General features: G+C 55.2%; 52 protein-coding genes, 1 pseudogene and 1 other annotated feature (1 of these 54 running past the window's edge). Of the genes and pseudogenes, 27 read left to right on the top strand and 26 right to left on the bottom strand.

Going from position 1 to position 57,491, the window contains the following annotated elements:
• From prfA to OMR58_RS10415, 6 genes are all read left to right on the top strand, one after another.
• Positions 1-954: the 3' portion of a peptide chain release factor 1 gene (gene prfA, locus OMR58_RS10440; RefSeq protein WP_105594353.1), read on the top strand. It extends 129 nt beyond the left edge of the window; only the last 954 of its 1,083 coding nucleotides appear in the window; its start codon lies beyond the left edge, outside the window; its stop codon occupies positions 952-954.
• A complete protein-coding gene (gene prmC, locus OMR58_RS10435; protein ID WP_264545858.1) occupies positions 954-1,790 on the top strand; it encodes a peptide chain release factor N(5)-glutamine methyltransferase in 837 nt (278 codons plus the stop codon). Before prfA ends, prmC begins: the two co-directional genes overlap by 1 nt.
• A 9-nt stretch (positions 1,791-1,799) precedes the next feature.
• Positions 1,800-2,198, top strand: a complete 399-nt coding sequence (locus tag OMR58_RS10430; protein ID WP_105594355.1) for a SirB2 family protein — start codon at positions 1,800-1,802, stop codon at positions 2,196-2,198.
• Positions 2,195-3,004: an invasion regulator SirB1 gene (gene sirB1, locus OMR58_RS10425; protein ID WP_200562662.1), complete on the top strand. Its 810-nt coding sequence runs from the start codon at positions 2,195-2,197 to the stop codon at positions 3,002-3,004. Before OMR58_RS10430 ends, sirB1 begins: the two co-directional genes overlap by 4 nt.
• A 43-nt stretch (positions 3,005-3,047) precedes the next feature.
• Entirely contained in the window at positions 3,048-3,902 is an 855-nt protein-coding gene (gene kdsA, locus OMR58_RS10420) for a 3-deoxy-8-phosphooctulonate synthase (protein ID WP_105594357.1), read from the top strand.
• Between the two features lie 103 nt (positions 3,903-4,005).
• Positions 4,006-4,434, top strand: a complete 429-nt coding sequence (locus tag OMR58_RS10415; protein ID WP_200562664.1) for an META domain-containing protein — start codon at positions 4,006-4,008, stop codon at positions 4,432-4,434.
• A gap of 46 nt (positions 4,435-4,480) precedes the next feature.
• Here OMR58_RS10415 and chaA read toward each other — a convergent pair whose 3' ends face one another.
• On the bottom strand, positions 4,481-5,572 hold the full coding sequence (chaA, locus tag OMR58_RS10410; RefSeq protein ID WP_264545857.1) for a sodium-potassium/proton antiporter ChaA: 1,092 nt from the start codon (positions 5,570-5,572) through the stop codon (positions 4,481-4,483).
• Positions 5,573-5,970: 398 nt separating this feature from the next.
• Between chaA and chaB the strand changes: the two genes are divergently transcribed.
• Positions 5,971-6,201, top strand: coding sequence for a putative cation transport regulator ChaB (gene chaB, locus OMR58_RS10405; protein ID WP_200562666.1), 231 nt, complete (start codon positions 5,971-5,973; stop codon positions 6,199-6,201).
• Between the two features lie 135 nt (positions 6,202-6,336).
• Here the strand turns inward: chaB and OMR58_RS10400 are convergent, their stop codons facing one another.
• The 5 genes from OMR58_RS10400 to OMR58_RS10380 form a co-directional block, all read right to left on the bottom strand.
• Positions 6,337-7,359 (bottom strand): LacI family DNA-binding transcriptional regulator, encoded by a 1,023-nt coding sequence (locus OMR58_RS10400; RefSeq protein ID WP_200562668.1) that lies wholly within the window; start codon positions 7,357-7,359, stop codon positions 6,337-6,339.
• A 28-nt stretch (positions 7,360-7,387) separates the two neighbouring features.
• Positions 7,388-8,794 carry a sucrose-6-phosphate hydrolase gene (locus OMR58_RS10395; protein ID WP_200562670.1) on the bottom strand — a complete coding sequence of 469 codons (1,407 nt, stop codon included), beginning with the start codon at positions 8,792-8,794 and terminating at the stop codon, positions 7,388-7,390.
• On the bottom strand, positions 8,791-10,164 hold the full coding sequence (locus tag OMR58_RS10390) for a sucrose-specific PTS transporter subunit IIBC (RefSeq protein ID WP_264546043.1): 1,374 nt from the start codon (positions 10,162-10,164) through the stop codon (positions 8,791-8,793). Before OMR58_RS10390 ends, OMR58_RS10395 begins: the two co-directional genes overlap by 4 nt.
• Positions 10,165-10,203: 39 nt before the next feature.
• On the bottom strand, positions 10,204-11,850 hold the full coding sequence (locus OMR58_RS10385) for a carbohydrate porin (RefSeq protein ID WP_200562672.1): 1,647 nt from the start codon (positions 11,848-11,850) through the stop codon (positions 10,204-10,206).
• A 143-nt stretch (positions 11,851-11,993) separates the two neighbouring features.
• Entirely contained in the window at positions 11,994-12,917 is a 924-nt protein-coding gene (locus OMR58_RS10380; RefSeq protein WP_200562675.1) for an aminoimidazole riboside kinase, read from the bottom strand.
• A 1,327-nt stretch (positions 12,918-14,244) separates the two neighbouring features.
• Between OMR58_RS10380 and OMR58_RS10375 the strand changes: the two genes are divergently transcribed.
• The gene (locus OMR58_RS10375; RefSeq protein WP_200544554.1) at positions 14,245-14,922 is read left to right on the top strand and encodes a gamma-glutamylcyclotransferase; all 678 of its coding nucleotides are present in this window, start codon (positions 14,245-14,247) and stop codon (positions 14,920-14,922) included.
• Positions 14,923-14,940: 18 nt separating this feature from the next.
• Here OMR58_RS10375 and OMR58_RS10370 read toward each other — a convergent pair whose 3' ends face one another.
• From OMR58_RS10370 to OMR58_RS10330, 9 genes are all read right to left on the bottom strand, one after another.
• Positions 14,941-16,383 carry a serine/threonine protein kinase gene (locus OMR58_RS10370; protein ID WP_200558565.1) on the bottom strand — a complete coding sequence of 481 codons (1,443 nt, stop codon included), beginning with the start codon at positions 16,381-16,383 and terminating at the stop codon, positions 14,941-14,943.
• 35 nt (positions 16,384-16,418) lie between these two features.
• Entirely contained in the window at positions 16,419-17,372 is a 954-nt protein-coding gene (locus tag OMR58_RS10365) for a hypothetical protein (protein ID WP_264545856.1), read from the bottom strand.
• Positions 17,373-17,386: 14 nt separating this feature from the next.
• Positions 17,387-18,163, bottom strand: coding sequence for a PP2C family protein-serine/threonine phosphatase (locus OMR58_RS10360; protein WP_105594368.1), 777 nt, complete (start codon positions 18,161-18,163; stop codon positions 17,387-17,389).
• Entirely contained in the window at positions 18,160-19,326 is a 1,167-nt protein-coding gene (tagH, locus tag OMR58_RS10355) for a type VI secretion system-associated FHA domain protein TagH (RefSeq protein WP_264545855.1), read from the bottom strand. Before tagH ends, OMR58_RS10360 begins: the two co-directional genes overlap by 4 nt.
• Before the next feature lie 21 nt (positions 19,327-19,347).
• Entirely contained in the window at positions 19,348-20,046 is a 699-nt protein-coding gene (gene tagF, locus OMR58_RS10350; RefSeq protein ID WP_105594370.1) for a type VI secretion system-associated protein TagF, read from the bottom strand.
• On the bottom strand, positions 20,030-22,075 hold the full coding sequence (gene tssM / locus OMR58_RS10345; RefSeq protein WP_264546042.1) for a type VI secretion system membrane subunit TssM: 2,046 nt from the start codon (positions 22,073-22,075) through the stop codon (positions 20,030-20,032). Before tssM ends, tagF begins: the two co-directional genes overlap by 17 nt.
• Positions 22,075-23,301 carry a type IVB secretion system protein IcmH/DotU gene (icmH, locus tag OMR58_RS10340; RefSeq protein ID WP_444861310.1) on the bottom strand — a complete coding sequence of 409 codons (1,227 nt, stop codon included), beginning with the start codon at positions 23,299-23,301 and terminating at the stop codon, positions 22,075-22,077. Before icmH ends, tssM begins: the two co-directional genes overlap by 1 nt.
• A gap of 105 nt (positions 23,302-23,406) precedes the next feature.
• The gene (locus tag OMR58_RS10335) at positions 23,407-23,895 is read right to left on the bottom strand and encodes a hypothetical protein (protein ID WP_105594372.1); all 489 of its coding nucleotides are present in this window, start codon (positions 23,893-23,895) and stop codon (positions 23,407-23,409) included.
• Between the two features lie 396 nt (positions 23,896-24,291).
• Positions 24,292-24,840 carry a YbhB/YbcL family Raf kinase inhibitor-like protein gene (locus OMR58_RS10330; protein ID WP_264545854.1) on the bottom strand — a complete coding sequence of 183 codons (549 nt, stop codon included), beginning with the start codon at positions 24,838-24,840 and terminating at the stop codon, positions 24,292-24,294.
• Between the two features lie 1,068 nt (positions 24,841-25,908).
• On the opposite strand from OMR58_RS10330, the gene OMR58_RS10325 reads away from it, so the two are divergent.
• Together OMR58_RS10325 and OMR58_RS10320 are read left to right on the top strand one after the other, a co-directional pair.
• Positions 25,909-27,297 carry a YchO/YchP family invasin gene (locus tag OMR58_RS10325; protein ID WP_279355979.1) on the top strand — a complete coding sequence of 463 codons (1,389 nt, stop codon included), beginning with the start codon at positions 25,909-25,911 and terminating at the stop codon, positions 27,295-27,297.
• A gap of 144 nt (positions 27,298-27,441) precedes the next feature.
• The gene (locus tag OMR58_RS10320; RefSeq protein WP_200558573.1) at positions 27,442-28,347 is read left to right on the top strand and encodes a bestrophin family protein; all 906 of its coding nucleotides are present in this window, start codon (positions 27,442-27,444) and stop codon (positions 28,345-28,347) included.
• Positions 28,348-28,390: 43 nt separating this feature from the next.
• Here OMR58_RS10320 and OMR58_RS10315 read toward each other — a convergent pair whose 3' ends face one another.
• Positions 28,391-29,458: a porin gene (locus OMR58_RS10315; protein ID WP_279355978.1), complete on the bottom strand. Its 1,068-nt coding sequence runs from the start codon at positions 29,456-29,458 to the stop codon at positions 28,391-28,393.
• A gap of 852 nt (positions 29,459-30,310) precedes the next feature.
• Between OMR58_RS10315 and OMR58_RS10310 the strand changes: the two genes are divergently transcribed.
• The 6 genes from OMR58_RS10310 (at position 30,311) to spy (ending at position 38,183) form a co-directional block, all read left to right on the top strand.
• Positions 30,311-31,531, top strand: coding sequence for an aspartate aminotransferase family protein (locus tag OMR58_RS10310; RefSeq protein WP_200558574.1), 1,221 nt, complete (start codon positions 30,311-30,313; stop codon positions 31,529-31,531).
• Positions 31,528-32,562 (top strand): arginine N-succinyltransferase, encoded by a 1,035-nt coding sequence (astA, locus tag OMR58_RS10305; protein WP_105594378.1) that lies wholly within the window; start codon positions 31,528-31,530, stop codon positions 32,560-32,562. The genes OMR58_RS10310 and astA overlap by 4 nt, the downstream gene beginning before the upstream one ends.
• Positions 32,559-34,028, top strand: a complete 1,470-nt coding sequence (astD, locus tag OMR58_RS10300; protein WP_264545853.1) for a succinylglutamate-semialdehyde dehydrogenase — start codon at positions 32,559-32,561, stop codon at positions 34,026-34,028. The genes astA and astD overlap by 4 nt, the downstream gene beginning before the upstream one ends.
• Positions 34,025-35,350 (top strand): N-succinylarginine dihydrolase, encoded by a 1,326-nt coding sequence (gene astB / locus OMR58_RS10295; RefSeq protein WP_264545852.1) that lies wholly within the window; start codon positions 34,025-34,027, stop codon positions 35,348-35,350. The genes astD and astB overlap by 4 nt, the downstream gene beginning before the upstream one ends.
• A gap of 71 nt (positions 35,351-35,421) precedes the next feature.
• On the top strand, positions 35,422-36,453 hold the full coding sequence (gene astE / locus OMR58_RS10290; protein ID WP_264546039.1) for a succinylglutamate desuccinylase: 1,032 nt from the start codon (positions 35,422-35,424) through the stop codon (positions 36,451-36,453).
• Positions 36,454-37,691: 1,238 nt separating this feature from the next.
• Complete coding sequence (gene spy / locus OMR58_RS10285; RefSeq protein ID WP_105595010.1) at positions 37,692-38,183, top strand: ATP-independent periplasmic protein-refolding chaperone Spy; 492 nt, start codon at positions 37,692-37,694, stop codon at positions 38,181-38,183.
• A 90-nt stretch (positions 38,184-38,273) separates the two neighbouring features.
• Here spy and cho read toward each other — a convergent pair whose 3' ends face one another.
• From cho to OMR58_RS10265, 4 genes are all read right to left on the bottom strand, one after another.
• Entirely contained in the window at positions 38,274-39,161 is an 888-nt protein-coding gene (gene cho / locus OMR58_RS10280) for an excinuclease Cho (RefSeq protein WP_444861309.1), read from the bottom strand.
• A gap of 303 nt (positions 39,162-39,464) precedes the next feature.
• The gene (nadE, locus tag OMR58_RS10275) at positions 39,465-40,292 is read right to left on the bottom strand and encodes an ammonia-dependent NAD(+) synthetase (protein WP_264545850.1); all 828 of its coding nucleotides are present in this window, start codon (positions 40,290-40,292) and stop codon (positions 39,465-39,467) included.
• Positions 40,293-40,415: 123 nt separating this feature from the next.
• Positions 40,416-41,606 carry a multidrug effflux MFS transporter gene (locus OMR58_RS10270; RefSeq protein ID WP_200558578.1) on the bottom strand — a complete coding sequence of 397 codons (1,191 nt, stop codon included), beginning with the start codon at positions 41,604-41,606 and terminating at the stop codon, positions 40,416-40,418.
• Positions 41,603-42,181, bottom strand: a complete 579-nt coding sequence (locus OMR58_RS10265; protein ID WP_264545849.1) for a TetR/AcrR family transcriptional regulator — start codon at positions 42,179-42,181, stop codon at positions 41,603-41,605. Before OMR58_RS10265 ends, OMR58_RS10270 begins: the two co-directional genes overlap by 4 nt.
• 204 nt (positions 42,182-42,385) lie before the next feature.
• On the opposite strand from OMR58_RS10265, the gene osmE reads away from it, so the two are divergent.
• Positions 42,386-42,721 carry an osmotically-inducible lipoprotein OsmE gene (gene osmE / locus OMR58_RS10260; RefSeq protein ID WP_200544587.1) on the top strand — a complete coding sequence of 112 codons (336 nt, stop codon included), beginning with the start codon at positions 42,386-42,388 and terminating at the stop codon, positions 42,719-42,721.
• Between the two features lie 117 nt (positions 42,722-42,838).
• Here osmE and OMR58_RS10255 read toward each other — a convergent pair whose 3' ends face one another.
• The 4 genes from OMR58_RS10255 to hxpB all read right to left on the bottom strand — a co-directional run bounded on the left by OMR58_RS10255 (position 42,839) and on the right by hxpB (position 46,543).
• On the bottom strand, positions 42,839-43,216 hold the full coding sequence (locus OMR58_RS10255) for a DUF6515 family protein (RefSeq protein ID WP_105595004.1): 378 nt from the start codon (positions 43,214-43,216) through the stop codon (positions 42,839-42,841).
• A gap of 317 nt (positions 43,217-43,533) precedes the next feature.
• Positions 43,534-44,931, bottom strand: a complete 1,398-nt coding sequence (locus OMR58_RS10250) for an L-cystine transporter (protein ID WP_200558584.1) — start codon at positions 44,929-44,931, stop codon at positions 43,534-43,536.
• Positions 44,932-45,096: 165 nt separating this feature from the next.
• Entirely contained in the window at positions 45,097-45,687 is a 591-nt protein-coding gene (locus tag OMR58_RS10245; RefSeq protein WP_200558585.1) for a metal-dependent hydrolase, read from the bottom strand.
• A gap of 184 nt (positions 45,688-45,871) precedes the next feature.
• Complete coding sequence (hxpB, locus tag OMR58_RS10240; protein WP_264545848.1) at positions 45,872-46,543, bottom strand: hexitol phosphatase HxpB; 672 nt, start codon at positions 46,541-46,543, stop codon at positions 45,872-45,874.
• A gap of 183 nt (positions 46,544-46,726) precedes the next feature.
• Between hxpB and OMR58_RS10235 the strand changes: the two genes are divergently transcribed.
• The gene (locus OMR58_RS10235) at positions 46,727-47,266 is read left to right on the top strand and encodes a YniB family protein (RefSeq protein WP_200558587.1); all 540 of its coding nucleotides are present in this window, start codon (positions 46,727-46,729) and stop codon (positions 47,264-47,266) included.
• Positions 47,267-47,289: 23 nt separating this feature from the next.
• Here OMR58_RS10235 and OMR58_RS10230 read toward each other — a convergent pair whose 3' ends face one another.
• Together OMR58_RS10230 and ghoS are read right to left on the bottom strand one after the other, a co-directional pair.
• Positions 47,290-48,183 (bottom strand): fructosamine kinase family protein, encoded by an 894-nt coding sequence (locus OMR58_RS10230; RefSeq protein WP_200558589.1) that lies wholly within the window; start codon positions 48,181-48,183, stop codon positions 47,290-47,292.
• Between the two features lie 102 nt (positions 48,184-48,285).
• On the bottom strand, positions 48,286-48,579 hold the full coding sequence (gene ghoS / locus OMR58_RS10225) for a type V toxin-antitoxin system endoribonuclease antitoxin GhoS (RefSeq protein ID WP_200558591.1): 294 nt from the start codon (positions 48,577-48,579) through the stop codon (positions 48,286-48,288).
• Positions 48,580-49,127: 548 nt separating this feature from the next.
• Between ghoS and OMR58_RS10220 the strand changes: the two genes are divergently transcribed.
• The 9 genes and pseudogenes from OMR58_RS10220 to ihfA all read left to right on the top strand — a co-directional run bounded on the left by OMR58_RS10220 (position 49,128) and on the right by ihfA (position 57,368).
• On the top strand, positions 49,128-49,883 hold the full coding sequence (locus tag OMR58_RS10220) for a DUF481 domain-containing protein (protein WP_105594997.1): 756 nt from the start codon (positions 49,128-49,130) through the stop codon (positions 49,881-49,883).
• 301 nt (positions 49,884-50,184) lie between these two features.
• Complete coding sequence (thrS, locus tag OMR58_RS10215) at positions 50,185-52,113, top strand: threonine--tRNA ligase (RefSeq protein WP_200544602.1); 1,929 nt, start codon at positions 50,185-50,187, stop codon at positions 52,111-52,113.
• Between the two features lie 3 nt (positions 52,114-52,116).
• Positions 52,117-52,668, top strand: a complete 552-nt coding sequence (gene infC / locus OMR58_RS10210; RefSeq protein WP_072166329.1) for a translation initiation factor IF-3 — start codon at positions 52,117-52,119, stop codon at positions 52,666-52,668.
• 92 nt (positions 52,669-52,760) lie between these two features.
• Positions 52,761-52,958 carry a 50S ribosomal protein L35 gene (gene rpmI / locus OMR58_RS10205; protein WP_010275699.1) on the top strand — a complete coding sequence of 66 codons (198 nt, stop codon included), beginning with the start codon at positions 52,761-52,763 and terminating at the stop codon, positions 52,956-52,958.
• Positions 52,959-52,999: 41 nt separating this feature from the next.
• Positions 53,000-53,356: a 50S ribosomal protein L20 gene (gene rplT, locus OMR58_RS10200; protein WP_105594995.1), complete on the top strand. Its 357-nt coding sequence runs from the start codon at positions 53,000-53,002 to the stop codon at positions 53,354-53,356.
• Positions 53,357-53,474: 118 nt separating this feature from the next.
• Positions 53,475-53,599 (top strand) — a sequence feature (Phe leader region).
• Positions 53,483-53,524, top strand: a pseudogene (locus tag OMR58_RS10195) (hypothetical protein). It overlaps the preceding feature by 42 nt.
• Before the next feature lie 78 nt (positions 53,600-53,677).
• Positions 53,678-54,661: a phenylalanine--tRNA ligase subunit alpha gene (pheS, locus tag OMR58_RS10190; protein WP_105594994.1), complete on the top strand. Its 984-nt coding sequence runs from the start codon at positions 53,678-53,680 to the stop codon at positions 54,659-54,661.
• A 15-nt stretch (positions 54,662-54,676) separates the two neighbouring features.
• Entirely contained in the window at positions 54,677-57,064 is a 2,388-nt protein-coding gene (gene pheT, locus OMR58_RS10185; RefSeq protein ID WP_264545847.1) for a phenylalanine--tRNA ligase subunit beta, read from the top strand.
• Positions 57,065-57,068: 4 nt separating this feature from the next.
• Positions 57,069-57,368: an integration host factor subunit alpha gene (ihfA, locus tag OMR58_RS10180; RefSeq protein ID WP_017802142.1), complete on the top strand. Its 300-nt coding sequence runs from the start codon at positions 57,069-57,071 to the stop codon at positions 57,366-57,368.
• The last annotated feature ends 123 nt before the right edge of the window (positions 57,369-57,491 follow it).

Below are 57,491 nucleotides of genomic sequence, written 5' to 3'. Positions count from 1 at the left end.
CAGCTGACCGACGTCAGTCAGTGTTTCCGCCGGTGGCAGCAGACCCAGGAAGATATTGAAACCGCCGAGATGATGCTCGACGATGCGGAAATGCGCGATATGGCGCAGGAAGAATTAAAAGAAGCGCGCGAAGCCAGCGAGGAGCTGGAACAGCAGCTGCAGGTGCTGCTGCTGCCGAAAGATCCTGACGATGAGCGCAACTGCTATCTGGAAGTGCGCGCCGGAACCGGCGGTGACGAAGCGGCGATCTTCGCGGGCGATCTGTTCCGTATGTACAGCCGCTATGCTGAAGCGCGTCGCTGGAAAGTAGAAATCATGAGCGCCAACGAAGGCGAGCACGGCGGCTTTAAAGAAGTGATCGCCAAAGTGGTCGGTGAGGGTGCCTACGGTCGCCTGAAGTTTGAATCCGGCGGCCATCGCGTACAGCGCGTGCCGGAAACCGAATCCCAGGGCCGTATTCATACCTCCGCCTGCACCGTGGCGGTGATGCCGGAGCTGCCGGAAGCCGAACTGCCGGATATCAACCCGTCAGACTTGAAAATCGATACCTTCCGTTCTTCCGGCGCGGGCGGCCAGCACGTTAACACCACCGACTCCGCCATCCGTATTACCCACCTGCCAACCGGTATTGTGGTGGAGTGCCAGGACGAACGTTCGCAGCATAAAAACAAAGCCAAAGCGCTGGGCGTGCTGGGTTCGCGTATCCGCGCCGCTGAAATGGCCCGCCGTCAGCAGGAAGAGTCCTCCACGCGTCGCAACCTGTTGGGCAGCGGCGATCGTTCCGACCGTAACCGCACCTATAACTTCCCGCAGGGGCGCGTTACCGATCATCGAATCAACCTGACTATCTACCGCCTGGATGAGGCGATGGAAGGTAAACTGGATTCGCTGATCGAGCCTATCGTGCAGGAATATCAGGCCGATCAGCTGGCAGCCCTCGCCGGGCAGGACTGATGCAGATCCGAGCCTGGCTGCGTGAGGCCATCATCCGCCTGGCAGGCGGCGACAGCCCTAAGCGTGATGCGGAAATACTGCTCGGCTGGGTAACGGGAAAATCGCGCAGCTGGCTGATCGCCTTCGACGATAGCGAACTGGATGCCGACCAGCTGGCGCGGCTCGATGCCCTGCTGACGCGTCGTGCGGCAGGCGAACCGGTGGCCTATCTCATCGGTGAGCGTGAATTCTGGTCGCTGCCGTTGTGCGTCTCTCCCCATACGCTGATCCCGCGTCCGGACAGTGAAGTGCTGGTTGAGCAGGCGCTGGCGCGCTTGCCGCAGAGTGCCTGTGCGGTGCTGGATCTCGGCACCGGGACCGGGGCTATTGCGTTGGCGATCGCCAGCGAACGGCCCGACTGTCAGGTCACCGGCGTCGATCGCATTGCCGATGCCGTCGAACTCGCCCGTTATAACGCCACAAAGCTGTCGCTGAACAATGCGCGTTTCCTGCAAAGCAACTGGTTCTCAGCACTGACCGGGCAGCAGTTTGCCATCATCGTCAGTAATCCTCCTTATATTGATGCCGAGGACGGCCATCTCAGCCAGGGCGACGTGCGTTTCGAACCGGCCAGCGCGCTGGTCGCGGGCGATCGCGGTCTGGCCGATATCAAACTGATTGCCGCCGCTGCCGGGCAGCATCTGCACCCTGAAGGCTGGCTGCTGCTGGAACATGGCTGGCAGCAGGCTGAGGAGGTTCGCCAGATATTGCGCGATAACCACTTTACCGCAGTAGAAACCTGTCAGGATTACGGCGGTAACGATCGCGTGACCTTTGGACAGAAACTGGCTGAGTAAGGAGTCAACATGGCTACATGGTATCTTCCGCTAAAACATTTCCATCTGCTGACGGTTTGCATTACCGTGCTGATGTTTGTTTTACGTTTCTGGTGGTTACAGCGCCAGTCTGCCATGCTGCAGCGTCGCTGGGTTCGTATTGTGCCGCACATCAATGACACGCTACTGCTGCTGTCCGGTGTGCTGCTGGTCACGATTACCCACTTTTACCCGTTCTCGCCACAGGGCAGCTGGCTGACTGAGAAGCTGTTTGGCGTTATTATCTATATTGCACTGGGCTTTATTGCCCTCGGACGACGTCCGCGTGCGCAGAAAGTGCGCTGGATAGCGTTCATTGTGGCCCTGGTCGCGGTTTATGCGATTGTCCGGTTAGCCACAACTAAAATGCCACTGTTGGGGTTTGTATGACGTCCTTAGCTGATTTTGATTTTACTGCCGCCCCGCTGAGTGAAGCGGTTATCGCGGCATCGCTGGCCATTCGCAGCGACTTTCCGGCTGAAAACGTCAGAGAGCAGTTGTCGGCGCTGGTAGCCGAAGCGCGTGCGACTATTTCGCCGCAGCTTGAAGCCGATTTACAGCTGGAGAAGCTGATTGAGCTTTTCTGGCACCAGTGGGGATTCGGCGGTGCGGGCGGTATCTATCGCCTCTCTGATTCTCTGTGGCTGGATAATGTACTGCGTACCCGTCAGGGAACGGCGGTGTCGCTGGGGATTGTATTCCTGCATATTGCCCGCCAGCTTGAGCTGCCGCTGTGCCCGGTTATTTTCCCCACGCAGCTGATCCTGCGCGCCGAGTGGATTGATGAAGATATCTGGTTAATCAATCCCTTTAACGGTGACACGCTGGATGAACATACCCTTGAGGTGTGGCTGAAAGGCAATATCGGCCCGATTGCCGAATTGTACGATGACGATTTGCAGGAAGCCGAGCCGCTGGCCGTGCTGCGCAAAATGCTCGATACGTTGAAGGCCGCGCTGATGGAAGAAAAACAGATGGAAACGGCGCTACAGGTGAGCCAGGTTCTGGTACAGATGGACCCTGAAGACCCCTATGAAATTCGCGATCGCGGGCTGATTTTCGCCCAGCTGGAATGCGAACACGTGGCGTTGAGCGATCTGGCTTACTTTGTGGAACACTGCCCGGAAGATCCGGTGAGTGAAATGATTAAGCTGCAGATCCACTCCATTGAACAGAAACAGATAACCCTGCACTGATGCACTGTGCGCGGTGAATACCTCTAAGACATAAGGCGAAGACATGAAACAAAAAGTGGTTAGCATTGGTGATATCCCGGTAGCAAACGATCTGCCATTCGTCCTGTTTGGTGGCATGAACGTGCTTGAATCCCGCGATCTGGCCATGCGTATTTGTGAACATTACGTCACCGTAACCCAGAAGCTGGGTATTCCTTATGTGTTCAAAGCGTCATTTGATAAGGCCAATCGTTCTTCTATTCACTCCTATCGTGGTCCGGGACTGGAAGAAGGGATGAAAATCTTCCAGGAGCTGAAGCAAACCTTCGGCGTGAAAATCATCACCGATGTGCACGAAGCCAGCCAGGCTCAGCCGGTGGCGGACGTGGTTGACGTTATCCAGCTTCCGGCCTTCCTTGCCCGTCAGACCGATCTGGTGGAAGCGATGGCGAAAACCGGCGCGGTAATCAACGTGAAGAAACCGCAGTTCGTCAGCCCGGGCCAGATGGGCAACATCGTGGATAAATTCGCGGAAGGCGGCAACGATAAAGTTATTCTGTGCGATCGCGGTGCTAACTTCGGCTACGACAACCTGGTGGTCGACATGCTGGGCTTCAACGTGATGAAACAGGTTTCCAACGGCAGCCCGGTGATCTTCGACGTGACCCATGCCCTGCAGTGCCGTGACCCAATGGGTGCAGCCTCCAGCGGTCGTCGCGCGCAGGTGAGCGAACTGGCTCGTGCCGGTATGGCGGTGGGGATTGCCGGTCTGTTTATTGAAGCACACCCGGATCCTGCCAATGCCAAATGCGATGGCCCGTCGGCGCTGCCGCTGGACAAGCTGGAGCCTTTCCTGGTGCAGATGAAGGCGATTGACGACCTGGTCAAAAGTTTCCCTGAGCTGGATACCAGCAACTAAGACAGCGTAATCTCTCCGGGCCTGATTTTCAGGCCCGTTTTCTTTCCTGCTCTTCTCGTTACCCGCCGGAGTGTGGGCCGAAAGTTTGACTCAAGGAGCCATGATGAAGAAATCTATTCTGCTGATGCTGGCAACGCTCGTCGCCAGCGGCTGTAGTAGTGACGGCAACCGTTTAAATGAGCAGCAGCTGCTGAATCAGTACTTCGTGCTGAGTGCGGTTGATAGCAAACCCGTTGAGCAACGTGCCGGGATACGTCCGGGCATTAGCTTTGCACCGGGTCTGAGAGTCAGCGGTGTCATGTGCAACCGCTTCTTCGGACAGGGGCAACTCGAACAGGGCCGACTGACGGTTCCGCAGCTGGCAACGACCCGGATGCGGTGTCACGATGGTGAACTTAACCAGTGGGAACAACTGCTGGGTCAGGTGCTGACGGCGGGGGCCAGCGTGACAATACAGCAGCAAACTCTGACGTTGAATGGGGCTGGACATACGCTGGTGTATCGGGGTGAGCAGAACGCAGAAAAGAATTGAGCAGTAAAGAATAAAAAAAGGCCGGTGAACCCCGGCCTTTTTTACGTTACAGCATAACCGTCATCAAATAGGCGGCAAACAGCGCCAGGTGCGCAGCACCGTTCAGCACGTTGGTGCGGCCGGTAGAGAAGGAGATCTGGCACAGTATCAGAGCGGAAATCATGACTACAATCTGCGGTGACTCCAGGCCGAAAATCAGCTCCTGCCCGGTCAGCGAGGCGATAATCGTTACCGCAGGCACGGTCAGAGAGATCGTCGCCAGCACCGAACCAAAGAACAGGTTCATCGCGCGCTGTACCTGGTTGGCCAGCACCGCTTTAATCGCGCCCAGTCCTTCCGGCGACAGGATCAGCAGCGCCACCAGGAAGCCGGTAAACTGTTCCGGGGCATTCATCGCCGTCAGCAACTCACCCAGCGGATTTGCATTCATTTTCGTGACGGCAATGACCGCAATCAGATGCACAATCAGCCACGCGGTATGCCAGGCACTGCTGTGTACGGAAGGCTTGCCGTGGTGCGGATCGCCGTCATCGTCTTCATGTTCGTAAACAAACAGGTTCTGATGGGTTTTGGTCTGGATCAACAGGAACACCCAGTACATGGCGGCTGAAATGGCTGAAACCAGCAGCGCCTGTGCAACGCTGAAATTACCGCCCGGAAGCGCCACGGGAAGCACCAGAACGATAATTGCCAGCGGGAAGATGGCGATCAGATACTGTTTTACACCCACGAGATTAACGTACTGAGTGGCGAATTTGCGGCCGCCGAGCAGCAGGGCAAAGCCGACCAGGCCACAGGTAACGATCATAATGATCGAGAACAGCGTGTCGCGCATCAGTGCCGGGGCGGCATCGCCGGTGGCCATCAGTGCGGAGATCAGGCTGACCTCAAGAATAACGACTGAGAGACTGAGAATAAGTGAACCGTAGGGTTCACCCAGACGGTGTGCCAGAACGTCGGCATGACGTACTACGCTAAAGGCACTGCTGAGAATAGCCACCAGCGCCAGTATATTGATGCCGACAACGACAGGTAGCGAAGTGGTATTTCCCCAGAACCACAGTACCAGCAGTGCGGCCAGGGGGAAGATCAGGGAGTACTCGGTGTGGCGGGTTTTACTGCTCTCGTGGGCACTCATAGGCTAACGCTCCTTATCGAAATCCGCTGACCCAAAACCGACGAAATCGGGGGGCCTCTTAAAGTCGTGACTGAAGTATCAGTGACAAGTGGCGAAAGTGTAATCTTTTTTTTTAACCCGGCGGCAAAAATTTACGCGATTTTACGGACTTGGGGTTAATTAATGCTGAAGTCTTTATTTTTAATAATTAACTTTTTATCCTAATGAAATATCAGGGTGTTTATTTTTTATAATCTAATGATTGGATGGTATTAACCGCTTGTAGTGAGTTTTGTAGTCGGATAATGTGCCCGGTAATGAGAAATTCAATCCAGGCCTGTAAAAAAATACGGTGGCAAAAAAACGGCTGTGCGCCAGGCTTAACGGTGATTGATTTATGCCCATTCAGGAGGTCAACAATGCCCTACGATTCCCGCCAGGCGCTGCCTGATGCCGTTAAACACGTACTGCCTGCACATGCCCAGGAGATCTATAAAGAAGCATTTAACAGCGCCTGGGAACAGTATAAAAAGAGCGACGATCGCCGTGGAGATGATTCACGCGAGGAGGTTGCCCACAAAGTGGCCTGGGCCGCAGTGAAGCACCAGTACCATAAAGGCGACGATGATAAGTGGCACAAGACGCGCTGATGTCAAAATGCAACCCGCTTACCGAAGGCGAAGTGAGGTTTTGCTGATGCCAGAATAATGTCGCTCACCCGGACAAGTTGAGCTTTTGTTTTTCAAGCGGACACGGCATTACGCCCGAAAGGGCGTATTACCCGGTTAAATTTCTGGATTCTTCGCCCGACGCCATTTCAGCCTTGCAGGTAGCCAGCGCTGAGTCGTTTCCGGGGGCTGTTCATCAATCAGCTGAGTGATCATCTCGAAGCAGTTCCACGCCAGCAGGCGTTCGTCCTGCTCGACGGTATCAATACGCACCGACAGAGCGTCATACAGATAGTGATCGTCAAAGCTACAGAGATGCATCGGGGTATCCAGCAGTCCGTGCTGGCTGAGGTAGCGCAGCACGCCTTCCTGTAGCCCACAGGCGGCGCAGAACAGCGCCTGCGGTACTCGGCCCAGACGGGCATAAAGATCGGCAAACATCTCATAACCGGAACTGGAGTGGTAATGGCCGTGCATGATCCACTCCGGGCGCACCGTCACGCCAGCACGTTCCAGCCCCTGTTGATAACCGGCCAGACGATCGCGGGTGGGGGAGATACGCGGCTGCCCGCCGAAGAAGTAAATTTCGTCATAGCCTTCTCGCGCCACCGCTTCCAGCAGGGTCGCCGTCGGGGCTGTCGCGTCGGTGATCACCAGCGGCAGCGATGACTCACCCAGATGGCGGTCAAACAGCACTACCGGCAGCTGCTGGTTAATCTTCTGATATTCGGTGTCATTCAGCATGCTGGAGGCAACAATCAGGCCGTCGATCTGACGCTGGATCAGGTTACCGACCGCCAGCGTTTCCTGGCTGGCATTTTCAGCGGTGCAGGCGATCAGCAGCTGTAGCCCCGCATCGCGGCACAGCATCTCAAGTTCATGAGAGAAGCGGGCAAAACCGTGGTTGGTCATTTCCGGCACCACCAGGCCAAGAGTATTACTGCGGCTGGAATTTAACGCACGGGCGTGGATGCTGGGCTGGTAGTGATGCTGGCGGGCGATTTCCATTACCCGACTGCGGGTAGCTTCCGCCACGCGCAGCTCTTTACCGCGACCATTAAGCACCAGACTGGCGGTGGATTTGGATACACCGGCCAGTCGGGCGATATCGTTAATGGTGATACGTTTGTTTTTAGTCACAGTGGCTTAGGCGTGAATGAACAGGCGATCATTCTATCACGCATTGCCGCAACCTCCAGTGACTGAGGCTAATCTGCGCGCTGCCGCTAAATCTCAGATGCGGCTGAGCGTCCGGGAAATAGCGCGAAGACAGCACTGCCTCACCATCGTTAATAAAGATCTCCACGCTGGAGCGATCGCAGAGGATTTGCAGCGTGCGCACCTCACCGCCCCAGTGGCGCTCTTCCTGTTCGCCGGTACGCAGATTTTTACGTCCCAGCGTCAGGCCATGACGATCGACATGAAGATTGAGTGCATCGGCAAAACTGGCGCTGAAGCTGCCATCAATCGACACGTGCAGCTCAGCACTGTCCACATCCAGTGCCGGCAGGTTACCGGCAATACCTTTAAGCTGAGTCTCATGCTGACGAAGTTGCTGAAGTTCGCGCGCCGGGCGCTGAATTACGCGATCGCCGCTCAGGGTCAGTTCGCGGGGGCAGGTCATGGTGTGTATCCAGCCATGGCTCAGCGTTGGCTGATAAAACTCATCCGCATCCGGCAGTCCCATCCAGCCGATCAGCAGACGTCGGCCATCGTCGCTCAGGCAGCTCTGTGGCGCATAAAATTCAAAGCCGAGATCGAGCTCATGAAACTCACCGTGGCTGAACTGCGCCGTGTCGTAATCCAGGGTGCCGCAGAAATAACCGCTCTGGAAGGTGTTGCGATAGCGCCAGCCGTCGGCCTCCAGACCCTGCGGACAGGTGAGCAGAATTTCACGATCGTCCAGGCGGAACAGATCCGGGCATTCCCACATATAGCCGAATTCACCCAGCCCGTTCAGGCCGCTGCCGGCCATCTCGCCCAGCAGCGTCCAGCTGTGCAGATCGGGGGAAATCAGCAGCAAAATTTTACCCTGTAGCTGCAGGTTCTGCGCCGCCAGCACCATGTACCAGCTGCCGTTATGCTGCCAGACCTTGGGATCGCGCACGTGGCCGGTATAGCCTTCCGGCAGCGGCAGTACCGGGCCCAGCTTGCGAAACTCGCCATGTTCGTCCTGTACCGCCAGGCACTGCCATGCGGTGCGTCCGCCATCAAACTTCACATTACCGGTGTAGATTAGCGTCAGCTCGCCGTGGTTATCCACCGCGCTGCCGGAGTAGCAGCCGTGGCTTTCATAGCTCTCGGACGGCGCCAGCGCCAGCGGTTCGTGCCGCCACTGCACCAGGTCCGCCGAACTCCACTGCCCCCAGAATTTGGCGCCGTGCGCACAGGCCAGCGGGTTCCACTGATAGCACAGGGTGTAGCGGCCGTTAAACTGAATAAATCCGTTCGGATCGTTCATCAGCCCGACGGGCGGAGCCAGATGCCAGGCCGGGCGATGACGATCGGCGGCCGCGCGCTGCTGGCCGCTAAGTACCGCACGCAGCGCCTGTTTCACCAGATGGGCGTCACTCATGCTTTTACCTCAACTTTGATTTTCAGCAGTAACGACAGCACAAAGGCGGTAACAAAAGCAATCACCATGCCGATCAGATAGTTGATCATTGAGCTGCTCTGCACGATCGCCAGCCCCGGCAGGGCGGTCAGGCCGACGGCGACCATATTTACGTGCATAGCTACCACCCATGCACCGCCAACCGCGCCGCCGACCAGACCGGCGATAAATGGCTTAATAAAGCGCAGGTTGATACCGAAAATGGCTGCTTCAGTAATCCCAAGCATCGCCGAGAACGCCGAGGGCAGAACGATACTGCGGGTGCGCACGTCACGGGTTTTGAACCACACGGCCAGACAGGCACCGCCCTGGGCGACGTTGGCCATTGACCAGATCGGCAGCAGGAAGTTAACGCCGATTGACGGATTACCCAATAAACCCGCCTCAATGGCGTGGAAGCTGTGATGCACGCCGGTAATCACAATCACCGAGTACAGACCACCGAAAATTAACCCGGCCAGCCAGCCTGCATGGGCAATCAGCGTGCTGAGCACCAGGGAAATCCCTTCTCCCAGCCCACGACCGGCGGGGCCGATAATCAGCAGGGCAACGAAGCCGGAGATCACCACCGTCAGGAACGGCGTAAGGATAATATCCAGCGCGTTAGGGATAAATTTGCGTAAGGTTTTTTCGCAGTGGCTCATAAACCAGACGGCCAGAAGTACCGGGAACACCGTGCCCTGATAGCCGATCATCGCAATCTCCAGACCAAAGAAGTTCATGGTGTGGAAACCGCTGGCAACGCCCCATGCGTTGGTTAACGCCGGATGGGTGAGAATGCCGCCCAGCGTCGCGCCCAGATACGGATTGCCGCCAAACTCGCGCGCGGCGGTAAAACCAATCAGGATCGGCAGGATGATAAAGGCCGCAGAGCTGCACATATCCAGCATGATAAACAGTGCGCTGCTGGCATCGACCCAGCCATAGGTTTTCACCATACCCAGCAGGCCCATCAGCAGGCCGGAGGCGACAATTGCCGGAATAATCGGTACGAAGATATTCGACAGCGTGCGCGCGATGCGCTGTAGCGGATTCAGCTTTTTCGCTGCGATATCAGCCGCTTCACTTTTGCTGGATTCATTAATACCCGCTGCTTTAATAAACGCGGCGTGGACTTTATTGACGATGCCGCTGCCAAAGATAATCTGCATCTGGCCCGCATTACGAAAACAGCCTTTCACGCCTTCGATCGCTTCAATGGCCTCTTTCTGCACTTTATCATCATCGACCATCACCAGCCGCAGACGGGTGGCACAGTGCGCCGCGCTGGCGATATTTTCCCGGCCGCCCAGCAGCGGCAGTAGTTCACGGGCTATTTTGTCAAAATCCATCATTCCCTCAGTCGGTGATTTAATGTTTCAGGCCGGTTATCAGAACCAGGTTTCCATCTGTACGCCAAAGTTCCATTCACCACCGGCACTGAAGCCGCTGCTGCCGAACGAATCATCGCTGGCGTAGCGATCCAGTGAGTTGTTCCAGTCCATCCAGGTGGCGAAGAGACGAATTTCAGGGCGCGTGAAGAAGTCACCGATATCGGCAACTTTAAACGTCGGCGCAAAGGTCAGCTTCCAGAAACTGCCGGAGACCGCCTGCCGATCTTTATAGCCCTGCGGATCGAGATCCATGTATTGATAGCTGCCTTCATAAGCCAGCGCAAAACTCGGGTTGATTTCCTGGATCAGACGCGCATTTAATGTCGCCCAGCGGTAGTGGTCGCCCGCTGCATAGCGGTCGCTGCTGCTCTGTGCCAGCACCGCCGGGGCAAAGCTCCAGCGATCGCTGAGTGGAGTGACGCCGTAGCTGGCCAGGCGCCAGGTTTCAGCCTGCTGGGTCAGGTTGCCGTCGGAGCCGATGCCTTTAACTTCGGCACCCAGCCCGCGCCCGTAAAGCACGGCGGTTTTCGCCTGACCCTCACGCAGCCCCCAGAAGCTGTCGTTGTGCAGGGCCAGCATGGCGTGCAGGCCGGTGTCGCCCGCGTTATCGTTCTGGCGGGCGGTATTCACCCGCTCGTCGTTATCCTTCGCCCGCAGGCCGCTGAGCATCAGCTGGAACGGACCGGCAAAGTTATTGGTGGTGACAATGTAGTTTTGAATGGTGTTATCAATCGCTTCGATATCACCAAAGTTACGGCCATACAGCGAGAAGCTGCTCTTCAGCCCTTCGTTCCACTGTACGTCGTAGATACCGCCGCCGGTCCCGGCGAGGAACACCACGTCGGAATCCAGCCAGTGGATGTCAAAGTTATCGCGGTCAAAGCGCTTACCGGCCCACAGGGTACTGTGGCTAAACGGACCGCTGAAATCCGGTAGATTGCCCAGCTCAACAAACGCCTGGCGAATATTCAGTTCGCTGGTGCTGCCGGTCCAGTCGTTATAGTCCTTCTGCCCGTCGGCCAGCATCGCCTTGAAGCGGGTAGTGGCGCCGTTAGCCAGCTGCTGTTTGTGTTCGAAATTCAGTTCAACGTAGGTGTTGTTTTCATTGCCCAGTCGACCCACCGCACCGCCGGTTTCCCCGGCTGGAGTTAGATAAGGACCGCTCTGTGTGCCTGCAGCCGAGTCGTTCATGATCAGGCCGGAACGGGCATAGCCGTGGAATTCAAATCCGTCAGCGAACGAGGGTTTGCTTTCCACCGGGGCGGCGCTGGCCGTTTGCGCTGGCTGGGCGTTCGCCGCAGTGGCAGAGCCCGCGACGGCAGAAGCGGCTACAGACGCTGAGCCCGGCTGGGCGCTACCGGATGCAGAATATGAAGATGCCGGAGAATCTGCCGCTGCCGATCGGGCTGAAAGCGTAGCCGCTTCATTTTGACGGGCCGTCTGTGCCTGAAGTCTGGCGACATCTTTCTCTGCCCGGCTGGCGCGGGTTTCCGCGTTGGCAGCACGATTTTCAGCCTGTTGCAGGCGTGCTTCCATCGCGGCTAATCGCGCTTCAAGGCTGCTGAGAGTCGGGGCGGCGAAACTGAGTGTGGGTGTTGCAAGCGCCAGACCGATGGCAAGGGTCAGAATTGATGGTTTGATCATCTTCTCGGTTTTCCAGAGTGTGTGTTTTATGATTTTGCTAAACCGGTTCGATCGCGAGGTTATGCCAGGTGGCACGAAATGATCAATCTGAATTGCTAACCCGGTTTAGGAAGTGTGATCGGGTTAGCATTTTATCCATTTAATTAGTGGATTTCGGCGAGATCTGCGGCGTAGGGCAGAGCGGTCATTGCGCCTTTAGCGGTGGTGGCCGCCGCGCCACTGCGCTGCGCCTGCTGAATGGCTGATTCCAGCTTGTGCGGTGCCAGCGGGCTGTCTTCCTGCGCCAGTGCCGCCAGCAGCCCGGCAACGAAGGCATCGCCCGCGCCGGTGGTATCGACGACGTTCACGGTTGGAGCCGGGAAGTGTCGCTGCGTGCCGTTCTGCCACAGCCAGACGCCTTCGGCACCGCAGGTCACCAGCAGCAGTGCGGGCTGATAGCGGCTGCCGAAATCGGCAATACGCGCGGCAAGATCGCTGGCGTCACTGAGGGTCGCTAACTCGTCTTCAGACAGTTTGATAATATCGGCCAGCTGGAAGGCGGTATCCAGCAGGGATGTCAGCAGCTGGTGGTCAGGCCACAGATCTTCGCGCAGATTGGGATCGAAGCTTACCCAGCCACCTGCCTGTTTGATGGCATGCATTGCCTCCAGCGCTGCGCTGCGGCTGGGCTCGGCGCTGAGGGCAATCGAGCAGAGGTGCAGCCCTTCACCGGCGGCGAAGCGCGGCAGGCGCTCGCTGCTGAGGAACAGGTCAGCGGCGGGGCGCACCATAAAGGTAAACTGTCGCTCGCCGTGCTGGTCCAGGCTGACCAGCACGGTAGAGGTGCGATGGCCTTTTTCGCGATGCATATTGCTGATATCAACGCCTTCGTCGCGTAGTGTGTGCTGCAGGAATTCGCCGAACGGGTCATCGCCCACGCAGCCGATAAAGGCGCTATTACCACCAAGCCGCGCGATGCCAACCGCGACGTTAGCCGGTGCGCCGCCGGGGCATTTCAACAGGCGATCCTCCTGTTCCGGTAGCAAATCGATTACTGCATCACCCAATACCCAGATTCGTTGCGTCATTGTGATTGTCCTGAAGTAAAAATCTGCCAGTAAGCTAAACTGGTTTAGCAAAAAAGAAAAGTGTTAATGTTCGCCGACTGGTTTGGGGGGCGGTGATTATGGAATAGCAATAGCTGTGGCTGGTGTGGTCGATGTGTCGGGACCCGCCTCTGCGGCTGGCGGGCGGTCCTCGCGCCGCTATGCGGTGCCTTCGGTTACGGCATCGTGCCTTTCGGAGCGACGTATTTCGGGTATGGCTGTGTTTGTGTTTGTGTTTGTGGCTGTGGTGGCTGGAGTGTCGGGACCCGCCTCTGCGGCTGGCGGGCGGTCCTCACGCCGCTATGCGGTGCCTTCGGTTACGGCATCACGCCTTTCGGATCGGCGCGGAGCGGGCGTCCTGCCCGCGCCACGCCTGATGTCAGCATCCCTGCTGCCATCTCCGGCCGTGCTGCCTTCACCTCAGCGCTGCGGATTGCCCGTCAGCCGCAGAGGCGGGTCCCCTCGGTACTACTGAGTCGCTGTAGATCTAAAAACCTACATTTCAGGCCACACAAAACTGTCAAAGCAGACGGGTAGGGATCCCGAACGGGCTATCCGCAGCGCTGAACGTAGAGAGGAAGCCCGGATTTGCCCACACGGACGTGGGCAAAAGGCGCAGCCGCGCAGGACGCGCGTCTGCGGCGGTCCGTGAGGCTGACGAACGAAGTGAAGGCATCGCAAAGCGACGTGAGGACCTGCCCGGCAGGGAACGCTACCCGTCAGTGAAGACGCTTCCGTTGAAGACAACCTCACTGACCAAAAATCACCGGTAAGCGGGTGTTTATAGACAGTGTTCCGAATGAATTTTAGGCCACACAAAACTGTCAAAGCAGACGGGTAGCGATCCCGAACGGGCTATCCGCAGCGCTGAACGGAGAGAGGAAGCCCGGATTTGCCCACACGGACGTGGGCAAAAGGCGCAGCCGCGCAGGACGCGCGTCTGCGGTGGTCCGTGAGGCTGACGAACGAAGTGAAGGTATCGCGAAGCGACGTGAGGACCTGCCCGGCAGGGAACGCTACCCGTCAGCGCAGACGCTTTGGCTGAAGACGATATTACCCAATTCGAATCGCAGACTTCGTTAATGAAGACAACACCTCCAGAATGCCGCCATCCCCGTTTCACATATCAATTTTCATCTGCCTGTCACCACCCGGTCATTTTTTTTCTTTTGTGATCCACCTCCAACTTGAAAGCTGCTGAATAAATGCATAAGGTCAGTAATAATGTTTGATAAAATAACTAAAAATAGTTAAATCGCGGACGGCGAAATCAGCAGGGTGTATTTTGAGCAGTGGCGTGGAGGTAAAAGTGTTAACAAGAGATTTCTTATTAAAAGCTGACTGTAAAACCGCTTTTGGTGATATCGAGGAATCACTGTTATGGAGTGCGGAGCAGCGGGCTGCTTCGCTGGCGGCGACCCTCGCATGCCGCCCTGACCACAGCCCGGTATGGATTTTCGGCTACGGTTCGCTAATGTGGAACCCGGTGTTTGAAGCCGATGAAGCCGCTACCGGTACGCTGGTCGGCTGGCATCGCGCTTTCTGCCTGCGCCTGACCGCCGGACGGGGAACGGCCAGTCAGCCCGGACGCATGCTGGCCCTGAAAGAGGGCGGTGAAACCACCGGCCTGGCCTTTTGCCTGCCGGAGGCAAAGCTGCACGAAGAGCTGGAGCTGCTGTGGAAACGCGAAATGATCACCGGCTGCTATCTGCCTACCTGGTGTGAACTGGCATTGGACGATGGCCGAAAAGTCACCGCGCTGGTGTTTATCATGGATCCGCGCCATCCGCTGTATGAAACCGACTCCTGCCCGCAGACCATCGCGCCGCTGATTGCTAAAGCCACCGGTCCGCTGGGAACGAATGCGCAGTATCTGTTCTCACTGGAAAAAGAACTTAACCAGCGCGGCATCAATGATGACTGCCTGACTGACCTGGCAAGTAAGGTGCGCGAACTCCAGCAGTGCCACAGTGGACTGGCGGGATAACCCCGCCGGATCTGCACATTAATGCGCCGGGTTAATCAACCAGGTTCCGGCGCGGTCGATTTTCAACTGCTGACTGTAGTCGCCTTGCGTACTGTGTACCTGAAGCAAATAGTCACCTGCCGCAAGATTCAGCACGGCGTAGCCACTGTTATTTGGCGTCACCGTCATCGCGTTATTGTTAAGCAACAGCGTATCCCCATTGCTTAGTTTCAGATACACCGTTGCCAGCGCTGGCGCGTCGGCAGCGGCTGCTGTGGCGTCGGCTACGGGAGCGGTTGGTGAAACCTCGTTTACCGGTTGCGCGACGTCAGACTGCGGAGTGCGGTTTAGCATCCACACCACCGTGCCCACGGCAAGAACGGCCAGGGCGCTCAGCAGCAGCAGCGGCTTTGACAAGCGAAGTGGGCGCTTTGCCGCAATGAGTGGTTCAGCGGCGCTGGCTGCCGGGTTTATTGCTGCCACAGGCGCTTCGGTCTCTGTTGCCGGAGCGGGGTCCGCTTCGGGCTGCGCTGTCGGCGAAACTGGCGGTTCGCCAATTGTGCTGAGCAGATCTTCAACGTCAGTCACCGGCAAATTAATCAGCGACGCCAGCTCATCTATCGACTGCGGGCGCTGCGTGGCATCCATCATCAGCGAGCGGTCAATGGCGTTGAGCAGCGGCAGCGAATATCCCTCAGGGCGAAGATCGCTCAGCGGCTGATAGCTGTCCTCAATGCTGCGTACAACGCTAACCGGAGGAGGGGTTCCGATAATCAGCGTATGCAGCACCGCACCCAGGGCATAAATATCGGTCCACGGCCCCTGTTCCGCATCGCTTTCTTCGCAGTACTGCTCCAGCGGCGCAAAGCCCGGTTTGAGCATAATCTCGGTTTCGTCAGAGAGGTTTCCAATCTCCTTGCGGGCAGAACCAAAATCAAGCAGCACCGGCAGCTGGTTTTCCTGGATTTGAATATTATCCAGCGAAATATCCCGATGCAGGAAGCCTGCGCGATGGATGGTGTTGATGGCACCAAACAGCGGCGGTAGCAGTTGACGGATCAATGCTTCGTTAATCGTCTGCGGCTGGCTGGATTGCCATGCTTTAAGCGTCATCCCGCTATAGAACAACGTCCCCATATAGGCGGTGCCATTACCTTCCCAAAAGCGCAGAACGTGCAGCAGTCCGGGGTGGTTAAAACGCGCCAGCAGCCGGGCTTCCTGCACGAAACTGTTCATCCCGGCGTTAAACAGCCGCTGATGACGCTCGGCCCGAAGCATAACGGACAGATCCTCGCTGCGAGTCGCCAGCGAGTTCGGCATAAATTCCTTAATAGCGATAGTGCGTTCCAGCAGATGGTCCCAGGCACGATAAACAATGCCGAAGCCACCGCCGCCAATCACTTCCTGAATTTCGAATTCATTGAAGCGATAGCCCGGCGGAAGCGCTTTGGTCGCATTTTGTTGCTGCTCGTTTGCCGACATAATAAAACTCTCCTAACGTACGCTACGCCAGATACTTAATTAACGGTGCGCCAGGCACCTGTTGCCGGGTCGGCAAGATCGGCATGCAGGGCATCAACCAGCAGCACGTTCACTTTCACTTTGGGATCGATCGTCGCTGACCATGTCTGGCGCAATTTCTCAACCCGCTCTTTAATTTCTGCGGCGTTACTGGCGTCGGTTTTGTCCATCTTAATCAGCAGCGTTCCTTCAAAAGACCAGACGTGAAGCTCAGGAATGAATGGCAGTACCAGCCAGCTGTCCGGCGCATCAGGGCGGCTCACCACCATGCGCTGATTATTCACTGTAACAACGTCAAGTTCGCCCGGGGCAGGATGCAGGTCCCGCAGCGGGTAACCCTGATAAAAAGTGACTTCCAGCGGCAGCGCAGGGTTTTGACCATTCATCAGGCTCAGTTCACTGCTGCCCTCCAGCCAGCCGTCGGAGGTACAGGTCATCGATTTCGTTTCGGGGATAAACAGCGACGAGCCGCGATCGTCCCACCACGTACGGAAGTGGCAGCCGCCGGGCAGATCGAAGTAGTGAAGCGGTACGGTGTTTGCCGGGCGGGAGATATCCAGCGGTGCGGCGTTATCGGCGGTGGCTGTGGCGGTGGCATCGGCGGTAATGACCGGCTGCCAGCCACCGCTCTGCAGGGCATTGCCCACGGCCAGTACTGAGCCACGACTGCTGGTCATCTGCCACGGCAGCTCTTTCAGCTTGCCGCACTGGTTGTGCAGAAGCTTTCCGACCTGCGGCAGGAACTTATCGAGTACGACGGATTCAGTGGCTTTTGCGGAAACAATGCGCAGGTTGATCGTTTCCTGGCACCAGGACTGCGGAGCACTGCTGGTAACATTATCAATAAATACGTCCAGCGAAAGGCTGGGAGAGGATACGACCCGGTAATCTTCCGCCCGCGCGCTGGCGGCAGCCATCAGGCTCAGGACAACTGGCAACCAATATTTCATAGCATTCCTTGAAATTAATCGCGCGGTGGTAAAAACCGGGCTGAATCCGTCAGAGAAAAAAGCAAAGTAGTGTCCTGCGGTGACCCATACCAGACGGCCACGGCGCTAAGATTATCCTTTTTTTCACTGCGGTCGATAGCTTTCTGCATTAGAGCCAGCCATTCCTGCGGTGAGTTTACCATTCTTAGTGCCTGTTCCATCTCGGCAGGTGTCAAATTATTCCAAAAACCATCGCTGCACAGCAGAAAAACATCGCCATCTTCCAGCGGCAATACGGCGCTGTAATCGTGGGGCTGAACGCTGTCGGTGCCCAAAGCGTTATACAGTAAATGACTGTTTATTCCCGTATTATCATACCCGGCGTCATGAAGTTGTTGCACCAGACTATGATCGCGGGTCATGTCATGAACCACACCGCGACGAAAATGATAAACGCGCGTGTCTCCGGCGTGGCACCACCAGGCCCGCCGCCCGGGACGATCGATAAATAGTGCGGCAAGGGTGGTACTCATTTTCTTCAGTGCGGGTTCTGCCCGCTGCGCCGCACGGATGGCCTGTTCACAGGCGGCAATCATCTCTTCCGTCTGCAAAGGTGAAAGCGCGTTTTGCCCGGCAGTCTGCGAAAGCAGCGTATCGCGTGCAATGATGGCGGCCCGTTCACCGCCCGGGCTGCCCGCCACGCCGTCGCAGACGACGAACGTACCGAATTGCTCGTTAAGCTGTGTACCGGTGGCGTCCTGATTACTGACGCGTCCACCAATCTGTGACGTGCTGCAAAAGGTGATATTCATCGATCCTCCTCGGCGCTTTGAGAATCTTTGTACTGGTTGACTTCCATTTCATACGCCTGCAAAAACGCCTCGCCAAACAGCGAGTGAAAGTCATCCTCAATATCTCCGGATGTATTCTGATAGTGGCGTAAAAAGTAGTCCCACAGAGCCGCCTTGCGCGATGTGCTGAGGGCCAGTCTGGGGATGGCGCTGTCCTGGCGGGCGTGTTCTTCGAGCCGCTGCGGGTTAAACGACTGGAGCATTGCGGCAATAATTGCCCGAATCCCGGAGGTCATCCCCAACTGATGGGCCTGTAAATCAACCAGCGCGTCGCGCACCGCCTGCTCCGGCGGCATAAACCCCGGCATCTGGCTTTGATAAATCTGCATCAGTACCGTTTTACCGCTGGGCAGAATTTTAAACGGATTGTTTGCCTCATTGAGGATCATGGTCATTTCGGCTTTGACCCCGCGTTTGAGGATTGAACGAGAGGAGAGCAGGGCGACCGTACCCTGTGAGAACAGGCTCAGCATACGGCCGGTCAGGCGCATCTGCTCTTCGCTGAGTTCAGCAGTCTGACCGGCCGCCGGTTCCAGACCCATACCTTCCAGTAGTGCATTGAGCAGCCGCTGCTCATGACTGCCATCCCTTGCCGGATCGCCGTTATCACTGTAGCTGGTGGGCAGAGGGTTTATCGCCAGCCTGGCGGCAGCATCGCGTGCGGCGCGCAGTTCAAGCTCTTCCGCACTCGGTTTTTCCTGAACGCTATCGGGTAACATAGCCGGGTTAAGAATCCCCAGTGGATCTTCCGTGCTGCTGCTTTCACCATTAAACAGCAGCAGTGGATCGTCCAGTACCGTACTGTCGTCGGTCCTGTGGGGATCGGTAACCATAATATGATAGTGACCAATCGTTAGCATATCGCCGTGCATCAGCCTGACCTGTTCACCGCGAGCAAGGGAGCGTTCATTATGTATCACCGCGATAACGCTACCCTGGCTGGTCAGACGACATTCCCCGGCGGGGGAAACATGAACCAGCGCCTGTAAACGAGAAATGGTACGTTCAGGGTCGGGAAGGACCAGATTGTTATCCGCGCTGCGGCCGATGGTGCCACCAGGCGGTGCGAAATCACAGCTTACGGAGACGTCCTGCTCCAGATGGTTTAAAAGAGTAAGTCGCATACTTCTGTTTTCGCCCCCGGATCAGTCAGCCTGGTCAAACATGGGTGGATAAAGTCCGTGGCGGCCCGGATTTTCGGCCAGAGTCGGATGAAATAATTGTGTAAACAGCTGCGCGGTTAAATTACCGCTGTGCTTGTGCGTAACCAGCGGGCAGCCATCATACTGATTCGTCCACCAGTAGCTGGTGTACTGTAGCGGATCGAAACGGCGCGAAACCTCCGGCCATGCGAGAGTCGGACTATCGCGATAGCCAATAATCGTGCTGGCGTCGAGTTTTACAGTCTCAGGCAGCGGGGCAAGGTTAGTTATCGCCAGCTCGGCCTCATCGACGCTTTTCTGCTGGCGAACAGCCTGTTGCAGCGCGGTGCCCAAAGCGTTAAACCACTCTCCGGCCATTGCCAGCTGAACCGGGTGCCACTGCGACACCGCGATCTTTTGTGCGGCCATCAGCGGCCAGACGCGACCCACCCGATCCCGCGACGGCATCAGGCAGCCAATTTGCACCTGCTGTACGCCAAGTGTGGCAGGCAGCGCAAAATTCCAGATCGGCGCACGAGCGAAGGCTTCAGTACAGTTATTGTGCAATTGTTGCCACTGTACTACACCGGATTTAAACCAGTTTGACCACTGGGCAAGCTGCGATTCGGGCATCCGGCGATGGACAAAATCCCCTGCTGCCGGGAGTTTGCCATACCATCCCAGTTCAGTGCTGGTTGCCATTTTGTTTTCTCATTATCAATACGCCGTCACGCGCGTAGGGTGAGCTTTGGATCTGCTTATCGAGAAGCTGGCTTAAATGCCAGTCCAGTTGCTTAAGCTGGGCATCGGTAATATCCGGTGGCGGATTTTTTGACAGATTTTGCATCACCCAGCCCCGCAGAAAACGCCCATCGTATGTCCGCGGCTGGTAAAGCATCTGATAAGCGCGGATCGCGTCGCGGGTGAAAGATTCATCTGCGCCGTTATCTTCCTGTAGCGTGAGCGTGATCGCCTGGGCAACGCGCGGTAGCAGCAGGGATTTCAGGGCATTTTGATACAGACCCCAGCTGGCGTTATACAGTTGCTCACCCCGATACAGCCCCGCTCGCATTAACGTCGGTGGAGAGGAGAGCGAAAAGTCCGGCGCTTCAGGCAGTGCCACCAGGCTGTTTAAAAACGGCAGCAGCCCGGTGATATCGCCACTGTTGTTATCGCTCAGCGTATGGGCCTGCTGCTGAATTTCCGGTAACCTGGCGTCAATTTGTTGCAAATAACGCTGATTCTTATCATAGCTGGTGTACCACAGCCCACAACACGCCACTAATGCAGCAGCTGTGGCGGCATACCCCATGCGGTGCAGGCGCTTGTTACGTAACTCCCAGCGGCTGTCGCTGCCGGCCAGCGCACTTTCACGAAACACCACTTTACTGAGCAGGTCGTGAATAAAATAGCTTTGCCCTTTATTGGCCGGAATGGGCGAAGTACGGCTGACGCTGTTCCAGCTGGCAATTGACTGCCCCTGCGACTGCGGCAGCTGGAGTTTACGCGCCAGTTCGCCCATCACGCGATCGAACGGCAGACCTTCCTGCGTGCCGCTGGTAAAGAATAGTCCACGTATGGACCAGGCCGGTTCACCCTGTCGGGGCGAGAAAATGGTGGTCAGATATTCTGCCAGCAGCGGGCGTAAAGACGCGAATTCCTGTGGAAAAAGGAAGCAGTCTGCGCGCTGCTGTAAATCAGTTTGCCTTGCCATATTGCAGGCGAGATCGTTCATCAGCTGGTTGCAGAGTTGATGGAAATGGTGCTCAAACTGGGGCAACAGCAGGCCGTGTTCATCCGCAGTGGACTTTAGCGGGAAAGTGAAGCCAAAGACCTGCTCCCGCTGGTTTTTGTCGCACTGGGCAAAATAGCTCATAAAGCCTTTAAGCAGATCGCTTTTCGTCACCATGATATAGACCGGGAAGTGGATACCCGTTTGCTGGTGAAGTTCTGCCATGCGGCTGCGTAGAGCCGTCGCCTGCGCCTGGCGCATCTCCGCCGAGTCACTTAACAGGTCGGCCACGCTGAGCGTAACGATCACGCCATTGATTGGCTGACGCGGACGATAGCGTTTAAGCAGGGCGATAAATGTCTGCCATTCACTGGCATCACGTGTACGCTGGCTCTCCTGAAGGGTATATCTTCCCGCAGTATCAAGCAGCACGGCCTGTTGTGTGAACCACCAGTCGCAGTGGCGCGTGCCGCCCACCCCTCGCAGCGCGCCTTTATTCAGGCTGTCGGGTAGCGCGAACTCCAGTCCTGAGTTCAGCAACGCGGTAGTTTTACCCGCACCCGGTGCGCCGACAATCAGATACCACGGCAGCTGATAGAGGTAGCGGGCGCTGAAAAAGCGCAGCCAGCGGCTACGGCGCGATGGGGAACTATTCGGAAACTGGATCTTTTTTAGCAGTTGAGTTGCGTCGTGAAAGCGCATATCCAGCATTTCACTGGTAGCCTGTAACTCATTCTGTTCGTGGCTGTTCAACTGTAATCGCGTTAGCATCCGTCGGTTATACCAGGCGCGATAGAGCTGGGGCAGCAACATAAACAGCCCCCACAGCAGATAGCAGCTGGCGATCAGCAACTGACGATTCAGATCGCTATCAAGTAACTGAAACTGACTGAGGGCCAGTAAAGGCCCGAGCATCCAGATCAGGGCGCAGAGGGCGCTGACGCCGAGCAGGCCCCATATCGGTCGGCAGGTAAGCAGGGCGAAAATGGTTTTCAACATCATGATTTTCCGGTGCTGTTGCTGCGGTCATCGTTTTCAGGCGCGGCGAACAGGGTAATCTCTACACGCCTGTTCTGAGCCCGATTCTGAGCGCTGTCGTTGGGCATCAGTGCACCGCTGTCGCCCCGCCCCTGGGTGCGAATAGACACACCGGGCTGGGCAATCAGCTGCTGCATCAGGCTGGCGATGGCGGATGCCTGCGCCTGGGAATATTCATAGCTTGAGGGGAAACGTTCTTCACGCCGTGGTCTGTCATCGCTGAAAACGCTAATCAGCAGCGTTCCGTGAACGGCTTCCAGCGCCGTGGCAACTCGGGCGATAAGCGCGCGTCCCTCGGCTGAAAGTACCGTACCAGAGGCATTGAACAGGCCGTCTACCGGCAGGATCACCCGGCTGCCACTGCTGGTATCCACCACATCCAGCTGATGAGCGGTAATCAGATCGCTAAGACGCAAACGCAGGTCGGTTAACGCCTGTGGAACGGGGCCGCGTTGGCCAGCGACCGTTTCCGGTAGCGGGGTTTGCCAGATTTGCTGTAGCAGGGTGGTGGCGGTGTTGCCCAGGCGCCAGTTCAGGCTGGAGAAGACCAGGCAGGCGATAAACGCGGCAATTGACATGCAGGCCCAAAGTGGCACCGGCGCGCGCCATGGTGCACCTTCATGCGGCAGTTCGACCGGGGGAGAAATACGGCTGTGATGCGGCGTATCACGGACATTAGCAATGAGCGTGGCAAGACGATCGCGAATGGCATCGCGCTGGCTGCGACCGTTTTCCATTGTGCGGTAGCGGCCTTCATAACCCAGTAGCAGACAGTAGTTAATGACTTCTAACAGCGAAAGATGCTGATCGGGATTCTGCGACAGTCTGGAAAGCAGCTGAAAAAACTTATCGCCGCCCCAGGCTTCGTTATGAAATGTTACCAGCAGTCCGTTACCTGACCAGACGCCGCGATTGCCCCACGGCGTTTGCGCAGCCGCCTCATCGAGTACCGTACACAGGCAGTAGCGGGCGCCGATAATCGTCTCAAACGGCAGTTCCACCTTGCGGCAGTGACTTTCAAACAGGCGGATCTCATCAACCAGCTGCTGGCGTAAACCTGCCGGATCGTCATGGCTGATGGCCTGGCGGATCTGCACCACGGCGTTCAGCAAGGGAAATGCTGCTGCCAGCAGAGGATTATCAAGGGCCGCGTAGCTCTCTGTCGCCGGAGAAAGTTCTGGCATCATCAGGATTCGAGGATCTCAGCTGTGTGCTGCAGCCAGGAAAGGCCCGCAGCCGCATAAATTATTTTATCCATTCACCGGCAGTATGGCTGCCGCATCGGGTTCGGGTTATTGCAAGATCCAGGTCGCCGTATCGCCGCTGCGACAGGCTTTGCTCTGCCCACCCACGTCAACGCACTCTTTTTTACGCGCTTTGCGCGGGCGAGGGCGATCGTTGCGCAGCGTAGCGTCATACAGTTCGCTTTTTACACCGGCCTTGAGCGGAACATATCCTGCCAGCTGTTGCGGATCGTCGCCGGCAATGGCCAGCCAGTGGTCCGCTTCACCCAGTACGGTGAAGGGTTTTCCGGTTTCCAGGTAACGAACAATCTTGCCGCTGTAGTCGGGCCGGGTCATCACCGAGGCTTTATACAGCGCACGATATTGCTGGTTTACAGGTGTAAAAGAGGTGGGGGCCTGTACTGCATATCGATGGACCAGCTTCACGCCATTGACCTCACTGGTCACCAGAGTGTCATCATCCGGCTGTGACGGGGCCGTTTTGCATCCTGCGAGGGAAAACACGGCCAGCAAGATTAACGCGCTGCTAATTTTCACTTTGATCCCCGTGAATCTGTTCAGAATATCTGGCTTTAAAACGCGACAGCGCCGCGCCAGCCACGCTCCATTGCAACCAAAATGAATGTGTTGGCACATTATTCGGTTGAGAGGAATAAAATTGCCCGGTTTGACATCAGGATAAATCGTTAATGGTCTTACCTGACGTTTTTGGGAATAGAATCCATTGCAGGCGCTGAATGAACATGCTAGCAGTCGCCTTATTTGCCAGATTTTGCCTGAAAGGAGTGATAACGGCAATTTGATTAGCGCTAAAAATGCTAATTTTCCTTATCTGCTGCATAGTTGGCGTGAAAACAGGCGTTTGGCGCGGTCCGGTGATGCGCATGGCATCACCGGACGAGTGATTAGCTGAAGGCGTAAAATGAGATCGCTTTAGTCGTTGCCATAGCGGCCGATGATTCCGGCACCGGCCAGCGCGTGGCCTTTCAGTGCGTTGAGCAACTGGTCGCGGGTCAGCCCGGAAGGAAGTGCATCTGCCGCCAGATCGCTGGCGATAAGCGTAAAGATATAATGGTGCGCCCCGCTGCCTGCCGGAGGGCAGGGGCCGTGGTAACGATCGGTTCCCGGGCTGTTTTTTCCGCCGGTGAATCCGTTGCCGCTGGTCAGGTCGCCTCGGGCAAACTGGGTACGGCTGGCGGGGATGTTGTAGGCCACCAGATGTGAGACGCCGAGTCCTTTCGCACCTTCAGGGTCAAAGACCATCAGCGCAAAGCTTTTGGTTCCTGCGGGAGCGTGGTTCCAGCTAAGTGCCGGGGAGACGTTTTTACCTGTGCAACTGACGTTACCCGGGGTTGCACCGGCGAACTGTTTGTCCAGCAGGGCATTGTCGGTAAAGTCGGGTGAACTGAGGGTGAAGATTTCCTGTGCGCCAGCGTTGAGGCTGGCTAACAGGAGTGAGGCGGCGAGTAGCGTTTTTTTCATTGACGTTCTCCGTTTTAAAGTGGTGCTGATTATCTGATGGTTGATATTGTCACCGGCTGGCCTGTCATCGCGCTGCGGATGGCCCCAACGGTGGACCGGCCAGCCTGCTTTGTTTATTTCCTTACTGTCTGAAGAAACGGACCAGAGGCCTTGTTTGAGTCTGGTCGGTGATAGTGCCGACACTGGCTGGCCGTTCCCCCTTCCGGGCCGGTCCTCGCGCGGCATTGCACGCCGTGCCTTCACTTCGCTTATCAGCCGGACGGACCGATACAGACGGGCCCTCCCTGGCCCGACCGTATCTTTCACCCGCGTCCTGCGTGTGAATCCTGGCTTCTTCGCTTCGTTCAGCGCTGCGGATGGCCCCTACGGTGGACCGGCCAGCCTGCTTTGTTTATTTTCGTGCTGTCTGAAGAAACGGACCAGGGGCCGGGTTTCAGTATGGTCGGCGTTAGCGATGGTGCTGGCTGGGCGACTTCTTATATTTCAGTATGGTCTGAGAATGGAGAGCTGCCAGTTTGTTGATTCTGTTCAGGCAATTCAACGGTTGGACTAAATCAAATAGCGAGCAGAATGGTTAAAGGGGGAACAGCCTCTGCGGCTGCCGGGTAATCCGCAGCGCTGAGATGAAAGCATCAGGCCAGGATACGCCAACAGGACGTTGGCGTAAGGCTGCGTCGTGTCAGGGACGACGCGTCGCAGGCGGTCCGACAGGACGGATGCTGGAATCGAAGGCACCGGGCGAAGCACGGCGCGAGGACCGCCCGGCAGCCGCAGAGGCTGTTCCCCTGACACACAGGCACCAGCGACTATCCAGACACACAGTTAGTCAAGTAGCCGCTACAGTCCCGGAATCTGTGCACCAACTGGTTAACGATCCACGAGTTCACCTGAACGACGCATCTGTCCCCGGCGATTTTCACCGACCAGCCGAATCTGTGTTAAGGTTATAACTCGCCAATTTTGTGAGGCACCACACATTTAACCCGCTATAAAAACATTGCTTTTGCTATTTTAATGCCTATGAACCGATTTATCCGCCGTTACCCCATCGTACTTTCTCTGCTGGTCATGCTGTGCGGACAGTTGACCCAGCGCGTATGGGCCTTTGACGCTGAAAATCAGGTTGCCGAAGCCCCCTTTGACGACCCCGCCCGCTTTAGTCATATGCTGCAACACCTACCCGAGCTGAACAGCAGGACAGGCGACGATGTAATAGAAAAACGCATCGCCGAAGCGGTGAAAAGCATCGGGGAAGCCAGTATGGCCAGCGACAGTGATAAGCCGCTGCGTGAACAGGCCGAGCTGTGGGCATTCAACCGCTTTCGCGATTTTGCCGCCGAGCGCGCGGCCAGAGAAGGGGAACAGCTGCTGTCGCCTTACGGGCGTGCCAGCGTCTCGCTGGCGGTCGACGATGCAGGCAGCTTTAACGGCACGTCGGCGCAGTTGATTACCCCCTGGCAGGATAACTACCAGTATCTTACCTTCAGCCAGTTGGGCCTTGAGCAAACAGAATACGGAGCGGTGGGTAATGCCGGACTGGGGCAGCGCTGGATAGCCGGAAACTGGCGGCTGGGCTATAACGCTTTTATCGACGATTTGCTGACCGAAAATCAACAGCGCGGATCGCTGGGTACCGAAGCATGGGGCGAATATCTGCGTTTTTCCGCCAACTACTATCATCCCCTTAGCGGCTGGCACAATCGCGGTAGCACCAGCCAGATGCGTATGGCGCGCGGCTATGACATTACCACTCGCGGTTACCTGCCGTTCTATCGCCAGCTTGGCGTTTCCCTGAGTTACGAGCAGTATCTGGGGCGCAATATCGACCTGTTCCACAGCGGAAATATGATGGACAATCCTACGGCGGTGACGCTGGGGATTAACTACACGCCGGTTCCGCTGTTCACGTTCAGCGCCAATCATAAAGAGGGCGACAGCGGTGAATCACAGGATCAGTTTGCACTGAAGATGAACTACCGCATCGGCGTGGCGCTGAGCAAACAGCTCTCTGCCAGTAACGTCGATGCCGCGCAGTCGCTGAGCGGCAGCCGTTATGATGCGGTGAATCGTAATAATTCTCCGGTGATGGCCTTCCGGCAGCGGAAAACGCTGTCGGTGTTTCTTGCCACGCCGCCGTGGCAGGTGCAGCCGGGAGAAACGCTGCCGCTGAAATTGCAGATTCGCCACAGCAATCCGATCAAAGCAGTGAGCTGGCAGGGGGATACTCAAACACTGAGCCTGACGCCGCCCGCTAACAGCAGCGATCCGCAGGGATGGAGCATCATTATTCCCGCCTGGGACAGTTCGTCAGGGGCGAGCAATGAGTATCGTCTGTCGGTGACGCTGGAAGACAGTAAGCAGCAGCGCGTCACCTCAAACTGGATCACATTGAAACTGACTCCGCCGGTAGCATTGCAGGACCCGCGTGCGGAAAATTACGATTTTCTAACCCCCTGACGACGGGAAAGATAGCCCCGCTGAAATGCAAAAAGTTGTCAAGATAGCGCCCGAAAATATATGTGATTAAAGTCACAAAATACTCCTTCCCAACGTCAGGGTTTTTCTGCACAATCTGCGAAAAATTCTACTCACCTGCTCATCATGATCATCCGTCCGCATCGTCACTGGTTTGTTCGCCTTTTCGCCTGGCACGGCTCTGTGCTACCCGGAATCTGGTTTCGCCTGACACTCAATTTAATGATGTCAGTGATCGCGATTTTGTGTCTTGACTGGTATGAAACGCTGGGGATTAAGTTGACCCTTGCCCCGTTCAGCCTGCTCGGGGTGTCGATCGCGGTATTCCTTGGTTTCCGCAACAGCGTCTGCTTTGGCCGTTTTATCGAAGCGCGCATGTTCTGGGGTAACCTGCTGATCGCCTGCCGTACGCTACAACGCCTGGCGCTGGCCATCTCCCCGGCTGAAGCGCCGCGCGTGATGTCGCTGCTGCTGGCTTTCTGCTACAGCCTTAAGCACCAGTTGCGCCGTACCGATGCCCATGAGGACATGCGCCGCTATCTTGGCGATGAGGCCGATGAGATCCTGACCCGGCGCTCACCGACCAACTTTATTGAGCTACAGCTTTCCAACTGGCTGGCGGTACAGCGTCGCAACGGTAATCTTTCTGACATTCTGTATGCGCATATGGATGACAGCATCAATCAGCTGTCACAGGTTCTGGGAGGATGTGAGCGGTTGGCGAGTATGCCGATTCCGTTTGCCTACGGCCTGCTGCTGCACCGTACGGTGTATCTGTTCTGTACGCTGCTGCCGTTCGCGCTGGTGCCGGATTTGCACTATATGACCCCGCTGGTATCGGTGTTTATCGCCTATACCTTCCTGTCGCTGGATACCCTGGCGGAGGAGCTGGAGATGCCGTTTGGCCTGGCCAACAACCATCTGCCGCTGGATGCCATGTGCACCAACATTGAGATCAACCTGCGGGAAATGAATCTGGAGCAGGAACTGCCGGATACGCCTCAGCCTGACAGACATTATCGTTTAACCTGATATGACAAAAGGGCGATCTTAACGATCGCCCTTTGTTATCCCATCAGAACTGGTAGTTCAGACCGACGCCGGTGACGTCGTCGTTCGCCAGCCCCAGCGGGTTGTTGTCGCTGAGCAGGTTAACTTTGTATTCGGCGTACGCCAGGAAGTTTTTGTTGAAGTAGTAGTTCGCACCGAAGGAGACGTACTTCACGATATCCGCATCACCGATGTTTTCAATGTCCTTACCGCGTGATGACACGTAGGCCAGAGACGGACGGAAACCGTTCAGGAACTGGTATTGCGCTACAGCTTCAAAATTCACCGCTTTGTTAGCAAAGCCGCCGCTGATTGGCGTCGCGTTATGGGTGTTGCCGTACACCGTTGCCAGATAGATCTGGTTAGCGTCGTACTTAATCGCCGTTGCCCATGATTCCGCACGGTCGCCTTCACCACGCGCTGCGTTATTTTGTGCCTGAGTACGGCCGAGGTTGGCATAGGTGCCCACCACGCTCAGACCCCAGTCCGCATTGTAGCTGACGGATGTCGCGTAGCCGTCACCGTTGCTACGACGCACGGCATCGGTGCCGGTACGGTCGTTTTTACCCTGGTACTGCAGCGCCACATTCAGGCCATCAACCAGGCCGAAGAAATTGCTGTTACGCCAGGTTGCCACGCCGGTTGAGCGCGTAGAGAGGAAGCCGTCCGCGTAACCGGAGTCGCCGCCGAATTTCGGCAGCATATCGGTCCAGGCCAGCGCGTCATACACCAGACCATAGTTACGGCCGTAATCGAATGAACCCCACTTGCCAAACTTCAGACCGGCAAAGCCCAGACGGGTTTTGTCGCCGCTCAGCGCATCAGCGCCTTCGGTTTTGTTCAGCTGGAAGTTGTACTGCCACTGGGCGTAGCCGGTCAGATCTTGCGCAATCTGCGTTTCGCCTTTAAAGCCAAAACGGGCATAGGAAACATCGCCATCGTTGCCCGTATCATCGGAGAAGAGGTGGCCAACGTTAATCTTACCGTTCAAATCCACCTTGTTGCCGTCTTTGTTATAAATCTCTGCTGCCTGCACGCCGCCAGTGGCCAGAAGAGCCGGTATCAGTAATGCCAGTAAAGAACGCTTCATCATGAGTAACCCTGTTTTAAAATTATATTTTCTTTGCATTTAGTGCGGTGGTGAAGGTGACATAAAAATATGTTTCATGAAAATTGAATATATGTAACAAATTATTTCATGGTGATTTTTGACAAGGTGTTTATAAGTTATTCCTTATGATGCAATACGTATTAGCTATGCATCTTTTAAGGGTTTGTGGAATTTAATTGAGTTAATTGCATGATTTAATTGTGGAAATTAATATTTCATTTTTATGAAAAACAATATTTATTTATCGCATTATGATTGATTATTGAGCGATTTTGGCGGTTTTTGTTTTATGGTTAATTATCAGAATTGGGTTAATGCTATTTATCGTAAAGCTTTTCTATTAATACAAAATGTCCATATGTAATATCTGTGTTTTTGGGTTTTTTAATTAATATATCTAAATAATACAGGACGGGATTATAAGGCTGAGTGTTAAAAAAATGATTTCTTCAGCGAGTTTACGCTGAAGAGGTGGTGTGCACGGTTCTGGTGCGCGCCTGCTGCATTATGGTGCGTTAACCTCCTCTTTTTACGACCAAATTCTATCGGCGATCACATAAACAATATTTTATTTTACCAATGCATAATTCCTCTTTTTTTTGTGTGGCGAAGCCGGGGATTTACATTGATATTCACTTTTTATGCATTTATGGTGAATAACAGACTATTGTAAGTTATTGATATTTAGTTGTTGAATTTGGTTTATGCATTTTTTTGCTGGCTGGCACGCTCTGTGCAATTTACAGTAGAGCTGCAATGAATCATTTCATTAACATTTAATACATCTTTAGTTCACCACAAAAACTAAAGGTTTAAGCGATAAACGAGGCCGCTATGCAACCGTCAATCACCCGTGAAAATTTCGATCAATGGATTGTTCCAACTTACGCTCCTGCCAGTTTTATTCCGGTGCGCGCGGAAGGTTCAACGCTGTGGGACCAGGAGGGCAAGTCCTATATCGACTTCGCCGGGGGAATTGCGGTGAATGCACTGGGCCATGCACACCCCGATCTGCAGCTGGCCCTGCAACAGCAGGCTGCGCTGCTGTGGCATACCGGAAATGGTTATACCAATGAGCCGATCCTGCGCCTGGCAAAGCAGCTGGTGGATGCTACCTTCGCCGACCGCGCGTTCTTCTGTAACTCCGGTGCGGAAGCTAACGAAGCGGCGCTGAAGCTGGCGCGTAAGGTGGCTCACGATGGCGGCAATCTGCAGAAAAACGGCATCGTGGCGTTCAATAACGCGTTTCATGGTCGCACGCTGTTCACCGTTTCCGCCGGTGGCCAGCCTGCCTATTCGAAAGATTTCGCGCCGCTGCCGGGTGGCATTCAGCACGCGGTTTACAACGATTTGGATTCCGCAGCCGCACTGATCAACGACCAGACCTGCGCAGTGATTGTGGAGCCGATTCAGGGGGAAGGTGGGGTCGTTCCGGCTGAACCTGCCTTCCTGCGCGGGCTGCGTGAGCTCTGTGACAAGCATCAGGCGCTATTGATTTTTGATGAGGTGCAGAGCGGCGTGGGCCGTACCGGTTCGCTGTATGCCTACATGCATTATGGCGTGACGCCGGACGTGTTGACCACCGCCAAAGCACTCGGTGGTGGCTTCCCGATCGGGGCCATGCTGACGACCGAAAGCCTTGCGGCGCATCTGAATATCGGCAGCCACGGCACCACCTACGGCGGCAATCCGCTGGCCGGAGCGGTCGGTGGCAAAGTGATGGAACTGATCAACCGCCCGGAAATCCTGGTGGGTGTGGCAGAGCGCCATCGCTGGTTTGTTGACGGCCTGAATGAGATTAACCAGCGTTTACAGCTGTTCAGTGAAGTCCGTGGGCTCGGTCTGCTGATTGGTTGCGTGCTGAATCAGGATTACAACGGTAAAGCCAAACTGATTAATCAGGCCGCTGCACGCGAAGGGCTGATGGTACTGATTGCCGGAGCTAACGTTGTACGTTTTGCTCCGTCGCTGATTATCACTAAACAGGAAGTCACGGAGGGGCTGGCACGCTTCGAACGCGCCTGCCGCGCCGTCATTGAAGGAGCCGCCGTATGATGTTTATTCGTCCCGTTGAACGAGACGATCTGGCTCAGCTGATGTACCTCGCCGGCAAAACCGGCGGGGGACTGACCTCTCTGCCCGTTGACAGCGATACGCTGTCAGCGCGTATCGAACGTTCATTAATGACCTGGCAGGGAAAACTGCCGCGGGCTGAACAGGGATACGTTTTTGTGCTGGCAGATGGAGATACCGGTAAAGCCGTGGGGATCTGCGCCATTGAGGTGGCGGTGGGTTTACAGGACCCCTGGTACAACTTTCGTGTCGGCACGCAGGTGCACGCCTCGAAAGAATTGAATGTATACAACATGTTGCCCACGCTGTCGTTAAGCAACGATCACACCGGCAGCAGCGAGCTGTGCACGCTGTTCCTTGACCCGGACTACCGCAACGGAAAGAACGGCTATCTGCTGTCCAAATCGCGCTTTTTATTTATTGCGGCGTTTCGTGACCGCTTTATGCAAAAAATTGTCGCGGAGATGCGGGGTGTCAGTGATGAAAATGGCCATTCGCCATTCTGGGATAGCGTCGGCAGCCGCTTTTTTTCGATGTCATTCAGCGATGCCGACTACCTGAGCGGCACCGGGCAAAAGGCGTTTATCGCCGAGCTGATGCCTAAACATCCTTTATATATTGATTACCTGTCACCGGAAGCACGGGCGGTTATCGGCGAAGTTCATCCGCAGACGGCTCCTGCACGTGCGGTGCTGGAGGCTGAAGGTTTCCGCTTCCAGAACTATGTCGACATTTTCGATGGCGGACCGACCCTTGAGTGCGATATCGACCGCGTGCGCGCTATCCGTAAAAGCCGCGAGCTGGTGGTTGAGTTGAGCGAGCAGCCGGATCAAACCCTGCCGCTGTGCCTGGTGGCGAATCAACACTATCAGCAGTTCCGCGTGATGCTGCTACCGGCCAATATGCAGAGCGGCACGATTGCTGTCACCGCCGCGCAGGCTGAAATTTTACATTGCCGGGCAGGAGAGAACCTGCGGGTAGTGACACTTTGTCGTGAGGAGAAAACAGCATGACGCACTGTATTAATGGTCAGTGGCTGACCGGCGGTGGTGAGACCATCGCTAAACTGGACCCGGTAAAGGGCGAACTGCTTTGGCAGGGCAAATCGGCCACTGCTGCGCAGGTTTCCGACGCTTCTGAAGCCGCCCGGGCGGCATTCTCCAGCTGGGCACGCCGGCCGTTTGCCGAGCGTCAGACGATCGTAGAAAAGTTTGCTCAGCAGCTGGAAAAGAATAAGCGCGAGCTTAGCGAAACGATTTCTCGCGAAACCGGCAAGCCGCGTTGGGAAACGCTGACCGAAGTGCAGGCGATGATCAATAAAGTGGCGATTTCTCTGCGCGCTTATCATTCCCGTACCGGAGAGCAGGCTGAAGGTGAAAGTTCACTGCGGCATCGCCCGCATGGTGTGATGGCGGTCTTTGGACCTTATAACTTCCCCGGGCACTTGCCTAACGGTCACATTGTTCCTGCGCTGCTGGCCGGGAATACCGTGGTCTTTAAACCGAGCGAACTGACGCCTCTGACGGCTGAACTGACTGTCAGGTTGTGGATCAATGCCGGGTTGCCTGGGGGCGTAATCAATCTGGTGCAGGGCGGCCGCGAAACCGGCCAGGCGCTGGCGCAGGATAATCAAATCGACGGCGTGCTGTTCACCGGCAGCGCGGCAACCGGCTACCAGCTGCATCGTCAATTGGCGGGTAAACCGGAAAAAATGCTGGCGCTGGAGATGGGCGGCAATAACCCGTTGATCGTCGAAGATCCTGATGATATCGATGCAGCCGTGCATATCGCCGTGCAGTCTGCTTTTATCAGCGCGGGACAGCGCTGTACCTGCGCCCGCCGACTGCTGGTGAAAAAAGGGGCCGCCGGAGATGCCTTCTTACAGCGTCTGGTTGACGTGTCGGCGCGAATTCGCGTTGGCGGCTGGGATGATGAACCGCAGCCGTTTATGGGCAGCGTGATTTCATTGTCTGCGGCGGAAAAAATTTATGCTGAATGGCAGTCACGGGTGGATGCCGGTGGCCGGGTGCTGCTGCCAATGCAGTGGCCGCAGCGCGACAGTGCGATCCTGACGCCGGGCATCATTGATGTGACCGGTTTGCAAAATCTGCCGGACGAAGAGGTCTTTGGTCCACTGCTGGCGGTGATCCGCTACGATGATTTTGATGCGGCTATTCGCATCGCCAACCACACGCGCTATGGCCTTGCCTGCGGTTTGATTTCCCCGCAGCGTGAGAAGTTTGAACACCTGCTGATTGAAGCGCGGGCCGGCATTGTGAACTGGAATAAACCGCTGACCGGTGCCGCCAGTACCGCACCGTTTGGCGGAATAGGGGCCTCGGGCAATCATCGTGCCAGCGCCTGGTACGCGGCTGACTACTGTGCGTGGCCGATGGCAACGCTGGAATCGGCGGACTTGAATCTGCCTGCAACCTTATCACCGGGGCTGGACTTCAGCACGGAAGGAGAGACGCGATGAGCGCCCGTGAAGTCAATTTCGATGGTCTGCCGGGATTAACCCACCATTACGCAGGCCTGTCGTTTGGTAATGAAGCCTCAACCCGTAATCAGCATCAGCTGTCTAATCCCAAACTGGCCGCGCAGCAGGGTTTGGTGAAGATGAAAACTCTGGCGGATCTGGGTTTTGCTCAGGGGGTGATCCCGCCGCATGAGCGGCCAAACGTGGAAGCACTGCGGCAGATCGGTTTCAGCGGCAGCGATGCGCAGGTGGTGGCTCAGGCGGCAAAACAGGCTCCGCAGCTGCTTTCCGCCGTCAGTTCGGCCTCTTCGATGTGGGTAGCGAATGCTGCCACGGTGTCACCCTCCGCTGATAGCGCCGATGGCCGTGTGCATCTGACGGTGGCTAACCTGAATAATAAGTTCCACCGGGCGATAGAAGCACCGACCACAGCGAATCTGCTGCGGGCGATTTTCCGCGATGGTAACCATTTTTCGGTGCATGATGCGTTGCCGCAGGTGGCGATGTTCGGTGATGAGGGGGCGGCCAACCATAACCGCTTCAGCCACGGCTACGGCACGCCAGGCGTGCAGATGTTTGTCTATGGCCGCAGCGAGCGTGGTGGCGTAGCCCCGACCCGCTATCCGGCTCGCCAGACGCTGGAGGCCAGCGAGGCGGTGGCGCGTTTGCACCAGCTCGATCCGGCCCGCACGGTGTTTGCTCAGCAGAATCCGGCGGTGATCGACCAGGGCGTTTTCCATAACGACGTTATTGCCGTCAGCAATCAGCAGGCGCTGTTCTGCCATCAGCAGGCGTTCCTCAATCAGCCGCAGCTGCTGGCCGAACTGGCTGAAAAGCTGCCGGGCTTTACGGCGATTGAGGTGCCGGATAACCGTGTCAGCGTGGCCGATGCGATAGCTACCTATCTGTTCAACAGCCAGCTGCTCAGCAAACCGGATGGCAAAATGCTGCTGGTACTGCCGGAAGAAGCGCGCCGCCATGCGGGCGTCTGGGGCTGGCTCAATGAGCTGGTCGCCAGCGGCAGTCCGATTGATGAGCTGAAGGTGTTCGATCTGCGTGAGAGTATGTTCAACGGTGGTGGTCCGGCGTGCCTGCGCCTGCGGGTGGTGCTGGATGATGCGCAGCAGGCGGCAGTAAATCCTGCGGTGATGATGAACGATCGGCTGTTCCACACGCTGAACGGCTGGGTAGAACGCCACTATCGCGATCGCCTGTCGCAGGCCGATCTTGCTGACCCGCAGCTGTTGCTGGAAGGGCGTGAGGCACTTGACGAACTGACTAAGCTGCTAAACTTAGGCAACGTATACCGTTTTCAGCAGTAACGCGATCGTTGCAGGGCCGGGGCATGTCCCCGGTCCCTCAGGGCTGAGCGGCGATGCTTGAAGGAGTAATGATGCAAGATTTTCTCACCTTAACCCTCGCCGGAGACCGCCCCGTTGCCGTTGCCGGGCAAAACGCCCAACTGAGCTGGCGATGGATTGATGAAGGTATTCTGGAACTGACGCCGCATCACCCGGCGCAAATGGCCCTGGTGATCTCCACCGGCATCCACGGTAACGAAACGGCTCCCGTTGAAATTGTCGACCGGCTGTTGAATTCGCTGCTGAGCGGTGAGACACCGCTGGTGCCGCGCCTGTTGGTGATTTACGGCAATCCGGCGGCGATGCGGCAGAATAAGCGCTATGTGCATGGCGATATGAATCGGATGTTCGGCGGCAGGTGGCAGCAGTACGAAGACTGCCCGGAGGCGCGCCGCGCATGGCGTCTTGAGCAGGCAATGGAGAATTTCTGGCAGGTCAGCGAGCATGACGAGGTGCGCTGGCATATTGATATGCATACGGCGATTCGCGGTTCGTATCATCCACGATTTGGCGTGATGCCGCAGCGTGAAACGCCGTGGCCGGAAGATTTTCTTCACTGGCTGGGGGCCGCAGGGCTGGAGGCGCTGGTGTTCCATCGTGCGCCAGGTGGAACCTATACGCATTACAGTAGCCATCATTTCCATGCAGCCAGCTGTACGCTGGAGCTGGGTAAAGCGCTGCCGTTTGGCCATAACGATCTGACGCAGTTTTCCGCAGCCGACAGGGCGCTTAGCGCGCTGGTTAGCGGCGGCACGTTACCTGCGGTGGGGGTTCCACCGCTGCGCTATCGCGTTTCGCAGCAGATCACCCGGCATTCAGACCGTTTTGTGCTGTATATGGGGGGAGAGACGCTGAACTTTACCGCGTTTGCTCAGGGGACGCTGCTGGCCGAGGATGGTGATACGCAGTATTACGTTCAGCAGGCGCGGGAGTATGTTTTGTTCCCTAATCCGAATGTGGCTGAAGGTTTGCGGGCGGGTTTGATGCTGGTGGCGGAGGATGCCAGCGAGGTGATTGATGTGTCTGAGTCTGAGGGCGCCAGCGTTTTTAGTCCTCCGGCGTAAGATGTGTTAATCAGTTGGAGTACGTTGCTGAATAATCCGGATCGTTGATATTGTTTGGCTGGTTGGTGTTGCGGTGGCATTGGTGGCTGGCTGAGCCTCTGTGGCTGCGGCCGGGCGGTCCTCGCGCCGCGCTTCGCCCGGTGCCTTCGATTCCAGCATCCAGCCTGTCGGACCGGCTGCGACGTGTCATCCCTGACCCGACGCAGCCTACGCCAACGTCCTGTTGGCGTATCCTGGCCTGATGCTTTCATCTCAGCGCTGTGGATTGCCCGGTCGCATCCGCAGAGGCTCTGCCTGTAGTATCTCCGTTGCTGTTTAAATCGCTAATCTGTTGATAACGGGTCGGTAACGTCGTTGTTGCTTTGGGAGCGGGGTGGTGCTGAGCCTCTGTGGCTGTGGCCGGGCGGTCCTCGCGCCGCGCTTCGCCCGGTGCCTTCGATTCCAGCATCCGGCCTGTCGGACCGGCTGCGACGTGTCATCCCTGACCCGACGCAGCCTTACGTCAACGTCCTGTTGGCGTATCCTCGCCTGACGCTTTCATCTCAGCGCTGTGGATTGCCCGGTCGCAGCCACAGAGGCTCTGCCTGTGGTATCTCTGTTGCTGCCATTTAACAGACAACGACGGAGTCCAGGAGCACGCTGGCGGTTCCCCAGGCTGGCAATCCGCAGCGCTGAACGCAGAAAGGAAGCCAGGATGTGCCCGCAGGACGCGGGCACAAGGCTCGGTCGGCGCAGGGACGCGACGTCTGAGCCGGTCCGGTAGGCTGACGAACGGAGTGAAGGGACCGCGCAGCGGCGCGAGGACCCGCCAGACAGGGGAACTGCCAGCTTGCTCAGAGCACTGAACTCCAGAAAATGCCAATACAGAGTCACTGTTCAGATGCAGCCAGTGCTGTAGAAGCGATTTGCCCCGAACTCATCTTCGCCACAAATCCTTGACTCAAATACCCCGGAATCGGGCACCCGCAGAAAAGTGTAAAGCGCTTAACTTTTTCCTTCCGAAATCCCGCCAGGAGGATTACACTCCTCCATATTCCCTGCATAAATTCCTTCAAATTCATATTCTTTTGCAATTCTTCACCATAATCTTCTCATTCTCTCCATGATTGGCTTCAAATTGTCTTTTATGCTTTCAGGCCTTTACCAACCCTCTGAGTACTTGACGTTGGGCATCGTAAACTGGCTCCCGACAACGCGACAACCGGGTCGCCATAGAAATGAAACATAAGGACAATACTATGCGTAAATTAACTTCCCTGATTGTTGCTGCCACGCTGGCAGTGGGTGCAGCAAATATCGTTCATGCTGCAAACGACAACCTGACTCCACCTCCTGCCGGTGGCGACAAACCAATGATGCATAAGCCACCTCGTCACGGCGGCGGTATGCACGATATGTTTAAAGGTCTGAATCTGACCGACGCGCAGAAGCAGCAGATTCGCACAATCATGAAAGAGTCGCACAAGGACATGAAACGTCCTTCGCTGGAAGAGCGCCGTGCAATGCACAGCATTATCGCTTCCGACACCTTCGATCGGGCTAAAGCGGAAGCGCAGGCAACGCAGATGGCCGCCAACGGTAAAGAGCGCGCCCTGTCTATGCTGGAAACGCAGAACAAGATGTATAACGTGCTGACGCCTGAGCAGAAAAAACAGTTCAACCAGGATTTTGAGAAACGTCTGACTGAAAAACCGAAGCATGAAGGTAAAATGCCTCCTGCAGACGACTAATCCTCGTTAAACGTATTTGAAACCGCCGGTGTTGCTCACCTCCGCCCTCAGGGCAGTGGGCAACACCGGCGGTTTTGTTTGGTGATGAGTTCAGAGCGACACGATCGGCAGTTTGCCGGCCATTAGCGGTTTACTGAGGATCTTATAGCCGTCGCTGTCAAAACCCGGCAGTGTGGTGCAGAGCGATGTTGCTTCCGCGATATCGCTGACCGAGCCCAGATAAAGCCAGTTATTAATGATGTGGATTTGTTTTCGATCGACACCTTCTTCAATCACGCCAACGGCTCCCTTCCACGGCCAGCACTGTACACGCACCGCTTCCAGAGCGGCTAAAAGCCGCTGCTGATGCGCTTCCACGCTCTCTTTACCGCAGCAGGCCCCGCCGCAGCGCCGTAGCGCCGAACGGAAACAGCCGCGACCGGCGGTCAGCGGCTCAATACCCAGCAATCCGTAGCAAAGCTGCTGCTCGTCGGCAATTTTCTGTAAATGCTGAAGTGCAGCGCGGCGGTTGGCATACAGACCAAACAGGTTTGGCGTGTGTGAGAAATCAACCTCTTTGGCGTAGACCACCTGCGGGCGCTGATTCACCAGCTGCAGCGCGCACAGCTGACGGTTTTTGCGCAGACGTTTGTTAAACAGGGGCTGCTGGAGCTTAATCATCTGCGCTTCAAGCAGCAGCGCGCCCAGTTCGCCGGCAGTAGTAATAAAGCTGATACGCGTTGACTGACGCAGCATTTTTGCTTCATCGGCGGTACGCAGGTGCGACATCACCCGGCTGCGGATATTGACACTTTTGCCGATATAGAGCGGCAGGTTGTCACTTTCGCCATGAAAGGTATAGACGCCGGGAAGGTTGGGGAGATCGTCTATCCACGGGCGCAGATGCTCTGGATATTGATAAATTGCCGCCGCTTCAAACTCCAGACGGTGGCTGACGATTTTTTTGACCACTACGGACTCCAGTTGCTGGTTGTTCATACAGTATAGCGAAAATATTTATCAGCGGTTAGTTGTGGACAGCTGTGTGGAACCAAAGACCATGGGAGCAGATGTAGTAACAGGAATAAGGGAACCAGAAACAATACGTTGGAGGCAGGCAGTGGGTGGTTGGAAATCGGCAGAAGAAAGATCATCCAGCTGGCAATAAAAGTCGCCGCCAGCCAGATGATATGAGATTCCTGAGTAAACCAGCGGCTCGCGGTGAGCCGCTTTATTATCGCACTGGGCGATGGCCTTAACGGCTATTTTTAATACCGGGCAGTCACAGTGGCATTTACCGGTTTATTTTTTCCAGAAATCATCAAACACGGTAATCGGCGTACGGCGCTTGTGCTCGGTTTTCTGATACCAGCCTTCAATGATTTTCGCTGCGGCAGGATCGATAGTTTCACCTTCCAGGTAACGATCGATCAGCTCATAGGTAACCCCAAGAGCAACTTCATCCTGCAGGCCGGGGCGATTATCTTCCAGGTCTGCGGTTGGCTGCTTCAGATAGAGGTGTTCCGGGCAGCCCAGCGCTTTCAGCAGCTGTTTTCCCTGTCCCTTATTCAGTCGGAAAATCGGGTTGATGTCGGTGCCGCCGTCGCCATATTTGGTGAAGAAACCGGTCAGCGCCTCGGCCGCATGGTCGGTACCCACAACGACGCCCGCCGTCATGCCTGCGATGCTGTACTGGGCTTTCATGCGTTCACGCGCTTTTTCATTGCCGCGAATAAAGTCAGACAGCGTAATACCGGCATCGCGCAGCGCCTGCTCGCTCGCCAGCACCGCCTGCTTGATATTCACCGTCAGGACGCGGTCCGGCTGGATAAAACCAATCGCATCCTGACAGTCCTGTTCATCCGCCTGCACGCCGTAGGGCAGACGCACGGCAATAAACTGATAGGCGGTGTCAGTGGTTTCTTCGCGCAGTTCGTTAATCGCGGTCTGGCACAGCTTTCCGGTGAGCGTTGAGTCCTGACCACCGCTGATGCCCAGCACCAGGGTTTTCAAAAACGGATACGTTTTCAGGTAGGACTTAAGAAAATCAACGCTGGTGCGAATTTCTGTATGTGCATCAATCACCGGTTTCACACCCAGTGCCGCAATAATGTCCTGTTGCAGAGCCATTTACCTCTCCTCAGATTCAGCGCCGACGGACGGCAGCCAGTAAAATTATGTCTGTTTAAGCTAACGCGCCCGGCGCGAAACAACAATCTTCATCCGCGATGTTTATCACCGACTGCTGACAAATCAGACTTTTTTCGGCTTTTGCGCCAGCAGCGTAAACATCACGATAGCCAGCATGTAGCAACCAAAGATGGTTGCCGCCATGGTCATCACTGACGTTCCACCTATACCGGTAACCGGCACGCTGATGCCGCCGAGGGTAAACATTGCCACGCCCAGCACCGCCGACGCGCTACCTGCCCGATGCCCCTGGCTTTGCATCGCCAGCGAGGAGGCGGTGACCGAAATCACCCCGTTGCTGGCCACGCTAAAGAACAGGGCAATCAATACGATCGGCAGCGCAGCGCCGCTGAGTCCGGCCAGCAATAGAGTACCCGACGAGATAAAGGCGAGTATCAATCCCCCTTTTAGCACCCGATATTCCCCCCACAACGGGCAGAGACGCGCGCTAACCTGAGAAGCAATAATCAGGCCGATACCGTTAGCCGCGAAGCAGAAGCTGAACGCCTGGGGTGAAAGATGATAAATCTCCTGCAGGACGAACGGTGATGCACCGATGTAAGCAAACATCCCTGACATCATAAAGCCCTGAGTCAGGCAGAAGCCCATAAACGGACGATGGGTGATAACCTGGCCCAACGCTGCCCACGCGGAAAGTATGCTGCCCTGGCTACGGCGTTCAGGAGCCAGCGTTTCATGCAGCTTCAGCTTAGCCAGAATAAACAGCAGCACGGCGATAACCGCCAGTGCCATAAACAGCCCGCGCCAGTTAAGGAAGGTCATCAGCGCACCGCCCATCACCGGAGCGGCAATCGGCGCAAGACCATTCACCAGCATCAGCAGGGCAAAAAAGCGCGTCAGCTCATGGCCGGTATACATATCGCGAGCAATGGCGCGCGACAGTACGGCACCACCTGCACCCGCCATTCCCTCGAACAGGCGCGCCAGCAGCAGCTGGTGGATATCCTGTGCGAGCGCGCAGCCAATGGAAGCAATCAGCAGCAGGACCAGCGACAGCAGTAGCGGGCGAATGCGGCCGTATTTATCGCTGAGTGGGCCAAAGAACAGCTGGCCGAGACCCAGACCAAGCAGACCCGCGGTGAGGCTTAACTGAGCGGTGGCTGTTGGGGTTTGTAAATCGCTGGCAAGTTCCGGCAGCGCCGGCAGATACAGGTCTATGCACAGCGGGCCGAGCGCTGCCAGAAGGCCGAGCGTAATGGCGTAGCCAAGACGGTTTGGAGATGCAGGTGTCATGAATCCTCTGAATGAAATAGCAGTTGGTGGATCTGTTGGTAGAGCGGGTAGAGCGTTTCGGCTGACGCTTTCTGCGGCGTCAGGCGGCGATAACCAGTGCCTTCAACCAGCACGGCAAGGATTTCCACACAGCTGCGGATTTTCTCGTTGCTAAAGCCGGGGTACTCTTGTTTAACGTTTTCGCAGGCCCGATCAAATATGCGGGTGTCGGCTTCCTGCATCATCAGTGCAACACGAGGATTGCGGGTTGCTTCTGCAGCAACCTCCAGCATTAACGCCTCATCATCTTCATTCAACACATGACGCCAGGCCAGGAGTTGAGGGAGATGATGACTGCTACTGGTATCGATCATCTGCTCAATTCGCCGGTCGATAATGCGCTTTATCATCTCTTCGATAATCGCGTCTTTATTGGAAAAATAACGATAAATCTGCCCAACGCTGAGTTGGGCTTCCAATGCCAGGTGCGCCATGCTTGCAGCATGAAAGCCGTACTGACGAAAACAACGGCGTGCGGCGGTGATGATTTCATCCTGACGCAGGCGATGTCTGGCATCACGCGCTTCGTTATGCATGATGAAAAGCCCTCCGCGACCGGGTATTTTTACCCGGTATTGCATATGAAACGGGTTAAAACTGGAATGTGAACGTTCATTCTCATTAATGGCAGTATAAAGCCAGCGGCGGCAGAAATGTAATAATTTCGCCAGTTAAAGTTGAAAATGCAGCACTTATATTCCAGGCTTATATCCACATGGACAATAAATGAGGAATAACATATGCGTAAATTAACGGGATTGATTGGTGCTGCTGTGACTCTGGCCGTTCTTTCTGGCTGTACCGCTTACGATCGTGCCGAAAGCTATGTCACCAAGCCCGTGGTACAGGATGTGAAAAAAGGCATGACCCGCCAGCAGGTCCGTGATATTGCGGGTCCACCGTCTACGGAAATCACCATGGTGCACGCGCGTGGCACCTGTCAGACCTACGTTCTGGGTGAGCGAGACGGCAAACAGCAAACCTACTTTGTGAGCTACAGCGACACGGGGAAAGTGATGAACTACGGCTTCCAGAGCTGTAAAGAATATGATACCGATCCGCAGGCCGGGCAGTAATCCCGCAAAGGGTTGAGTTAGTACAGTCTACATCGCGAAAACGAACGGCAACGCTCAATATGCAGCGTTGCCGTTTTACTTTGCAGATAGCTATTCTTTTCTGCGCCTTGTGACCGGTCATAGCCCCGGTGGACGAGGAACTTCCAGGTACTCACCGTTGATATTGCGGCGGTAGTAGTGGCCGTCCTGAACGTAGTAGCGTTCACCGTTATAATCCAGCGCACGCATATCCGTCACCCGGTCAACGGGGCGATCAACCACCACATAGGTATTGTCGTTTTGCCGCTGATAGTAGTTACCGTTAAGCACATAGTAGGTCAGCCCGCCGATCAGTACCGCTGCTGCCGCATCAGGCAGAAACGATAGCCTTCCTGGCCCGCCGCCGCCGTGCCAGCCAGGACCAGGCCCCGGTGGGCCCCAGCCTCCTGGATGGGCGGATGCCAGCGCGGGTGCCAGCAGGGATAAGGCGAGCAGGGTGGTCATCACCTTTTTCATAAGCAGTTCTCCAGGTTCTTTGCGCTAGCATCGCCCCAGGCGTGGTGAAATACAAGCGGCTCCCGGCCGCTATTAGCGGCTGCTTACAGCGCTTAACGCTTCCTTAACCTGAGGACCACGATCGGGGGGGAATATGGGCAAGGCCAGCGACATTTTGAGGGAGCCGACGGCAAGGCTGCTGGAGAATGAGATTGCTGGCGAGGGAATCAACGCGTTCGTAAAAGGGCTGAGGTTGAATGAGCGGGGAGCGTAACAGAGAGTATGGCTGCTTAACCCGATGCCCATCAAGGCACCGGGTTAAAGCGAACGGCTAGCGATCAGCGGTGAGCGAGCTCGGCGTCGTTTTCCGCATCTGTGTTCAGAATCTGCTTGTCGGTCTGCTTAAGCCACTGGCTGGTCAGCGTACCGGCAGTCATTGAACCGTTGACGTTAAGCGCGGTGCGGCCCATGTCAATTAGAGGCTCGATGGAGATCAGCAGGGCCACCAGTGTGACAGGCAGACCCATGGCTGGCAGCACGATCAGTGCAGCGAACGTTGCACCGCCGCCCACGCCTGCAACGCCCGCAGAGCTCAGGGTAACGATACCGACCAGAGTGGCGATCCATACCGGGTCAAACGGGTTAATGCCGATAGTTGGCGCGACCATGACCGCCAGCATTGCCGGATAGAGACCGGCACAGCCATTCTGACCGATGGTGGCACCGAATGACGCCGCAAAGCTGGCGATGGATTCCGGCACGCCAAGGCGACGGGTCTGTGCTTCTACGCTCAGTGGAATGGTTGCAGCGCTGGAACGGCTGGTAAAGGCAAAGGTAATTACCGGCCACACTTTGCGGAAGAAACGCAGTGGGTTTACGCCGTTTACCGACAGCAGCAGAGCGTGCACTGCAAACATGATTGCCAGTCCAAGGTATGACGCCAGCACAAAGCTACCCAGCTTGATAATGTCAGCGACATTCGAAGTCGCTACCACTTTGGTCATCAGTGCCATGACGCCGTAAGGAGTCAGCTTCATAATCAGGCGCACCAGCTTCATTACCCAGGACTGCAGGGTATCGATGGCTTTCAGCACGCGCTGGCCTTTCTCTGCATCATCCTTCAGCAACTGCAGCGCTGCTACCCCGAGGAAGGCGGCAAAAATCACCACGCTGATAATCGACGTTGGATTCGCGCCGGTCAGATCCGCAAACGGGTTTTTAGGGATAAAGGAAAGCAGCAACTGTGGGGCGCTCAGATCGGCAACTTTACCCACGTAGTTGTTCTGAATCGCCGTCAGGCGCGCGGTTTCCTGCACGCCCTGCACCAGACCGCTGGCGTTCAGCCCGAACAGCCAGGTAACCAGCACGCCAACCGCCGCTGAAATTGCGGTAGTAAACAGCAGCACGCCAATAGTCAGTACACTAATTTTACCCAACGATGACGCGTTGTGCAGGCGAGCAACGGCGCTGAGGATCGAGGCGAAAACCAGCGGCATAATGATCATCTGCAGCAGCTGGACGTAACCGTTACCGACGAGATTGAACCAGCTGACGGATTGTTTTATCACGTCACTGTTTTCACCATAGAGGGTGTGCAGCACCAGGCCAAACAGCACACCAACCACCAGGCCTGCGAGGACCTTTTTCGACAGGCTCCAGCCGCGGCGGCCGGTTTTTGCCAGCAGCAATAACAGGGCGACGAAAGCCACCAGGTTAATAATGAGCGGGAAATTCATTAAGGCATTCTCCAAAAGTGACGGCGCGAAAGCGCCGCCGTAGCGGTCGACAGTTAATTTCTGTCGCGCAGCAAGTAGGTCAGTGGCGAAATGGTAACAGTTTGGAATGGTGCAGGTTTATATCCAAAAGGAATTATTTATAACTTTTTGGTGTTACTTGCTTAATTATCGCTCTGGTTGCGCATTAATTATTCTGCTGATGCTGTTTTGTACGGTATTTATCACGGAACTGGTCCATCCGCCCGCACCAAAATGCTGCATGCCGGGTGGGAAGAACATTGCATAGCCGACCAGCGCCAGGCATAACATGCGTTCCAGCTGATTGCCTTTCTGGCTATTGAGCAGCGGAAGCCGAAAACGCCAACGGCACGGCCAAAGCAGCGGCACGCCTGCGGGCGTGAGCATATCGGCAACAATATGGCTGAGGTAGCCCAGTACCATTCCCTGGAACGCGTCGGCGGGAATAATCCAGCCCGCGGGGAGTTTCATCTGTAACAGCGCTACGCCACCGGCCACGGCCAGCAGGCTGTGAGTGAACCCCCGATGGCCAAAAGCGCGGGCAATGGGCTGCGACAGCCATTTAAGCCGCTGACCGAGCAGCGATTTTGGGTGATCGATATCGGGTAGCAGGCAGGTCAGCAGCGTGGCCGGAATAATGTGCCACCAGTCCGCGCTGGCCAGAACCGGAGTCAGTTCGGCGCGCTTGGCAAAAATTGCGCTGGCAATGGCGAAAATAAGATGGCCTTCGGCCGTCATGGGAAGTACCTGGCTGCATAGCTGTCAATGCATCCAGTATAGGGAATATATACAGTAGAATAAATATGTGACGCTGTAACGAAAGATAAATATTTTTAGCCCGGATTAACATTTAAGCAACGAAGGTGAAAACAGCATCGCTGCGTTAGCTATCCGGGCGATATAAAGTGAATTAGTGGACCTTTTAGCGGCCGAGTAAATGCTGGCCGGTCAGCTCGGTCAACGACGTGAGCTTAACGTCCGCCAGCGCCCATCGCGGATCGGCAGCGTACTCTGCATCGGGTACGACAATGGATCGCATACGCGCGGCTTTGGTGGCAACCATACCGTTGAACGAATCCTCGAGCGTGACGCAGTTGAGCGGATCAACGCCCAGACGTGCTGCGGCATCAAGGTAAACCTGTGGGTGCGGTTTGCTGTAAGGCAGGGATTCAGCAGAGGCGAGGATCTCAAAGTAACTGCGGATGTTAAACATCTCCAGTACCCGCTCAAGCATAAACAGTGGAGAGGCGGAGGCTAATGCAATCTTTAACCCTGAACGCTGGCAAAGCTGCAGCGCGTTTTCAACGCCGGGCAGCAACGGTCGTGTTTCTTCTACCAGAGCGAGTGCACGGTCGATAACACGCTTTGTAACTTCCTGCTGCGTTGACCCGCTCCATGGCAGCGTCTCGTACCACATGCGTACCACCTGATCGATGCGTAAGCCCAGGGTGTCGGGCAACTCTTCACGGCGGCTAAAATCGATGTCAAGCGTGCTGAAAATATCCAGTTCTGCCTGTTCCCAGAGTGGTTCGGAGTCGATCAGCAGGCCATCCATATCGAAAATGGCGGCAACGACGGGGCGGTGATAGGACATTTTGTGGCTCCATTAAACGGTTTATGTCATTTTAACATGAACATGGTATCGACCAAAAATCGCTGCAGGCCGTGACATGAGGTGAACGCAGGCATAAAGCCGCCCCGCGGGCAGCATTTAGCAGGCACTTTTCTTTCAGTACAGGTAGACTGTCGGCGAAATATCATATGGACGGGAGAAAGCATGACTTATCAACGGGCTGGCCAGATCGCAATCGTCAAGCGTATCGCAGGCTGGATTATCTTTATTCCTGCACTGTTATCCACGCTGATTTCGCTGATGGGTTTTCTGGAAAAAAGCCAGGAACAGCGGGACGGCATTAACGCGGTAATGCAGGATTTTACCCATGTGATGATCGATATGATCCGCTTTAACACCGGTTTTTTGCACAGCTTCTGGACGAATTCTCCGGTGCCAAACTTTAACGGCGGCAGCAATCTTCAGTTTTGGGCGATCTACATTCTGATTTTCGTCGGGCTGGCACTGCAGGCTTCCGGCGCGCGTATGTGGCGCCAGTCGCGACATCTGCGCGAAGGGATTGAAGACCGTATGATTCTGGAGCAGGCAAGAGGGGATGAAGGCCTTAGCCGCCAGCAGCTGGAGGAGAAAATTGTGGTGCCACGGCACACCATTTTCCTGCAGTTTTTCCCGCTCTATATTTTGCCGCTGATCGTTGCCGTGGCCGGGTATTTTGTGCTGAAACTGCTCGGTTTTATTGTCTGATCGCTGCGCGCGCAGGCTGGCATTCAGGCCAGATGCGCGCGCTTCCTACCTGATTCATCCTCGTCCAATAGCGCAACGACTGCACGCTGCGCCTCACCCAACCAGCTACCGCCAAAGACATTTGCCCTGTTAAGCAGATAGTAAAGCTGATAAACCGGCTGTCGTTGAAGGTAGTCCTCCGGAAGCGGCCATACCGACTGGTAGCCAGCCAAAATCTCTGCGGGAAGATCGGGATACCAGGCCAGCATTGCCAGATCGCACTCCCGGTCGCCCCAGTAACAGGCGGGGTCGAAGATCCACGGCCCGCTGCTGCTGCCTGCACAGTTGGCCGGCCACAAATCACCGTGAAGCAAGGAAGGCTGCGGATGATGCGATGCCAGAATGCTCTGCGCGCAGCGAGTGATTAGTTCGATGTCACCGTACTGAATCCCTTTCTCCGCCGCCAGCTGCAGCTGCCAGCCTATACGCTGTTCCGCAAAGAACAGTGACCAGCGGCGAAGCCAGCTGTTGGGCTGCGGTGAGGTGGTGATATTGTTATCGAAATCGAGGCCAAACTGCGGCTGCTCGCTCCACTGATGCAGACGCGCCAGCTGTTCGCCGAGCGTTCGGGCTGTAGAGGAATTTAACGGGCAGGGTTGGGTATATTCCAGCAGAAGGAAGCTGGCTTCACGAACGCTGCCGACGCCGTAGACCTTCGGCACGCGCACGGTTCCGCTGCGAGCCAGCAACTGAAGCTGATCGGCTTCCCAGGTGAACAAATCCAGCATCTCTCGCTGATTGCACTTAACGAACACCTGCTGCTCGCCATAATGCAGAAGCCAGGCAGGATGGACGTCCCCGCCCGGTAGCTCCGTACGGTGGGTGATTTCTCCGGGACCAAGCTGTTCATTCAACAAACGACTGATGGCTGACCACATAGGAAGCTCCTCTTTTGTACGCCGTGAACAGGGTTACCGTATCGCTTAAAGGATAACCAGTCTGCGCGTGAATGCACGTTAATCGTACATTTTTACAAAAACTTAGCTTTGATCCTGCTTATTAAATGATTCCAAAGTCCGGACTTCGACCTCCGGTTGTTTTCCCAGAACCAGTTCACCAATACTTTGTGCCTGCTCCCTGAGTTCTTCGAGAGACAGGGCACTGACGATACCGAAATTGTTGGTGCCCAGTTCATGCGGGTGCCCATCAGAGTCGTTGAGAGTGGTTGAAAACCCGGCATTTGCCATGGTGCTGTTAAGTTCAAGCAGATTAGCGAGCCCGGTTTCATGGTAGCGAAAGGTCACAACGTATTGGGTTACGGGAGAAGAAGTCATAGCTTACCTCGTTATCTGAAAACTCATTTCATCATAGGACATGACCAGACCATGAAGGATGATCGGGTGATGGCTTGTGGAGAAATTTTATTAACATCCCCGGAGCGTATTAACATCCCCCTGTGCGTATTGACAGCGTCAGGGCAGGGTGCCGCACGTGTTGCAAATTTTGTTCGGTATTAATACCCGCACGAAGAGTGATTAACTGATGATTTTTTATTCACTTAACGCAGCCTGAATCAGCCAGGAAATGTGGAGTGCAGGATAACCTGTAATTAATATTTTGTTACATTACTGCTTTTTCTAAGTGCCGTTTCTGACCTGGCTAGAGATATTTCTTATTTACAGGCTGATGTTTTCCCGCCAAATACCCTCTATAATGCGCGCCGTTAATGAGATTGTTCTCATTCATAGAGTAGTTTCGTCATGATGCTTGTGAAAAAGAGTGATTTAACAAATTGTTACGTTTATTACCGTAAATTGCGTTGATCGTCCTTCAAAAGGCTTCAGACTTAATCTTTTCAAAACTGCCGTACGGGTCACATTAAATGAAAGCGCTTAGTAAACTGTCTGTCGTTCTGCTGCTCTCCGGGGGAGCACTGTGTCAACAAGCCCTGGCTGATAACAACGTATTTACGGTTATGGATGACCCGAGCACAGCCAAGAAACCATTTGAAGGGAATGCTGCTGCGGGCTATCTCGCTCAGAGCGGCAATACCAAAAGCTCATCGGCAACGGCAAATACCAATATGACCTGGTATCAGCCAAGCACCGCTTATAGCCTGTGGGGAAATGCGAGCAACACCTCCTCTAATGATGAGCGCTCTTCCGAAACCTACCAGGTGGGTGGACGTACACGTTATAACATGAACAGTGCAGACTACCTGTTCGGTCAGGCCAGCTGGCTCAGTGACCGTTTTAACGGCTACGACGGACGTTCCATTCTGGCCGCCGGTTATGGTCGCCAGCTGCTGAATGGTCCGGTGCACTCTCTGCGTGTGGAAGCCGGTCCTGGCGTGCGTTATGACGACTTCCATGAAGGCGGCCATGAAACTCAGGCCCTGGCCTATGGCGCATTCAGCTACCAGTGGCAGCTGACCGACAGCACCAAATTCATTCAGGGTGTGTCCGTGCTGGGTAGCGACGATACTACCGTCAACTCTGAAACCGGCCTGCAGGTAGCCATCAACGATCACTTCGCGCTGAAACTGGCTTACAACGTGACCTGGAACCAGAATCCACCAGAGTCCGCGCCGGAAAGAACCGACACCAAAACGTCGGTATTACTTTCCTACGCAATGTAATGCTCAACGGGCCGATAATTCGGCCCGTTATTCTTTTGGCACACAGTCAGATCTCTGGCGACACTTAATTCCCCTGCCGCAATTTAATCCCGCACCGTGCAATTACCCGACATGACGTGTAAGATACTACACCTTCAAAGGTTTCTCTGAATTTGAGTCGCTTTTGAGTCTGTGTACCAAACCGTGTACCAAACCGGCAAATGTGAGCGGGTTTTAAGTACTAAGGGTCTGGTTTATAAAGTAAAACCAATGTTTGTATGTAGCCTTGCGTATGGGTTACCACTGCAATTAAGGATGTTACATGCCAGTTATTACTCTTCCTGATGGAAGTAAGCGTTCGTTTGACCACGCGGTAAGCGTGATGGATATTGCCCTGGATATCGGTCCTGGCCTGGCGAAAGCCTGTATTGCCGGACGGGTAAATGGTGAACTGGTGGATGCGGTTGATCCGATCACCGAAGATGCCAATGTAGCCATCATCACCGCCAAAGATGAAGCCGGTCTGGAAATTATTCGCCACTCCTGTGCTCACCTGTTAGGTCATGCGATCAAGCAACTGTGGCCTGATACGAAAATGGCTATCGGTCCGGTGATCGACAACGGATTCTACTATGACGTAGACCTCGATCGTACCCTGACGCAGGAAGATATCGAACAGCTGGAAAAGCGTATGCACCAGCTGGCCGAAACGAATTATGACGTCGTCAAGAAGAAGGTCAGCTGGCAGGAAGCGCGTGACGCCTTTGCTGCACGTGGGGAAACCTACAAAATGACCATTCTTGATGAGAACATCAGCCATGACGATCGTCCTGGTCTGTATCATCACGAAGAATATGTCGATATGTGCCGTGGTCCGCACGTACCGAATATGCGTTTTTGCCATCACTTTAAGCTGCAGAAAATCTCCGGTGCCTACTGGCGCGGCGACAGCAATAATAAAATGCTGCAGCGTATCTACGGTACGGCATGGGCCGATAAGAAACAGCTCGCCGCGTATCTGCTGCGTCTGGAAGAAGCGGCAAAACGTGACCACCGCAAAATTGGCAAGCAGCTCGACCTGTATCATATGCAGGAAGAAGCACCGGGTATGGTGTTCTGGCACAACGACGGCTGGACTATCTTCCGCGAGCTGGAAGTGTTTGTGCGTACCAAGCTGAAAGAGTACGACTACCAGGAAGTGAAAGGTCCGTTCATGATGGACCGCGTGCTGTGGGAAAAAACCGGCCACTGGGAAAACTACAAAGAAGCCATGTTCACCACCTCTTCGGAGAACCGTGAATACTGCATTAAGCCAATGAACTGCCCGGGACACGTGCAGATTTTCAACCAGGGGCTGAAATCGTACCGCGATCTGCCGCTGCGTATGGCTGAATTTGGTAGCTGTCACCGTAATGAGCCGTCAGGCGCGCTGCATGGCCTGATGCGCGTACGTGGCTTTACTCAGGACGACGCCCATATCTTCTGTACGGAAGAGCAGGTGCGTGATGAGGTGAACAGCTGCATCAAGATGGTGTACGACATGTACAGCACCTTTGGTTTTGAAAAGATTGTGGTGAAACTCTCCACGCGTCCGGAAAAACGTATCGGTAGTGACGACCTGTGGGATCGCTCCGAGGCCGATCTGGCCGCCGCGCTGAAAGAGAACGAGATTCCGTTCGAATATCAGCCGGGTGAAGGCGCTTTCTACGGTCCTAAAATTGAATTTACCCTGCATGACTGCCTGGATCGTGCCTGGCAGTGCGGCACAGTACAGCTCGACTTCTCTCTGCCGGGCCGTCTGAATGCCTCTTATATAGGTGAAAGTAATGAACGTCAGGTGCCGGTAATGATTCACCGTGCAATCCTGGGGTCCATGGAGCGCTTTATCGGGATTTTGACCGAAGAATATGCCGGCTTCTTCCCGACCTGGCTTGCTCCGGTACAAGTTGTGGTAATGAATATTACCGATGGTCAGTCCGAATATGTTGCAGAATTGACTCGAAAATTGCAAAATGCGGGCATTCGTGCAAAAGCGGACTTGAGAAACGAGAAGATTGGCTTTAAAATTCGCGAACATACTTTACGTCGTGTCCCGTATATGTTGGTCTGTGGTGATAAAGAGGTGGAATCTGGCAAAGTGGCCGTTCGCACCCGCCGCGGTAAAGACCTGGGCAGCATGGACGTAAACGAAGTGATAGCGAAGCTGCAGAATGAAATTCGCAGCCGCAATCTTCATCAATTGGAGGAATAAAGTATTAAAGGCGGAAAACGAGTTCAACCGGCGCGTCCTAATCGAATTAACAGAGAAATTCGCGCCACTGAGGTTCGTCTGACAGGCGTCGATGGCGAACAGATTGGTATTGTCAGTCTGAATGAAGCTTTAGAAAAAGCTGAAGAAGCAGGCGTTGATCTCGTAGAGATCAGCCCTAACGCCGAGCCGCCCGTTTGCCGTATTATGGATTACGGCAAGTTCCTTTATGAAAAAAGCAAATCTTCTAAGGAACAGAAGAAAAAGCAAAAAGTTATCCAGGTTAAGGAAATTAAATTCCGTCCTGGTACCGATGATGGCGACTATCAGGTAAAACTACGCAACCTGATTCGCTTTCTGGAAGATGGCGATAAAGCTAAAATCACACTGCGGTTCCGTGGTCGTGAGATGGCGCACCAGCAGATCGGTATGGAAGTGCTTAACCGCGTCCGTAAAGACCTGTGTGAAGATATTGATCTGGCAATTGTCGAATCCTTCCCTACGAAGATCGAAGGTCGCCAGATGATTATGGTGCTCGCTCCCAAGAAGAAACAGTAGGCCCTAAAGTAATCTTGCCGTGCGTTTCGGCGTGCGGCGTGATTCGCCTGTCTGGTTCATTTTATTAACAATGCGAAGTGGATATTTTTTAAATGCCAAAGATTAAAACTGTACGTGGCGCGGCCAAGCGCTTCAAGAAGACCGCTTCTGGCGGCTTCAAGCGTAAACACGCTAACCTGCGTCATATTCTGACTAAAAAATCTACTAAGCGTAAACGTCACCTGCGTCCGAAAGGTCTGGTGTCTAAAGGCGATCTGGGTCTGGTTATTGCCTGCCTGCCGTACGCATAAGTATTTTTTTTAAACTTTCAGAATATTAACAGGAGAGCTAAATGGCTCGTGTAAAACGTGGTGTAGTTGCTCGCGCACGTCACAAAAAAATCTTAAAACAAGCTAAAGGTTACTACGGAGCACGTTCACGTGTTTACCGCGTTGCCTTCCAGGCAGTTATCAAAGCTGGTCAGTATGCTTACCGCGACCGTCGTCAGCGTAAGCGTCAGTTCCGTCAGCTGTGGATCGCGCGTATCAACGCAGCAGCCCGCACTAACGGTATTTCTTACAGCCGCTTCATCAATGGCCTGAAAAAGGCTTCTATTGAGATCGACCGTAAGATCCTGGCTGACATCGCTGTATTCGACAAAGCAGTATTCTCTGCTCTGGTAGAAAAAGCGAAAGCAGCTCTGGCGTAAGCCAGATTTGAAGAGGGGAGCCTGTCTCCCCTTTTTTATTGCTTGTAACCTAAGCAAAAGATTGACTTTTTTGCCTCCGGGCATTTCAATAGAACGGTTTCCGCAAGCAACCAGGTAACATTAAGCATGAACGCTAATTTTCGTTTCTTTTTTTACTTTAGCACCTGATTCTCGGGGGCTTTTGCGCAAAGAAAAGAAACGAAAAATCGCGCTAAAAGCCTCCCCCGTGGAGGCTTTTTTCGTTTCTGCACTGAATACATAACGATGTTATCGTAAAGTCTAAAAACAGACCGGCCACGGTGGCTGGAAGAAGAGGAAAGCATGTCACATCTCGCAGATCTGGTGGCGCAAGCGAAAGCCGCCATCAATGATGCTCAGGATGTCGCCGCGTTAGATAACGTTCGCGTCGAATACCTGGGGAAAAAAGGGCTTCTTACCCTGCAGATGACTACCCTGCGTGAACTGCCAGCGGAAGATCGCCCGGCAGCCGGTGCGGTAATCAATGAAGCTAAACAGCAGGTGCAGGATGCGCTTAATGCGCAAAAGAACGTGCTGGAATCTGCGGAGATGAACGCCCGTCTGGCCCAGGAAACTATTGATGTGTCCTTGCCAGGTCGTCGCATTGAAAATGGCGGTCTGCATCCGGTTACTCGTACCATCGATCGTATTGAAACCTTCTTCGGCGAACTGGGCTTCTCGGTAGAAACCGGACCGGAGATCGAAGACGACTATCATAACTTTGATGCGCTGAATATTCCTGGCCATCACCCAGCGCGCGCGGACCACGATACATTCTGGTTTGATGCCAAGCGCCTGCTGCGTACTCAGACTTCCGGCGTGCAGATCCGCACCATGGAAACCCAGCAGCCGCCGATTCGCGTCATTGTTCCGGGCCGCGTTTATCGTAATGACTACGATCAGACCCACACCCCAATGTTCCATCAGATGGAAGGCCTGATCGTTGATAAAAACATCAGCTTCACCAATCTGAAAGGCACGCTGCACGACTTCCTGAATAATTTCTTCGAAGCCGATCTGCAGGTTCGTTTCCGTCCTTCCTACTTCCCGTTCACTGAGCCTTCGGCGGAAGTGGATGTGATGGGTAAAAACGGCAAATGGCTGGAAGTGCTTGGCTGCGGCATGGTGCACCCGAACGTATTGCGTAATGTCGGCATCGATCCGGAAGTGTATTCCGGCTTTGCCTTCGGTATGGGTATGGAGCGTCTGACCATGCTGCGCTATGGCGTTAACGATCTGCGCGCCTTCTTCGAAAATGATTTACGTTTCCTCAAACAGTTTAAATAAGGGCGGGTAAAACCAATGAAATTCAGTGAACTCTGGTTACGTGAATGGGTCAATCCGGCCATTGACGGTGAAGCCCTGTCCGATCAAATTACCATGGCCGGTCTGGAAGTTGACGGTGTCGATGCTGTTGCCGGTGCTTTCAATGGCGTGGTGGTGGGTGAGGTGGTTGAATGCGGCCAGCACCCTAACGCGGATAAACTGCGCGTCACCAAAATCAACGTAGGCGGCGATCGCCTGCTGGATATCGTCTGCGGTGCGCCAAACTGCCGCCAGGGCCTGAAAGTGGCCGTTGCCACCGTCGGTGCCGTACTGCCAGGCGATTTCAAAATCAAGGCTGCCAAACTGCGCGGCGAGCCGTCTGAAGGGATGCTGTGTTCCTTCTCAGAACTGGGTATTTCCGACGATCACCAGGGCATCATTGAACTGCCGCTGGATGCGCCCGTCGGTACCGATATCCGCGAATACCTCAAGTTGAACGATAGCACCATTGAGATCAGCGTGACGCCAAACCGCGCCGACTGCCTGGGCATTATCGGCGTAGCGCGCGACGTGGCGGTGCTGAACAAACTGCCGCTGGCTGAGCCGGAAATTTTACCGGTAGCGGCAACGCTGGCCGATACCTTCCCGATTAGCGTGTCTGCGCCGGAAGCCTGCCCGCGCTATGTGGGCCGTGTCGTTAAAGGCGTTAATGTCAAAGCAGCCACCCCGCTGTGGATGAAAGAGAAGCTGCGTCGCTGCGGCATCCGTTCTATCGATCCGGTAGTGGATATCACCAACTTTGTGCTGCTGGAGCTCGGTCAGCCGATGCACGCCTTCGATCTGGATCGCATCAATGGTGAAATCATTGTGCGTCTGGCAGAACAGGGCGAAAAACTGACTCTGCTTGACGGTAGCGAAGCCACGCTGAACAGCGATACGCTGGTGATTGCCGATGCCAAACAGGCGCTGGCGATGGCCGGTATCTTTGGTGGCGATCACTCAGGCGTTAACGAAGAGACGCAGAATGTGCTGCTGGAATCCGCTTTCTTCAGCCCGCTATCAATTACCGGCCGCGCGCGCCGTCACGGCCTGCACACCGATGCGTCTCACCGCTACGAGCGCGGCGTTGACCCTGCGCTGCAGTACAAAGCCATTGAACGCGCTACGCGCCTGCTGCTGGATATCTGCGGTGGTGAAGCCGGTCCTCTGATCGATGTCACCAGTGAACAGCACCTGCCGAAACGCGCCACTATCACCCTGCGTCGTGAGAAGCTGGATCGCCTGATTGGCCATGTGATTTCCGATGCGGACGTTACCGATTTCCTGACCCGTCTGGGCTGCGAAGTGACCGTCGGTAACGGCGAGTGGCAGGCGAAGGCACCGAGCTGGCGTTTCGATATGGAGATTGAAGAAGATCTCGTTGAAGAAGTCGCCCGCATTTACGGCTACAACAATATTCCTCACGTTCCGGTCCAGGCATCTCTGGAGATGACCAAACACCGCGAAGCGGATCTGTCTCTGAAACGCGTTAAATCTCTGCTGGTCGATAAAGGCTATCAGGAAGCGATTACCTACAGCTTCGTTGACCCGAAAATTCAGGCGCTGCTGCATCCGGGTGAAGAGAGCCTGCTGTTGCCGAGCCCGATTTCCGTAGAAATGTCGGCGATGCGTCTGTCATTATGGAGCGGACTGCTCGGAGCTGTGGTGTATAACCAGAATCGCCAGCAGTCTCGTGTGCGTCTGTTCGAAAGTGGCCTGCGCTTTGTTCCTGATACACAGGCAAACCTGGGTATCCGTCAGGAGGTTATGCTGGCTGGCGTGATCACCGGTAATCGTAATGAAGAGCATTGGGATCTGGCGCGTCAGGCCGTTGACTTCTATGATTTGAAAGGTGATTTAGAGTCTCTGCTGGAATTAACTGGCAAGCTCGATGAGATCCAGTTCGTAGCAGAAGCTAATCCGGCGTTGCATCCGGGGCAGAGCGCAGCAATTTATTTACGCGGCGAAGCCATCGGATTCATCGGTGTGGTACACCCGGAACTTGAGCGAAAACTGGATCTTAACGGTCGTACGGTGGTGTTCGAACTGCTGTGGGATAAGGTCGCAGACCGCGTCCTGCCTGATGTCAGCGGTATTTCGCGCTTCCCGGCAAACCGCCGTGATATTGCCGTTGTAGTGGCAGAAAACGTCCCTGCAGCAGATATCATCACAGAGTGTAAGAAAGTTGGCGTAAATCAGGTAGTTGGCGTAAACTTGTTTGACGTGTACCGTGGTAAGGGCGTAGATGATGGTTTTAAGAGCCTCGCTATCAGCCTGATTTTGCAAGATACCAGCCGGACACTCGAAGAAGAGGAGATTGCCGCTACCGTTGCAAGATGTGTAGAGGCACTGAAAGAGCGATTCCAAGCATCCTTGAGGGATTGAACCTATGGCGCTTACAAAAGCTGAAATGTCTGAATATCTGTTTGAGAAGCTTGGGCTTAGCAAACGGGATGCCAAAGAGCTGGTAGAACTGTTTTTTGAAGAAGTGCGTCGTGCTTTGGAGAACGGTGAGCAGGTTAAGCTGTCAGGATTTGGCAACTTCGACCTTCGCGACAAGAATCAACGTCCGGGACGTAACCCAAAAACCGGGGAAGACATCCCGATTACGGCCCGTCGGGTAGTGACTTTCCGCCCCGGTCAGAAGTTGAAGAGCCGGGTAGAAAACGCTTCACCGAAAGAAGACTGATATTCGCAATTCAAAAAGGCCGCGCAAGCGGCCTTTTTCATGTCATTGACCCGTCCTGAATAGCGTTGACACGTTCCCGACTTAAATACGGAGAACGTGATGATGACTGAGTTCAAACGCACC

The organism is Erwinia sp. INIA01, assembly GCF_025947915.1.
GTDB classification, from domain to species: Bacteria; Pseudomonadota; Gammaproteobacteria; order Enterobacterales; family Enterobacteriaceae; genus Erwinia; species Erwinia coffeiphila.
This window is presented reverse-complemented; position numbering and strand designations above follow the sequence as displayed.

Bases quoted from the DNA above. Each gene is read 5' to 3' on its own strand.
- nadE (WP_264545850.1), bottom strand. From the start codon at position 40,292: ATGGCTCTGCAACAGGACATTATTGCGGCACTGGGTGTGAAACCGGTG.
- ihfA (WP_017802142.1), top strand. From the start codon at position 57,069: ATGGCGCTTACAAAAGCTGAAATGTCTGAATATCTGTTTGAGAAGCTT.
- spy (WP_105595010.1), top strand. From the start codon at position 37,692: ATGCGTAAATTAACTTCCCTGATTGTTGCTGCCACGCTGGCAGTGGGT.
- OMR58_RS10265 (WP_264545849.1), bottom strand. From the start codon at position 42,181: ATGCATAACGAAGCGCGTGATGCCAGACATCGCCTGCGTCAGGATGAA.
- OMR58_RS10245 (WP_200558585.1), bottom strand. From the start codon at position 45,687: ATGACGGCCGAAGGCCATCTTATTTTCGCCATTGCCAGCGCAATTTTT.
- OMR58_RS10385 (WP_200562672.1), bottom strand. From the start codon at position 11,850: ATGATCAAACCATCAATTCTGACCCTTGCCATCGGTCTGGCGCTTGCA.
- cho (WP_444861309.1), bottom strand. From the start codon at position 39,161: ATGAACAACCAGCAACTGGAGTCCGTAGTGGTCAAAAAAATCGTCAGC.
- OMR58_RS10430 (WP_105594355.1), top strand. From the start codon at position 1,800: ATGGCTACATGGTATCTTCCGCTAAAACATTTCCATCTGCTGACGGTT.
- thrS (WP_200544602.1), top strand. From the start codon at position 50,185: ATGCCAGTTATTACTCTTCCTGATGGAAGTAAGCGTTCGTTTGACCAC.
- OMR58_RS10325 (WP_279355979.1), top strand. From the start codon at position 25,909: ATGCTGTGCGGACAGTTGACCCAGCGCGTATGGGCCTTTGACGCTGAA.
- astE (WP_264546039.1), top strand. From the start codon at position 35,422: ATGCAAGATTTTCTCACCTTAACCCTCGCCGGAGACCGCCCCGTTGCC.
- pheT (WP_264545847.1), top strand. From the start codon at position 54,677: ATGAAATTCAGTGAACTCTGGTTACGTGAATGGGTCAATCCGGCCATT.
- OMR58_RS10310 (WP_200558574.1), top strand. From the start codon at position 30,311: ATGCAACCGTCAATCACCCGTGAAAATTTCGATCAATGGATTGTTCCA.
- OMR58_RS10320 (WP_200558573.1), top strand. From the start codon at position 27,442: ATGATCATCCGTCCGCATCGTCACTGGTTTGTTCGCCTTTTCGCCTGG.
- tssM (WP_264546042.1), bottom strand. From the start codon at position 22,075: ATGTTGAAAACCATTTTCGCCCTGCTTACCTGCCGACCGATATGGGGC.
- tagH (WP_264545855.1), bottom strand. From the start codon at position 19,326: ATGCGACTTACTCTTTTAAACCATCTGGAGCAGGACGTCTCCGTAAGC.
- kdsA (WP_105594357.1), top strand. From the start codon at position 3,048: ATGAAACAAAAAGTGGTTAGCATTGGTGATATCCCGGTAGCAAACGAT.
- OMR58_RS10365 (WP_264545856.1), bottom strand. From the start codon at position 17,372: ATGAAATATTGGTTGCCAGTTGTCCTGAGCCTGATGGCTGCCGCCAGC.
- rpmI (WP_010275699.1), top strand. From the start codon at position 52,761: ATGCCAAAGATTAAAACTGTACGTGGCGCGGCCAAGCGCTTCAAGAAG.
- OMR58_RS10220 (WP_105594997.1), top strand. From the start codon at position 49,128: ATGAAAGCGCTTAGTAAACTGTCTGTCGTTCTGCTGCTCTCCGGGGGA.
- rplT (WP_105594995.1), top strand. From the start codon at position 53,000: ATGGCTCGTGTAAAACGTGGTGTAGTTGCTCGCGCACGTCACAAAAAA.
- OMR58_RS10255 (WP_105595004.1), bottom strand. From the start codon at position 43,216: ATGAAAAAGGTGATGACCACCCTGCTCGCCTTATCCCTGCTGGCACCC.
- OMR58_RS10250 (WP_200558584.1), bottom strand. From the start codon at position 44,931: ATGAATTTCCCGCTCATTATTAACCTGGTGGCTTTCGTCGCCCTGTTA.
- OMR58_RS10370 (WP_200558565.1), bottom strand. From the start codon at position 16,383: ATGTCGGCAAACGAGCAGCAACAAAATGCGACCAAAGCGCTTCCGCCG.
- hxpB (WP_264545848.1), bottom strand. From the start codon at position 46,543: ATGTCCTATCACCGCCCCGTCGTTGCCGCCATTTTCGATATGGATGGC.
- OMR58_RS10360 (WP_105594368.1), bottom strand. From the start codon at position 18,163: ATGAATATCACCTTTTGCAGCACGTCACAGATTGGTGGACGCGTCAGT.
- OMR58_RS10330 (WP_264545854.1), bottom strand. From the start codon at position 24,840: ATGAAAAAAACGCTACTCGCCGCCTCACTCCTGTTAGCCAGCCTCAAC.
- astD (WP_264545853.1), top strand. From the start codon at position 32,559: ATGACGCACTGTATTAATGGTCAGTGGCTGACCGGCGGTGGTGAGACC.
- prmC (WP_264545858.1), top strand. From the start codon at position 954: ATGCAGATCCGAGCCTGGCTGCGTGAGGCCATCATCCGCCTGGCAGGC.
- OMR58_RS10270 (WP_200558578.1), bottom strand. From the start codon at position 41,606: ATGACACCTGCATCTCCAAACCGTCTTGGCTACGCCATTACGCTCGGC.
- sirB1 (WP_200562662.1), top strand. From the start codon at position 2,195: ATGACGTCCTTAGCTGATTTTGATTTTACTGCCGCCCCGCTGAGTGAA.
- pheS (WP_105594994.1), top strand. From the start codon at position 53,678: ATGTCACATCTCGCAGATCTGGTGGCGCAAGCGAAAGCCGCCATCAAT.
- ghoS (WP_200558591.1), bottom strand. From the start codon at position 48,579: ATGACTTCTTCTCCCGTAACCCAATACGTTGTGACCTTTCGCTACCAT.
- icmH (WP_444861310.1), bottom strand. From the start codon at position 23,301: ATGATGCCAGAACTTTCTCCGGCGACAGAGAGCTACGCGGCCCTTGAT.
- tagF (WP_105594370.1), bottom strand. From the start codon at position 20,046: ATGGCAACCAGCACTGAACTGGGATGGTATGGCAAACTCCCGGCAGCA.
- chaA (WP_264545857.1), bottom strand. From the start codon at position 5,572: ATGAGTGCCCACGAGAGCAGTAAAACCCGCCACACCGAGTACTCCCTG.
- OMR58_RS10235 (WP_200558587.1), top strand. From the start codon at position 46,727: ATGACTTATCAACGGGCTGGCCAGATCGCAATCGTCAAGCGTATCGCA.
- OMR58_RS10315 (WP_279355978.1), bottom strand. From the start codon at position 29,458: ATGATGAAGCGTTCTTTACTGGCATTACTGATACCGGCTCTTCTGGCC.
- astB (WP_264545852.1), top strand. From the start codon at position 34,025: ATGAGCGCCCGTGAAGTCAATTTCGATGGTCTGCCGGGATTAACCCAC.
- osmE (WP_200544587.1), top strand. From the start codon at position 42,386: ATGCGTAAATTAACGGGATTGATTGGTGCTGCTGTGACTCTGGCCGTT.
- OMR58_RS10230 (WP_200558589.1), bottom strand. From the start codon at position 48,183: ATGTGGTCAGCCATCAGTCGTTTGTTGAATGAACAGCTTGGTCCCGGA.
- OMR58_RS10390 (WP_264546043.1), bottom strand. From the start codon at position 10,164: ATGGATTTTGACAAAATAGCCCGTGAACTACTGCCGCTGCTGGGCGGC.
- OMR58_RS10415 (WP_200562664.1), top strand. From the start codon at position 4,006: ATGAAGAAATCTATTCTGCTGATGCTGGCAACGCTCGTCGCCAGCGGC.
- astA (WP_105594378.1), top strand. From the start codon at position 31,528: ATGATGTTTATTCGTCCCGTTGAACGAGACGATCTGGCTCAGCTGATG.
- OMR58_RS10395 (WP_200562670.1), bottom strand. From the start codon at position 8,794: ATGAGTGACGCCCATCTGGTGAAACAGGCGCTGCGTGCGGTACTTAGC.
- chaB (WP_200562666.1), top strand. From the start codon at position 5,971: ATGCCCTACGATTCCCGCCAGGCGCTGCCTGATGCCGTTAAACACGTA.
- OMR58_RS10380 (WP_200562675.1), bottom strand. From the start codon at position 12,917: ATGACGCAACGAATCTGGGTATTGGGTGATGCAGTAATCGATTTGCTA.